Source organism: Sphingomonas sp. NPDC019816 (assembly GCF_050274375.1).
In the GTDB taxonomy this organism is placed as follows: Bacteria; Pseudomonadota; Alphaproteobacteria; order Sphingomonadales; family Sphingomonadaceae; genus Sphingomonas.
In genome coordinates this window covers 1-49,232 of record NZ_JBNNOB010000009.1, presented here as the reverse complement: position 1 = coordinate 49,232, position 49,232 = coordinate 1, and the positions used below count along the sequence as shown (strand labels likewise).

31 protein-coding genes and 2 pseudogenes are annotated in these 49,232 nt (G+C 68.8%); 13 read left to right on the top strand and 20 right to left on the bottom strand.

The genetic code is table 11. The features are described 5' to 3' along the window. From ACQKJZ_RS02660 to ACQKJZ_RS02645, 4 genes and pseudogenes are all read left to right on the top strand, one after another. Positions 1 to 358 (top strand): annotated as a pseudogene (locus ACQKJZ_RS02660) (TolC family protein); the annotation flags it as partial. Next, positions 355 to 2,517: a type I secretion system permease/ATPase gene (locus ACQKJZ_RS02655; RefSeq protein WP_427729878.1), complete on the top strand. Its 2,163-nt coding sequence runs from the start codon at positions 355 to 357 to the stop codon at positions 2,515 to 2,517. The pseudogene ACQKJZ_RS02660 and the gene ACQKJZ_RS02655, both read left to right, overlap by 4 nt. Continuing rightward, entirely contained in the window at positions 2,514 to 3,701 is a 1,188-nt protein-coding gene (locus ACQKJZ_RS02650) for an HlyD family efflux transporter periplasmic adaptor subunit (RefSeq protein WP_427729877.1), read from the top strand. Before ACQKJZ_RS02655 ends, ACQKJZ_RS02650 begins: the two co-directional genes overlap by 4 nt. 84 nt (positions 3,702 to 3,785) lie before the next feature. Continuing rightward, positions 3,786 to 4,250 carry a MarR family transcriptional regulator gene (locus ACQKJZ_RS02645; RefSeq protein WP_427729876.1) on the top strand — a complete coding sequence of 155 codons (465 nt, stop codon included), beginning with the start codon at positions 3,786 to 3,788 and terminating at the stop codon, positions 4,248 to 4,250. A 118-nt stretch (positions 4,251 to 4,368) separates the two neighbouring features. Here ACQKJZ_RS02645 and ACQKJZ_RS02640 read toward each other — a convergent pair whose 3' ends face one another. Genes ACQKJZ_RS02640 through ACQKJZ_RS02625 form a run of 4 tightly spaced genes read right to left on the bottom strand, consistent with a single transcriptional unit; the run spans position 4,369 to position 10,515 of the window. Then, positions 4,369 to 5,361: a DUF2891 domain-containing protein gene (locus ACQKJZ_RS02640; protein ID WP_427729875.1), complete on the bottom strand. Its 993-nt coding sequence runs from the start codon at positions 5,359 to 5,361 to the stop codon at positions 4,369 to 4,371. Continuing rightward, the gene (locus ACQKJZ_RS02635; RefSeq protein ID WP_427729874.1) at positions 5,358 to 6,263 is read right to left on the bottom strand and encodes a DUF979 domain-containing protein; all 906 of its coding nucleotides are present in this window, start codon (positions 6,261 to 6,263) and stop codon (positions 5,358 to 5,360) included. The genes ACQKJZ_RS02640 and ACQKJZ_RS02635 overlap by 4 nt, the downstream gene beginning before the upstream one ends. Then, the gene (locus ACQKJZ_RS02630) at positions 6,260 to 6,940 is read right to left on the bottom strand and encodes a DUF969 domain-containing protein (RefSeq protein WP_427729873.1); all 681 of its coding nucleotides are present in this window, start codon (positions 6,938 to 6,940) and stop codon (positions 6,260 to 6,262) included. The genes ACQKJZ_RS02635 and ACQKJZ_RS02630 overlap by 4 nt, the downstream gene beginning before the upstream one ends. Further along, positions 6,940 to 10,515: a hydantoinase B/oxoprolinase family protein gene (locus tag ACQKJZ_RS02625; protein ID WP_427729872.1), complete on the bottom strand. Its 3,576-nt coding sequence runs from the start codon at positions 10,513 to 10,515 to the stop codon at positions 6,940 to 6,942. The genes ACQKJZ_RS02630 and ACQKJZ_RS02625 overlap by 1 nt, the downstream gene beginning before the upstream one ends. Before the next feature lie 121 nt (positions 10,516 to 10,636). On the opposite strand from ACQKJZ_RS02625, the gene ACQKJZ_RS02620 reads away from it, so the two are divergent. From ACQKJZ_RS02620 to ACQKJZ_RS02605, 4 genes are all read left to right on the top strand, one after another. After that, positions 10,637 to 12,439 (top strand): DUF885 domain-containing protein, encoded by a 1,803-nt coding sequence (locus tag ACQKJZ_RS02620; protein WP_427729871.1) that lies wholly within the window; start codon positions 10,637 to 10,639, stop codon positions 12,437 to 12,439. A gap of 115 nt (positions 12,440 to 12,554) precedes the next feature. Further along, positions 12,555 to 13,988 carry a carboxylesterase/lipase family protein gene (locus ACQKJZ_RS02615; RefSeq protein WP_427729870.1) on the top strand — a complete coding sequence of 478 codons (1,434 nt, stop codon included), beginning with the start codon at positions 12,555 to 12,557 and terminating at the stop codon, positions 13,986 to 13,988. A gap of 135 nt (positions 13,989 to 14,123) precedes the next feature. Further along, positions 14,124 to 16,694: a putative bifunctional diguanylate cyclase/phosphodiesterase gene (locus tag ACQKJZ_RS02610; RefSeq protein WP_427729869.1), complete on the top strand. Its 2,571-nt coding sequence runs from the start codon at positions 14,124 to 14,126 to the stop codon at positions 16,692 to 16,694. 98 nt (positions 16,695 to 16,792) lie between these two features. Beyond that, complete coding sequence (locus ACQKJZ_RS02605; RefSeq protein WP_427729868.1) at positions 16,793 to 17,710, top strand: crotonase/enoyl-CoA hydratase family protein; 918 nt, start codon at positions 16,793 to 16,795, stop codon at positions 17,708 to 17,710. Here ACQKJZ_RS02605 and ACQKJZ_RS02600 read toward each other — a convergent pair whose 3' ends face one another. The 3 genes from ACQKJZ_RS02600 to ACQKJZ_RS02590 form a co-directional block, all read right to left on the bottom strand. Then, entirely contained in the window at positions 17,711 to 19,672 is a 1,962-nt protein-coding gene (locus tag ACQKJZ_RS02600; protein WP_427729867.1) for a putative bifunctional diguanylate cyclase/phosphodiesterase, read from the bottom strand. Between the two features lie 252 nt (positions 19,673 to 19,924). Further along, a complete protein-coding gene (locus ACQKJZ_RS02595; protein WP_427729866.1) occupies positions 19,925 to 21,445 on the bottom strand; it encodes an FAD-dependent oxidoreductase in 1,521 nt (506 codons plus the stop codon). Positions 21,446 to 21,474: 29 nt separating this feature from the next. Continuing rightward, complete coding sequence (locus ACQKJZ_RS02590; RefSeq protein ID WP_312488544.1) at positions 21,475 to 22,044, bottom strand: Dps family protein; 570 nt, start codon at positions 22,042 to 22,044, stop codon at positions 21,475 to 21,477. A gap of 193 nt (positions 22,045 to 22,237) precedes the next feature. Here ACQKJZ_RS02590 and ACQKJZ_RS02585 point away from each other — a divergent pair, with 193 nt between their 5' ends. The 3 genes from ACQKJZ_RS02585 to ACQKJZ_RS02575 are packed head-to-tail and all read left to right on the top strand — an operon-like array spanning position 22,238 to position 25,623. Beyond that, entirely contained in the window at positions 22,238 to 23,608 is a 1,371-nt protein-coding gene (locus ACQKJZ_RS02585; protein ID WP_427729865.1) for an alpha/beta fold hydrolase, read from the top strand. Further along, positions 23,605 to 25,143: a GMC family oxidoreductase gene (locus tag ACQKJZ_RS02580; RefSeq protein WP_427729864.1), complete on the top strand. Its 1,539-nt coding sequence runs from the start codon at positions 23,605 to 23,607 to the stop codon at positions 25,141 to 25,143. Before ACQKJZ_RS02585 ends, ACQKJZ_RS02580 begins: the two co-directional genes overlap by 4 nt. 9 nt (positions 25,144 to 25,152) lie before the next feature. After that, the gene (locus ACQKJZ_RS02575; RefSeq protein WP_427729863.1) at positions 25,153 to 25,623 is read left to right on the top strand and encodes a nucleoside deaminase; all 471 of its coding nucleotides are present in this window, start codon (positions 25,153 to 25,155) and stop codon (positions 25,621 to 25,623) included. A gap of 32 nt (positions 25,624 to 25,655) precedes the next feature. Here ACQKJZ_RS02575 and ACQKJZ_RS02570 read toward each other — a convergent pair whose 3' ends face one another. Then, complete coding sequence (locus ACQKJZ_RS02570) at positions 25,656 to 26,537, bottom strand: polysaccharide deacetylase family protein (RefSeq protein WP_427729862.1); 882 nt, start codon at positions 26,535 to 26,537, stop codon at positions 25,656 to 25,658. Positions 26,538 to 26,689: 152 nt separating this feature from the next. On the opposite strand from ACQKJZ_RS02570, the gene ACQKJZ_RS02565 reads away from it, so the two are divergent. Continuing rightward, positions 26,690 to 28,735 carry a M13 family metallopeptidase gene (locus tag ACQKJZ_RS02565; protein WP_427729861.1) on the top strand — a complete coding sequence of 682 codons (2,046 nt, stop codon included), beginning with the start codon at positions 26,690 to 26,692 and terminating at the stop codon, positions 28,733 to 28,735. A gap of 24 nt (positions 28,736 to 28,759) precedes the next feature. Here ACQKJZ_RS02565 and ACQKJZ_RS02560 read toward each other — a convergent pair whose 3' ends face one another. From ACQKJZ_RS02560 to ACQKJZ_RS02550, 3 genes are read right to left on the bottom strand one after another with little or no spacing between them, the layout of a single operon-like run. Further along, positions 28,760 to 28,957: a hypothetical protein gene (locus tag ACQKJZ_RS02560; RefSeq protein ID WP_312488551.1), complete on the bottom strand. Its 198-nt coding sequence runs from the start codon at positions 28,955 to 28,957 to the stop codon at positions 28,760 to 28,762. An 8-nt stretch (positions 28,958 to 28,965) separates the two neighbouring features. Then, positions 28,966 to 29,466: a metallophosphoesterase family protein gene (locus tag ACQKJZ_RS02555; protein WP_427729860.1), complete on the bottom strand. Its 501-nt coding sequence runs from the start codon at positions 29,464 to 29,466 to the stop codon at positions 28,966 to 28,968. Further along, complete coding sequence (locus tag ACQKJZ_RS02550; protein ID WP_427729859.1) at positions 29,463 to 30,494, bottom strand: radical SAM protein; 1,032 nt, start codon at positions 30,492 to 30,494, stop codon at positions 29,463 to 29,465. The genes ACQKJZ_RS02555 and ACQKJZ_RS02550 overlap by 4 nt, the downstream gene beginning before the upstream one ends. 211 nt (positions 30,495 to 30,705) lie before the next feature. Between ACQKJZ_RS02550 and ACQKJZ_RS02545 the strand changes: the two genes are divergently transcribed. Continuing rightward, positions 30,706 to 31,551, top strand: coding sequence for a type 1 glutamine amidotransferase (locus ACQKJZ_RS02545; protein WP_427729858.1), 846 nt, complete (start codon positions 30,706 to 30,708; stop codon positions 31,549 to 31,551). 27 nt (positions 31,552 to 31,578) lie between these two features. On the opposite strand, the gene ACQKJZ_RS02540 is transcribed toward ACQKJZ_RS02545, so the two are convergent. The 9 genes and pseudogenes from ACQKJZ_RS02540 to ACQKJZ_RS02500 form a co-directional block, all read right to left on the bottom strand. Further along, a complete protein-coding gene (locus ACQKJZ_RS02540; protein WP_312488555.1) occupies positions 31,579 to 32,583 on the bottom strand; it encodes an AAA family ATPase in 1,005 nt (334 codons plus the stop codon). A 69-nt stretch (positions 32,584 to 32,652) separates the two neighbouring features. Next, complete coding sequence (locus ACQKJZ_RS02535; protein ID WP_312488556.1) at positions 32,653 to 33,327, bottom strand: response regulator transcription factor; 675 nt, start codon at positions 33,325 to 33,327, stop codon at positions 32,653 to 32,655. Positions 33,328 to 33,402: 75 nt separating this feature from the next. Next, positions 33,403 to 36,522: a TonB-dependent receptor domain-containing protein gene (locus ACQKJZ_RS02530; RefSeq protein WP_427729857.1), complete on the bottom strand. Its 3,120-nt coding sequence runs from the start codon at positions 36,520 to 36,522 to the stop codon at positions 33,403 to 33,405. A gap of 220 nt (positions 36,523 to 36,742) precedes the next feature. Continuing rightward, complete coding sequence (locus tag ACQKJZ_RS02525) at positions 36,743 to 38,146, bottom strand: sensor histidine kinase (protein WP_312488560.1); 1,404 nt, start codon at positions 38,144 to 38,146, stop codon at positions 36,743 to 36,745. Between the two features lie 23 nt (positions 38,147 to 38,169). Then, entirely contained in the window at positions 38,170 to 43,632 is a 5,463-nt protein-coding gene (locus ACQKJZ_RS02520) for a hypothetical protein (protein WP_427729856.1), read from the bottom strand. Further along, positions 43,629 to 46,079, bottom strand: coding sequence for a VWA domain-containing protein (locus tag ACQKJZ_RS02515; RefSeq protein WP_427729855.1), 2,451 nt, complete (start codon positions 46,077 to 46,079; stop codon positions 43,629 to 43,631). Before ACQKJZ_RS02515 ends, ACQKJZ_RS02520 begins: the two co-directional genes overlap by 4 nt. Before the next feature lie 13 nt (positions 46,080 to 46,092). Beyond that, positions 46,093 to 47,691 carry a hypothetical protein gene (locus ACQKJZ_RS02510; protein WP_427729854.1) on the bottom strand — a complete coding sequence of 533 codons (1,599 nt, stop codon included), beginning with the start codon at positions 47,689 to 47,691 and terminating at the stop codon, positions 46,093 to 46,095. Continuing rightward, positions 47,688 to 48,599: a DUF58 domain-containing protein gene (locus ACQKJZ_RS02505; protein WP_427729853.1), complete on the bottom strand. Its 912-nt coding sequence runs from the start codon at positions 48,597 to 48,599 to the stop codon at positions 47,688 to 47,690. The genes ACQKJZ_RS02510 and ACQKJZ_RS02505 overlap by 4 nt, the downstream gene beginning before the upstream one ends. Next, positions 48,596 to 49,232 (bottom strand): annotated as a pseudogene (locus ACQKJZ_RS02500) (hypothetical protein); the annotation flags it as partial. The gene ACQKJZ_RS02505 and the pseudogene ACQKJZ_RS02500, both read right to left, overlap by 4 nt.

Genomic DNA, 49,232 nt, shown 5'->3' with positions numbered 1-49,232 from the left:
CTACGCCCTGCGCGCCGCCGAAGCCGCCGAGCGGCAGGCGCGCGTCGAGATCGGCCAGCGCTTGGCCGAGGCGCAGCAGCAGATCGCCGGGCTGACCGAGCTGCTCGGCACCCTGTCCGAACGGCAGGAGAATATGATCGAGACGGGCAAACTCTACCGTCTGCAATATCTCGACATGGGCACGCGCACGCTGGTCGACCTGCTCAACGCCGAGCAGGAGTTGCAGCAGGCGCGCTTCGACGGCGTCAACACGACGCACGACCTGCGCCGGCTGGAGATCGACTGCCTCTATTATTCGGGGCGCGCGCGCGACGATTTCAAGCTGACCGGCACGACCATTCGCGGGGTGACGCTGTGAGCCCCGCCACCCTGTCCGCCGCACCACCGACCGATCCCTTCGCCTGGATCGACATGCTCGGCCAGGTCGCGCGTCATTTCCGCATGCCCTTCGCCGAGCAGCGCGCCCGCCTGACCAGCCTGTGGCAGGGCGGCGGCGACGAGGAGGCGCGGGTGCGTGCGCTCGCCCGCGCTTCGGGTCTGTCGGTCCGCTTCGTCGCGCCCAGCGCGATCCGGCTGACGAGCTGGCGGCTGCCCGTCATCGCCTGCCTCAACGATGGCGAACTGGCGCTGATCACCGCGATCGATGCCGATGGCGAGGCGATCTTCTCGGTTGCGGGCGAAGGCGGCTCGCCGGTGCAGCGCCCGCTATCCGCACTGGTCGAACAGACCCGGCTGTTCGTCGTCCCCCGCCCGGCCCGCTCGGCGACCGACATCCGCGTCGACAGCTATATCCGCCCCTTCGAGCAGCATTGGCTGCGCACCCTGCTGCTGCAGGATGCCAAGGGCTATGGCCATGTCGCCATCGCCTCGGTCGTCACCAACTGCCTGGGGCTGGCGGGCGTGCTGTTCTCGATGCAGGTCTATGACCGGGTGGTTCCCGCCCAGTCGATGCCGACGCTCTACATTCTGTTCCTGGGCGTGATCCTGGCGACGGGGTTCGACTTCGTGCTGCGGCGGTTGCGGGTCAGCATCACCGACATTCTCGGCAAGCGGGCCGACCTGCGGCTGTCGGACCGGGTCTTCGGCCATGCGCTGCGCGTTCGCAACCGGGCGCGGCCGACCTCGACGGGGACCTTCATCGCGCAGCTCCGCGATCTGGACCAGGTGCGAGACATGCTGACCTCGACCACGGTCGCGGCGATCGCCGACCTGCCCTTCTTCATCCTGTTCCTCGTCATCCTGGCCTTCATCGGCGGCTCGCTGGCGCTGGTGCCGGTCGTCGCGCTCGTCGCCCTGCTGCTGCCCAGCCTGCTCGCCCAGCGCCGGTTGCGCGCGCATGCCACGGAGTCGATGCGCGAGACCTCGCTGCGCAACGCCCTGCTGGTCGAGGCGGTGCAGGGGATCGAGGATATCAAGACGCTGCAGGCCGAGGAACGCTTCCAGCGCCAGTGGAACCATTGCAACGCGGTGGCGGGCGAGGCGCAGCTGCGGCTGCGCGGCCTGACCGCCAGCCTGTCGACCTGGGCGCAGAGCGTGCAGAACGCGGTCTATGCCACCGTCATCTTCGTCGGCGCGCCGATGGTGATCGCGGGCGACATCACGACCGGCGCGCTGGTCGCCACTTCGATGCTGGCCAGCCGGATGATGGCGCCGATGGGCCAGGTGTCGCACCTGCTCGGCCGCTATCAGCATGCCAAGGTCGCGGCGGGCAGCCTGGACCAGATCATGGGCCTGCCCGTCGACAACCCCGATGCCGAGCATCGCATCCCCCTGCCCTCGGTCAGCGGCCGCTTCGCGCTTCGCTCGGCGGTATTCGGTTATGCCGATCCCAACGCCCCGCCCGCGCTGACCGTGCCCCAGCTGGAGATCGCGGCGGGCGAGAAGGTCGCGCTGCTGGGCCGCAACGGCGCGGGCAAGTCGACGCTGCTCCAGGGCCTGTCGGGGATGCTCCAGCCGCTGGCGGGCGAGGTGCTGCTCGACGACCTGACGCTGCATCAGATCGACCCCGCCGATGTCCGCCGCGACGTCGCCCTGCTGACCCAGAACAGCCGGCTGTTCCATGGCACCTTGCGCGAGAACCTGACCATGGGCGCGCCGATGGCCTCCAATGAGGAGATCATCCGCGCGCTCGACATGGTCGGGGCGATCGACTTCGTCCGCCGCCTGCGCGACGGGCTGGAGCATGTCGTGCTGGAGGGCGGGCTAGGCCTGTCCGGTGGCCAGCAACAGGCGCTGTTGCTCGCCCGGCTGCTGATCCGCCAGCCCCAGGTCATGCTGCTCGACGAACCGACGGCGGCGATGGACGAAACCTCCGAGCGACTGTTCATCGACCGTTTCCGCGATTGGAGCCGGGATCGCACCATCGTCGTCGCCACACACCGGATGCGCGTCCTCGATCTGGTCGACCGGATCATCGTGATCGACAACGGCCAGATCCTGCTCGACAAATCCAAGGCTGCCGCGCTTGAGACATTGCGCGGGGGTGGGCGCGATACCGGACGGAGCCAAGCGGCATGAGCGCGCTGACCGCCCCCGCCGACCTGCCCTTCGCCGATGAGGGCGGCGCGCCGCTGCTGGCGGCCAAGCGGATGACCTGGGTGCTGACCGCGCTGTTCGTCGTCGCGCTCGGCTGGGCCTGGTTCGCGACGCTCGACGAGGTCGCGACGGGCAGCGGCAAGGTGGTGCCGACCAGTCGCGAACAGGTGCTGCAATCGCTGGAGGGCGGCATCCTCGCCAAGATGCTGGTCCGCCAGGACGACATCGTGAAACCGGGCCAGATCCTCGCCCAGCTCGACCCGACCCAGGCCGGATCGACCGTCGAGGAGAGCGCCGCCAAATACCGCGCCGCACTCGCCGCACAGGCGCGGTTACAGGCCGAGGTGAACGGCACGCCCCTCACCTTCTCCCCCGAACTCGCCGCCTTTCCCGGTCTGAAGGCCGAGCAGCAGCGGCTCTACAATGCCCGGCGCAACAGCCTGTCCAGCTCGATCGGGCTGATCGACGAATCGCTGGCGCTGATCGGGCGCGAGGTCGGCATCGGCGAGTCGCTGATCCAGGTGGGCGCGGCGAGCAATGTCGAGGTGCTGCGCCTGAAGCGCCAGCGCGCCGAGCTGGACCTGAAGAAGTCCGACCTGCGCTCGCAATATATCGTCGAGGCGCGGCAGGATCTGGCCAAGGTCAGCGAGGAGGTTGAGGCGCTGGCCCCCGTGGTGCGCGGCCGGTCGGATACGCTCAGCCGCCTGACCCTGCGCTCGCCGGTGCGCGGCGTGGTCAAGAATATCGAGGTGTCGACGATCGGCGGCGTCATCCCGCCCAACGGCAAGATCATGGAGATCGTGCCGCTCGACGAACGCCTGCTGGTCGAGGCGCGGATGTCGCCGCGCGACATCGCCTTCATCCGCCCCGGCCAGCGCGCCAGCGTCAAGATCACCGCATACGACTATGCGATCTATGGCGGGCTGGAGGGGCAGGTCAGCAGCATCTCGCCCGACACCATCCGCGACGAGGTGAACCCGGACGTCTATTACTACCGCGTCTTCATCCGCACCCGGTCGGACTCGCTGGTCAACAAGGCGGGCAAGCGCTTCCCGATCGTGCCCGGCATGATCGCCACCGCCGACATCCACACCGGCAGCAAGACCGTGCTGCAATATCTCCTGAAACCGCTCAACCGCGCGCGCGAAGCGATGCGCGAGCGATGATCATGTTTTTCACCCACTCCCACGCCGCTCCCATCCCACGCCACATCCCGGGGTTTACCCCGGCATCAGCACAGGATCATGCCCATGCCCAAGAGTAGCGCCATCCGCTATTTTGCCCCGGCCTCCACCCGGAGTTACAGCACCCAGCAGCCGGTCGTGCGGGACAACAAGCCCACCCTGCTCGACCTCGCGCGACAGACTCAGGCGATGCGCGCCAATGTCGCGCAATTCTTTCCCCGCGACGTGTTCCGCGATTCCGCCTGGGACATGATGCTGGAGCTGTTCATCGCCGAGCAGCAGGCAAAGCCACTTTGCGTCAAGGAACTGATCCTGGTGTCGGGCGAAAGCTCGACCAGTGCGCTACGGCGGATCGACCGACTGGAGGAATCCAACCTGCTGCGCCGCCGCACCGACCCGACCGACCACCGTCGCCTGATCGTCAGCCTGACCCAGCGCGGCACCGACGCGATGACCGCGATGCTGCGCCACCTGTATCTGACGATGAGTGACGATCCGATCGGCGGACAGCGGACCGGCAAGCCGGATTGAGCAGACACTCCCCTCCCCTGAAGGGGAGGGGCCGGGGGTGGGGCGGTTCGGCAGGCGCAGGCCCCGGTGGAGAAGCCCCACCCCACCCCCTCCCCTGAAGGGGAGGGACTGAATGGCCCTACACCGCTAGCGCCAGCAGCGCGAAGGTGGCGAGCCAATGTTCGCCCATATAATTATCGCCGATATGCGGCAGGCTGGCGGCGAGATGATCCGCCGCCGCCGCCTCGGCGCGGGCCGCGACGGGATGATCCGGCCCCAGCTTGGCCGCGATCGTCCGCCAGCACCACGCACGGCTGAGGTTCAGTCCGTCGAGATGCGTGATCTTGCCGTCGTTGCGGTCGGAGACGATCGCCGGGGTGAACAGCGTGACCGGCTCGCCCTGCCCGACGCGCGGAAGGAAGCCGTCGAACCACGCGCGAAACGCCGCGTCGTCAAGCACACGGCTCATCACCAGCGCTTCGGTCAGCGCGGGCGACAGGAACTCGTCGCCACCCGGCTCCCACGCCTGGCAATCGCGGTCCTTCGCAAACCAGCCGGGCACGACATCGGCGATCAGCGAACGCAGTTCGTCATCACGCCCCTCGGCCCAGTCCCATGCCAGCGTCAGTGCGAAGCCCGTATTGAAATGCGTTCCCACCCGCAGCGGATAGGTCAGGCGCGGCAGGAAGCCGCGGAACCGCGCCGCCAGGAACCGCGCCAGCGGCTCCAGCGCCTCGGCCCAGCCCGCGTCGTGCCGGCTCGCCTCGTCATGCAGCGCGAGCAGCCAGGCCCAGCCATAAGGCCGCTCGAACCCGCCGGCGCTGGGGCGTTCGAAATAGGCGATCTCGGCGGCGATCTTGTCCGGCACCAGCATCGCATCGGCTCGCGCGCGCACCTCGGCGACGACGGGCATGTCAGGATAGAGGCGGATCAGGCGGAGAAGCTGCCACCAGCCATGGACGCAGCTATGCCAGTCGAAGCTGCCATAGAAGACGGGATGGAGTTCGGACGGCGTCCGCGCATCCTCCGGCCCGTCCAGCGCGTGGCTGAGATGATTGGGATATTCGCGCCCGACATGCCCCAGCGTCATGGTGGCGAACATCTGCGCGGTGGCTTGGTCCAATCGGGTCACGCGATCATTCCGTAGAGCAGGAGGATATTGAAGACGAGCAGCAGGAGCGCGGTCGGCGCCTGCGCGCGGATGACGCCATATTTGTCCTTCAACCCCAGCAGCGCGGCGGGCAGCAGGTTGAAGTTCGCGGCCATCGGGGTCAGCAGCGTCCCGCAGAACCCCGCCAGCATCCCCACCGCCGCGACGATCGCGGGATCGCCGCCCGCGCGCTGGATCAGGAGCGGCACGCCGACCGCCGCCGCCATCACGGGAAAGGCGGCGAAGGCATTGCCCATGACGATGGTGAACAGCGCCATGCCCAGCGCATAGGCCAGCACCGCGCCGATCACGCTGCCCGCCGGGATGATCGTGCCGATCAGCATGCCGACCACCTGCCCCACCCCGGCCAGCGCGAAGACCGCGCCCAGGCTGGCGAGCAGCTGCGGCATCACCGCCACCCAGCCGATATCGTCGATGAGGCCACGCCCGGCGACGAACGGCTCGGCCGGCTTCGCCTGGAGCAGCGTGCGGCACAGGATCAGCGCGATGATCGTCCCGAAGGTCAGCGCGACCAGCGTCGCCTGTTTGGGGTCGACCAGCGCGGGCACCTGCTTGAACGCCAGCGTGCCGAGCAAGGCGACCGCCGGCACGATCAACGCGGGCACGAAGACCTTCGCGCCGTGGCGATCCTTTGCCGGCTCCACCGGCTCGGCACGGCGCATCCGCCCCGACGCGGCGATCGCCACCAGCGCCAGGACGAGCATGCCGTTGCCGACATCGCCCAGCCAGTCGCCAGCGAGGAAGGACAGCGCGATCAACCCATGAAATGCGCCATTGGCCCAGCGCCGGTCGCGCAGGCCGAGCCCGGCGAAGATCGCGAACAGGATGCCGACGACGCCGTAGACCAGGTTCAGCCCGATCACCGCGCCGCTCCCCGTTCCCCGGCGCGCCGCGCGAGACGCCGGTCGAGCAGCATCAAGCGCGCACCATGGATGACGAACGCCGCGATCGCGGTCGGGATCGCCCAGATTGACAGCTGGAACGGCTCCAGATGGATGCCATAGCCGTCGAGCACGCCCTTCATCAGCAGGATCGATCCGATCGCGATGAAGATGTCCTCACCGAAGAACAGACCCACCGTGTCCGTCGCCGCCGCCATCGCCTTGACCTTTTCGGCGGTCTCGGCGCTGCCGTCGCCCTGGCGCTCGGCGGCGGCCTCGGCCATCGGCGCGACCAGCGGGCGCACCGTCTGCGCCGGTCCCGCGACCGAGGTCAGGCCCAGCGCCGCCATCACCTGACGAAAGACTAAATAGCCGATCAGCAGCCGCCCGGTCGTCGCGCCGCGAAGGCCCGCGACCAGCGCCCGCGCGCGTTCCTGCAACCCCCGCCGCTCCAGCAGCGCGATCACCGGCAGGATCATGTAGACGGCGGTGACATAGCGCGTCTCGTTAAAGGCATGGCCGAAGGTCGCCAGCACCCGCACCGGATCGAGCCCCGCCGCAAGCCCCGTGACCGCCGCCGACACGATGATGACCAGCAGCGGATGCGCGCGCAGCAGGAAGCCGCCGGCGATGACGACGATCCCCGCCAGCACCCACATCAGCGGCTGCCCTCGCCATAGCCGCCGCCGCCCGGCGTCTCGATCACCAGTACATCGCCTACGCCCATGTCGATCCGCGCGGTGGAGGCGAGCGGTTCGATGGTGCCATCGGCGCGCTCGACGCGGTTGACGCCGACCTGTCCGTCCGCGCCCCCGGCCAATCCGAAGGGCGGAACGATCCGCCGGTTGCTGAGGATACCGGCGCGCAAGGGCCGCAGGAAACGCAGGCGGCGCAGCGTCCCGTCACCGCCGCGCTGCACCCCCGCCCCGCCCGATCCGCGCCGGATGGCGAATTGTTCGAGCAGCACCGGATAGCGCGTCTCGAGTATCTCGGGATCGGTCAGCCGGCTGTTGGTCATGTGCGTCTGGATCGCGTCGGCGCCGTCATGCCCCGGCCCCGCGCCCGCACCGCCGGCGATCGTCTCATAATATTGATAGCTGTCGTCGCCGAAGGTCAGGTTGTTCATCGTCCCCTGGCTGGCCGCCATCGCCCCCAGCGCGCCGAGCAGCGCGTCGGTGACGACCTGGCTGACCTCGACATTGCCCGCGACCACGGCGGCGGGGGAACGCGGATGGAGCATCGATCCTTCGGGCACGATGATCCGGACGGGACGCAGGAAGCCCTCGTTCAGCGGCACCGCCTCGTCGACCAGCAGGCGCAGGACATAGAGGACGGCGGCGCACGTCACCGCCAGCGGCGCGTTGAAGTTGCTCGGCCGCTGTTCGCTCGTCCCGGTGAAGTCGATCACCGCGCTCCCCTCGGCCCGGTTCACCCGCACCGCCACCTCGACCGCCGCACCGTCGTCCAGCTTATAGCGGAAATGCCCGTCGGACAGCGTCGCGATCATCCGCCGCGCCATCGCCTCGGCATGCGCCTGGACATGCGCCATGTAGCGGGTGACGACGCCTTGCCCCTGCTGTTTCGCCAGTTGGCGAAGCCCCTCCGCGCCGCGTGCGCAGGCGGCGACCTGCGCGGCGAGATCGGCGATATTCTGGTCGATATTGCGCGCCGGATGGGGACCGCCGGCGAGCAGCTCGCGGATCGGTGCTTCGCGCAGCACCCCGCCCTCGACGATCAGCATATCGTCGAACACCACGCCCTCGTCCGCCAGCGTCCGGCTGTCGGGCGGCATCGAGCCGGGCGTGGTGCCGCCGACATCGGCATGATGGCCGCGCGCCGCGACGAAATAGGCGGGCGTCCCGCCGCCGGCGAAGACCGGCATGATGACGGTGATGTCGGGCAGATGGGTGCCGCCACGATAGGGATCGTTCAGCGCATAGACCTGCCCCGCGCGCATCGTGCCCGCGCGGTTGGCGATGACGGTGCGGATGCTCTCCCCCATCGATCCCAGATGCACCGGGATATGCGGCGCGTTGGCGACCAGCCCGCCCTCGGCGTCGAACAGCGCGCACGAGAAATCCAGCCGCTCGCGGATGTTGACCGAGGCGGCACTGCGTTGCAGCGCGGCGCCCATCTCCTCGGCGATGCCCATGAACAGGCCGGCGAAAATCTCTAGCCGTACCGGATCGACCGCATCGTCCGCCGCCCGTTCGGCGCGCGCCTCGGTCCGTTCGAGCAGCAGCGTGCCGTCGGCCAGCACGCGCGCACGCCAGCCGGGTTCGACCACGACGGTCGACACCGGATCGAGGATCAGTGCGGGGCCATTGACGACGCCGTCCACCGCCAGCCCTTCGCGGCGATGAACCGGCACCTCGTGCATCGCACCGGCCAGATACATGGGTACGCGCGCCACCGGCGCGGCGGACTGCGTGGGCAAATTCGGCGCGGGCAAATCCTGCCCATCCTGCTCGGCGCTCGCCTCGACCCGCAACTGCTCGACGACCAGCGCGTCGTCGCCGACAAAGCCGAAACGCTGGCGATGCGCCGTCGCGAACGCCTCGGCCATCGCGTCCGGCGATCCCCAGGTAACCGCGATCGTCTGGTCGTTGCGCGCATAGCGAAGCTGCGCCAGCGTCTCGGTACGGATCGCATCGCCGGCCACGCCTTGGGCGGCCAGGGCGGAGGTCGCGGCAGCGCGCAAGTCGGCCAGCGCCGCGTTCAGCCCGCCATCGGCCAGCGGCAGCGCCACGGTCGCCTCACGCACCACGCTGCGCACCGCCAGCCCGATGCCGACCGCCGACAAGACGCCGGCCAGCGGGTGGATCAGCACCTGCTCCATGCCCAGCGCATCGGCGACCAGGCAGGCATGCTGCCCGCCCGCGCCGCCGAAACAGGCAAGCGCATAAGAGGCCGGGTCCTCGCCCCGCGCCACCGAGACGGCGCGGATCGCGCGTGCCATGTTGGCGACCGCGATCGCGACCATCCCCTCGGCCGCCGCGAACCGGTCGAGCCGTTCGCCGGTCGCCGCCGCCACCTGATCGAGCAGCGCGTCCAGCGCCGCCTCGGCCGCCTGCCGATCGGGCGGCAGATCGCGGTTCGGCCCGAACAGCGCGGGGAAATAATCGGGCTGCAGCTTGCCCAGCACCATGTTGCAGTCGGTGACGGTCAACGGCCCGCCGCGCCGATAGCAGGCCGGCCCCGGATCGGCCCCGGCCGAGGCCGGACCGACGAGCAGCCGCCCGCCATCGAAATGACAGATCGACCCGCCGCCCGCCGCGACCGTATCGATCCGCATCATCGGCACCGCGACGCGCACGCCCGCCAGCACCGCATCCGATCGCCGGTCATAACTGCCCGCATAGAGCGACACGTCGGTCGAGGTGCCGCCCATATCGAAGCCGATCACCCGGTCGAACCCGGCTCCGCGCGCGGTGCGCGCCATGCCGACGATCCCGCCCGCCGGCCCGGACAGCAGTGCGTCCTTGCCACCGAACCGGTCGGCCGCGACCAGCCCGCCGCTTGACTGCATGAACAGCAAGCCACCGGCGGCCGCCTCGCCCAGCGACGCCTCCAACCCCTGAACGTAACGGCGCAGCACGGGCGACAGATAGGCGTCGACCAATGCCGTATCGCCACGCGCGACCAGCCGGATCAGCGGCGCGGTGCGGTGGCTGACCGAAATCTGGGTGAAGCCCGCCGCCCGCGCGAGATCGGCCAGTTTCGCCTCATGCGCCTGATGCCGCCAGCCATGGACCAGCACGATTGCGACCGAGCGGAGTCCCGCCGCATAGGCCCTGGCAAACGCCTCCGCCGCGCCCGCTTCGTCCAGCGGGGTCAGCACCGTACCGTCCTCGGCGACGCGCTCGTCAATCTCCACCACATCGGCGAACAGCGGCGCGGCGCGGCGGATGTCGCGCGCGAAAATGTCGGGGCGATCCTGATAGCCGATGGTCAGCGCATCGCCAAAGCCGCGCGTGATGGCCAGCAGCACCGGCGCGCCTTCGCGCTCCAGCAGCGCATTGGTGGCGATGGTCGTGCCGATGCGGATGGTGCACGGTTGCAGCGGGCCGTCGCCGGCTCCGGTCAACTGGCGGATCGCCGCCTCGGCCGCGTCGTACCGACGCTCGGGGTCTTCGGAGAGCAGCTTGGCAGTGACGAGCGTGCCGTCGGGCCGCCGTGCCACCACATCCGTAAAAGTACCCCCGCGATCGATCCAGAACTGCCAGTCTTTCATGGGTGCAAGGCATGTCATCGATTCCGGCCGGTCGCTAGGGGATATTTTTTATTCGATTTTTGCCGCCGGGGTTGTTGGCGCTTTGTTTGACCTTCGCCAGAGGGCCGGCCATCATTCGGAGATGGATCGCTTTTTCTCTCGTCGCGAAACCCTGGCCGGGTTCGCCGCCGTCACCGCCTCGACCGCCGTCCCCGCCGCCGCCCAAAATGCCGCGCCCCCGGCGCTCGACCGCATCGCGTGGCAACTGCTCGATCTCATGCCCGAGCGGGCGACGACGTTGGGCGTCGATACCGGGGTGCATGCCGATTTGCGGCGACGGTTGGAGGATCGCTCCCCCGCCGGGATCGCGACGCGGCAAGGCGTGCTGACCAGGGCGCTGGCGGAGCTGGCGCGGGTGCCGCGCGCCGGGGTCGATCCCTCGACCGCAACGAGCATCGCGGTCGTCGAAAGCGCGTTCCGCACCGCGCTGGACGGCATGGCGCTGCCCTACGGCGTGGCGACGATCGGTGATTGGCGCAACACGCCCTATGCGGTCGTTCAGAATGTCGGCGCGTGGCTCGACGTGCCGCAGATGCTCGATGGCGATCAGCCGGTGCGCGACAGGCCGGATGCCGAGGCCTATCTCGCCCGCCTCGCCGCGATGCCCGCGCAACTGGATGGCGAAACCACGCGCATCGCGCAGGCGCGTGGCATGGGCGTCGTGCCGCCCGCCTTCCTGCTCGACAAGACGATCGCAGGCATGACCCGCACCATCGCCGAGGCGGCGAACACCGACGGCCCGCTGGTCGGCCCGCTGGCGCGCAAGGGGGCGAGCGTCCCCGGCGACTGGACGGCCCAAGCGATGCGGATCGCCCGTACCGCGATTGTGCCTGCGCTGGAGCGGCAGCTGGCCGAATTGCGCGCCGAGCGGGCGGTAGCGACCGATGCGGCGGGTCTCCTCACCCGTCCGCATGGTCCCGAATGGTATGCCTGGGGCCTGCGCGCCGGCACGACGACCCGGCGCAGCGCCGCCGACTTGCACGCCATGGGCCGCGCCCGGCTGACCGATCTTCAGGCGCAGATGGACGTGATCCTGCGCGGTGCCGGGCTGACGCAGGGCAGCGTCGCCGAGCGGACCATCGCCTTTCAGAAGCGCCCCGGCATCGGCTTTCCGGGTGGCGACGAAGGGCGGCGCCAGATCGTCGCCTATATGCAGGGGCGCATCGACGCGATCCGGCCCAAATTGCCGCAGGCCTTTCGCCGGCTGGCGCGCGGCAACCTCGAAATCCGGCGTATGCCGCTGGCGCAGGAGCCGGGCGCGCCCGCCGCCTATGGCGGGCCGGGCACGATCGACGGCAGCGTGCCGGGCAAGGTGTGGGTCAATCTGGGCGATCCGTCGATCCACAACCGCGTGACCATCCCCGACCTCGTCTATCACGAGGGGATACCCGGGCATGTCTGGCAGGGCGAATATGCACAGGCGCTGCCGCTGATCCGCTCGATCCTGGCGTTCAACGCCTATTCGGAGGGCTGGGCGCTTTATGCCGAGCAGCTGGCCGACGAACTGGGCATGTATCAGGGCGATCCGGCCGGGCGGCTGGGCTATCTGATGGGGCTGGCCTGGCGGGCGGTGCGGCTGATCGTCGACACCGGCATCCATGCGATGGGCTGGTCACGCGACAAGGCGCTGGCCGAATTCATCGCCGCCACCGGCCTGCCGCGCAGCAATGCCGAGAGCGAGGTCGATCGCTATTGCGCCTGGCCGGGCCAGGCCTGCGGCTATGAGGTCGGCCGCGCCGAGATCGTCGCGCAGCGGGCCCACGCCAAGGCGGCGCTGGGTGCGCGCTACGACCTGCGCGATTTCGATCAGGCGGTGGTCGATGGCGGCAATGTGCCGCTCGACGTGCTGGCGGGCAATGTCTCGCGCTATATCGCGGGGGCATAGCGGCTCGGAAACGCCGCCCCCCTTCCCCTGACAGGGCATTCCGGCCTATCCATGGCCCAAAGCCATGAAAACATGCCGTTTCCGGGCTGGGACGGCACGAGGGGGAGACGATGCGATGCGAGTGATGCTGACCGTGGCGATGGCCGCGATCCTGCCCTTGGGCGCGTCCGCCATCGCGCAAGGGCCCGCGCCGATCGCCCAGACCGATCGGGGCGCGGTGCGCGGCGGCGTCGAGGACGGCGTGGCCAGCTGGAAGGGCATCCCCTTCGCCGCGCCGCCGGTCGGCGCGCTGCGCTGGCGTGCGCCGCAGCCCGTGGCGGCCTGGGCCGGCGTGCGTGACGCGACCGCCTATGCCCCCGACTGTATGCAGGTGCCCTTTCCCAGCGACGCCGCGCCGCTGGGCACCAAGCCCGCCGAGGATTGCCTCTACGCCAATGTCTGGAAGCCGGTGGCGGCCAAGGGCAAGCTGCCGGTCGTGGTGTGGATCTATGGCGGCGGCTTCGTGAATGGCGGGGCGTCGCCGCCGACCTATTCCGGGGCCAACCTCGCCAGGCAGGGGGTCGTCTTCGTCAGCTTCAACTACCGCGTCGGCCGGTTCGGCACCTTCGCGCTGCCGCAGCTGACCAAGGCGAATGCCGATGGCGGGCGGCTGGGCAATTACGGGATCATGGACCAGATCGCGGCGCTGCAATGGGTCCAGCGCAACGCGGCGGCCTTTGGCGGCGATCCGGCCAATGTCACGATCATCGGCGAGAGCGCAGGCGGCATGTCGGTGCACATGCTCAACACCTCGCCACTCGCCAAGGGGCTGTTCCACAAGGCGTTCATCATGTCGGGCGGCAATGGCCGCACGGACGACAGGACGCTGGCCGATGTCGAGCGCATCGGCGCCAATTTCGCGCGATCGAAGAATATCGACCCCGACGGCCCCGACGCGCTGGAACGCCTGCGCGCGCTGAGTGCCGAGGAGGTGACCGACGGTCTCAGCATGATGGCGCTGTTCCGGCCGCAGCCGGGCGCGCCCACCAACACCGGTCCCTTCGCCGATGGCAAGGTGGTGGTCGACATGGGCGCCGCCTATGCCCAGGGTCGGTTCGCGCATGTGCCCGTGGTGGTCGGGGCGACCAGCGCCGACATGGGCGGCAAGACCGGCTTCATGATCGCCGGCGCACGGCAGGTCGCGGGCCTGCTGGCGGACAAGCGCGTGCCGGTATGGCAGTATCGCTTTTCCTATGTCGCGGATTCGGTCGGCCAGCCGGGTGCGCAGCATGCGACCGACATCCCCTTCTTCTTCGATACCGTCGCGATCAAATATGGCGACAAGACCACCGAGCGCGACCGCGCGATGGGGCAAGTCATGAGCCGTTACGTCGTCCGCTTCGCCAGGACCGGCGACCCCAACGGCCCCGGACTGCCCGCGTGGCCGGGCTATACCCGCGCCGGTGACCGACTGATGGACTTCACCGCTGGCGGCAAGGCCGTGGCCCGACCCGATCCCTGGGGCGCGGAGATCGACGCCGGGACGCGCGGACCGATACCGTCGCGATAAGGGACACCCCTCCGCAAGGACGCGATTGCCGCCGACGCCGTCAGTCGATAGGCAATGTCGCTTGGCTGCCCTTCCATCGATATGCCGGCATTGGCGCGGCGGCAGGGAGCAAGTCGGCAAATGGGAGCCGCGAGAGTGGCATCGAACATCAGAGTGCTGATGCTCGCCATGCTCATGCTATTCGTCGGACTGGTCCCGGCGGCGGCATCGGCGGCGACCATCGATTTGCGGCGGTCGGCCTGCGTCGCGACGCTGCCCGACCCCGCGACCCCGGCGGATGTCACTGCGGCGCGTTATGATTGCGGTGCGGATGCGCCGAGCCGTGGCCGCGAGTGGACATGGTTGAAGCTGGATGCCACGCGCCTCGCCACGCTGCCCGCGCATTGGGACCTGTTGGTCGATCAGACGCGGTTCGAGCGGATTTCGGTGGTCGTCGTCGGCCGGGCGGGCACGACGCGGCTGGACCGCACCGCCCATGAGCTGCGCGGCCATTGGGGACCCGGCGGCCTGCTGAAGTTCAATATCGCGCAGCCGGGACGCGATATCCGGGGGCTGTATCTGGGCTATCGCCGGATCGACGACCTGTCGCTGATGCGCAAGGTGGTGGCCCAGCCGGGCGCGGTCATGACGGGCACCGACATCGCCTGGCTGGTGCTGATGGGCGTGTTCGCCGGCACCTTGCTGTCGGCGCTGCTCTACAATCTCGTCATCCACACCGGGCAGCGATACGCCTTTCAGCGCTGGTATATGCTGTGGGTCGGGGTGGCGCTGGTCTATGGGTTGACCTGGTCCAATGTCGCGGCGTTGCTGATCCCCGATCTGGTCGGGCCGGTGGCGGTGCGGCTGGACTTCGCGCTGGTCGGGCTGATGGTCGCGGCCTGCAACATGTTCTTCTTCGAGGTGATCGAGGACGGCATCCTGCCGCCCGGCCTGGCGTGGTTCGGACGACTGCTGGCGGCGGCCGGGGTCGTGACGGGAATCGCCGCCGCCGCCGACACATGGCTGCCCCCCGTCCTGACCGACCGGCTGCTCAACTATGTGATCGCGGCGATGGTCGCCGTCGTGGCGATATCGTGCGTCATCGCGGTCCGACGGGGCAGCCGGGTGATCTGGTTCTATATGCTCGGCTGGGGGCCGGTGATCGCCCTGTTCCTGGCCCGACTGGCGCGCAATCTCGGCCTCGCGCCGCAGAGTGATGCGATCGACATGGCGACGTTCGCCGCACTGGCCTTCGAGGCGCTGGTCCTGTCGCTGGCGATCGCCGACCGCTTCCGCCTGATCCGCCAACAGCTTGAAGACGCCCGACAGCGCCGGGAGATCGATCTGGCCGAGACCAACGCGTTGCGACTGGCCGCGCATACCGACTTCCTGACCGGGCTGGGCAATCGCACCGCCTTCCAGGAACAGGCGCAGGACTGGATGGATCGCAATACGACCTTCTCGCTGTTCCTGATCGACGTCGATTATCTGAAGGACGTCAACGACCGTCTGGGCCATGCCAGCGGCGATGCGCTGCTGCGCCATGTCGGGTCGGCGCTGGCCGACGCGACCGAGCGATGCCCGGACGCGCATGTCGCACGCATCGGCGGCGACGAATTCGCGGTGCTGTGCCGGGGCACGACCGCGGCCGAAGCGGCGTTGGCCGATACGCTGGCCACGCTGCAAGGCGCGGTCTGGCAACCCGGCGAGCGCAACCGTACCCTCTCGCTCAGTTTCGGATCGGCGCGCTACCCGGACGATGCGCGGGCGCTCGACATGCTGTATCAGAATGCCGATCTGGCGCTCTACACCGCCAAGCGGTTCGGGCGTGGTCGCTATGTCCGCTATGACCCGCTCCAGCGCAGCCTGCGCGACCTTCAGATCGCCTTCACCGACGATGCCGAGGATGCGATCCGCGACGGCGAGTTCGCGCTGTACCTGCAACCCATGGTCGCGCTGGAATCGGGGGCGGTGTGCGGGCACGAGGCGCTGCTGCGCTGGAATCACCCCGATCACGGCCTGCTGACGCCCGATCGCTTCGCCGATGTGCTGGTGGCGGAGCGGATCGGGCTGCGCATCCAGGAGCATGTTCTGGAACTCGCCCTCAGCCTGCTGCGCGATTGGGGGGAGCAGATCGGCGTGCTCAGCGTCAACTTCACCTCCGCGCAGCTGGCGGGGCCGCGTTCGGCGCGGGCCGTACTCGACCGGCTGGCATATCACGGCATCCCCCCCACCCGGCTGTGCGTCGAGGTGACGGAGGGGGTGATGCTCGACCGCGCGGCGGACACCATCCTCACGAACCTGCGCATCCTGCACGATGCCGGCGTGGGCATCGCGCTGGACGATTTCGGCACCGGATACGCCTCGCTGGTGCATCTGCGCCGCCTGCCGGTGGACCGCATCAAGATCGACCTCTCGTTCGTCGCTGGAATCGATCAGGCGGAGGGCGGCACGCTCGCCATCGTCCATGCGATCGTCGGTCTGGGCGTCGGACTGGGCAAGGTGGTCGTGGCCGAGGGGATCGAGACCGAGGCGCAGGCGATGCAGCTGCGCGAACTGGGCTGTCACCTGGGCCAAGGCTATCTGTACGGACGCCCCGAGCCCCGCGTCGCCATCGCCGGGACACCCGCCTGGGCCCTTGCTCCCCCCCAGTCCCCCGGCGCGCGCGCGCAACAGGACGTCGCGGGCCATGCCCTGCCCCCGGCCGAACCAGCTATCGCGCTATAAACTGTTGGAACCGCGTCGTTTACGACAAACCTCGCGGCAAGTGTAACGGTCCTATTTTCGGTGTGCGGCATGGTGCTGCAAACCGAAAGTGAAAACCGATGACGATCCACGACCCCCGTTTGGCGACCGCGTTGCGCAATCCGCTGACCGGGCATCTCCCCTTCCCCGGCGACCCCGCGACACCACTGTTCGCGCTGGAGCAGCTGGCGACCCGCTATGATCAGACCACCCGGACGCTCTGGACGGACATGCGCCCCCGTGTCCGACCGAGCTTCAATCCCGATCTGCTGACGGATTTCGTCCGGTGGCAGGAGGATATCGTACATGCCGTCGACACCGGCGCCATGCCGATCCGCTATGTCGTGCTCGGCTCGCAATTTCCCGGCGTCTTCTCGCTGGGGGGCGATCTCGACCTGTTCGCCCATGCGATCCGCACCCGCGACCATGCGGCGCTGTCGCGATACGGCCGAACTTGCGTCCAGATCCTCCATCGCAACATGCGCGGGCTGGAGCGGCCGATCATCACCATCGCCCTGGTCGAGGGTGATGCTTTGGGCGGAGGGTTCGAGGCGCTGCTGTCCTTCCATGTCGTGATCGCCGAGCGTGGCACCAGCTTCGGCCTGCCCGAGACGCTGTTCGGCCTGTTCCCAGGCATGGGCGCGCATTGCTTCCTGTCGCGGCGGCTGGGCACGGCCCGGGCGGAGCGCATGATCCTGAGCGGCCGGACCTATAGCGCCGAGGAACTGTATGAGATGGGGCTGGTCCATGGCTTGGCCGAACCGGGACGGGGCCGGCACATGGTCGCCGAATATATCCGCCAGAACGACCGGCGGCACAGCGCGCATTGCGCCATTTACGAGGCGTCGCGCGCGGTCAATCCGCTCTCCCTGGCGGAGCTGGAGGCGGTGGTCGACCTGTGGGCCGACGCCGCGCTGCGCCTGACCGAGGCGGATCTGAAGCGCATGGAACGGCTGGTCGCGGCGCAGACGCGGTTGCTAGACAAGGCCGGCGACTGATCAATCGGCCCCGGACGCCGGATCATCCCGTCCGGGGCCCCGTTGCGCGGCCCGCTGCTCGGCGAACAGGGCGATCACCCCGTCCGCCGGCAGGGGCCGCGCCAGCAGGAATCCCTGCACCGCGTCGCAGCGCGTACGTCGCAACTGTTCGAGCTGCGCGGGAGTCTCCACCCCCTCCGCCACGGTGCGCATGCCGAGCTTGGCGGCCAGGTCGACGATGGTCTGCACGATCGCCACCGAAGCCGGATTATGTTCCAGGTCGATGACGAAGGAGCGATCGATCTTCAGCGTCTGGAACGGAAACTGGGTCAGATAGCTGAGCGAGGAATAGCCGGTCCCGAAATCGTCGAGCGTCGTGCAGACATGGATGTCGTTGAGCGCGGTCAGCGCCGCGAGCGAGCGTTCGACATCGTCGAGCAGCACCGACTCGGTCACCTCCAGCGTCAGCCGCTCGGGCGGGAGGCCGCTGGCCGCCAGGGCGTTCTTCACGATGCCGGTCAGGTCGGGGACGCGCAGCTGCACCGGCGAGAGATTGACCGCCACCGTCACCCCGGCGGGCCATTGTGACGCCGCCCGGCACGCCTGGCGCAGGACCCAGTTGCCGATCTTGACGATCAGGCCGTTATCCTCGGCGATCGGAATGAATTCGCCCGGCGAAACCGTGCCGAATTGCGGGCTGTGCCAGCGCAACAGCGTCTCGCACGAGGTGATGCCGCCTTTCGCCAGGTCGAAGATCGGCTGGAACGCCAGCGCGAACTCGTCCCGCTCCAGCGCGCCGTCCATGGCGAGCGCCAGCTGGCGGCGACGCTCGATCTTCTCGTCCATCAGCGGCTCGTAGAAGAAGAAGCGGCCCCGGCCGCTTTCCTTGGCGCGGTAGAGCGCCAGATCGGCATTCTTCAGGAGCGTGTCGGCATCGGTGCCGTCGTCGGGTGCGATGGCGATGCCGATCGATGCGGTCGTGCGCAGATCGTGGCCGTTGAATGCGGCCGGCCGGCGCACCAGTTCCAGGATCGTGTCGCCGATCCGGCTCGCCGCCTGGTCATGGGGAACGCGGCACAGCACGGCGAATTCGTCGCCGCCCAGGCGGGCGACGATCCCCTGCTGACCGAAGCGCTCGTTCAGGCGCTCCGCCACCGCCATCAGGAGCGCATTGCCCGCGAGATGGCCGAAGAAATCGTTCACCTCCTTGAAGCGATCGAGGTCGAGCCATAGCAGCGCCAGCCGGCCCTGCTGCGTCGAATAGCTGCCCAGCCGCTCCTCGAAATGCTCGCGAAAGGCGGTGCGGTTGGACACGCCCGTCAAGTCGTCACGGCGGGCCATCCGTGCATTGTGCTCGGCCAGCGCCGCCTTCTCGTCCGATGCGATCGTCGCGCGCAGGATGGCGGCATAGGTCTGTTGCGTGATGTCGCTCATCGCCAGAACGAAGAACAGGATGACGGCCGCCAGCAGCGCCTTGAGCGGATCGAAGGGAAAGAGCAGCCCGGCCGCCAGCGGCAGCGAGGCGAAACAGAGTTGCGACAGCGCGATCAGCGGTCGGCCGGCATTGCGCCCCGCGATCCCCGCCGCATAGCCGATGGCGGTCGTGACCGAGAGGAGGTGCAGCACGCTGTCCTCGGTCCGCATCAGCGTCAGCCATCCGAAGACGCCCAGCAGCCCGGCATAGCTCAACGCCCCCAGGCGGTATCCCTGCTCCTGCTGTCGCACCATCGCCGCCTCGCGCATCCGCAACGCGTCGACGATCCGAACCAGTCCGACCAACGCGATAAGGATTGCGCATCCGATCAGCCAGGGATCACCGCTGACCTCGGCGACGACGGCCGCGATCGCGCTGCTGGTCAGCGCCCCGATGACGAGCGAACGTGGCGAGGCATAGAGCGTCTCGACCAGAACCGCGCGAACGCGGGCGGAGATTTGATCGTCGGCGCGGCGCAAATGCTTCATCCGGCGGATTAAGCGTTTCATATCAATCTCCTGCGCGAATGCTTATCCGATCCGACAGGAGTGCCAAGAGGCATTTCACCGGCTGTCAGCCGGTCGACCGAACCAATTGCTGCGGAAGCGCCGACCTACATGGCGCCGTGAGTGTCGACGTCCCTCTATCAATGCCCATTTTGGCCACAGAGGGGCGATCCAGACCGTGCCTTACCGCATATTATCGACCAAAACGGCGCCTTCCCGGTCTGCGCTATCGTCTGCGCGGTGGAAGCGTCGGGATCAGCCGCGCGAATTCGGCGCGCCGCTTTCCCAAAGATATTCCTTCTCCAGTGCCAGCTTGTCGCGGCCGGCGGTCAGGACGGCCTGCTCGCGACCCCCCTCGGCGAGGGACAGAGCGAAGTCCCGCTCCGCGACGGTGCCGTCGATCGCGCGGTCGTCGGGCGCGGCGACATGGCCGACATAGCGCAGGCTGAGGTCGTAATGCCCCGACCAGAAGAAGGGGACGTCGCCATAATCGCCGTCGACCAGACCCAACAGGCGCCGGGCCAGCCATTGGCCCATGCGCTGCGCGACCACCCAATGCTCGACCCGGATGGGATGGCCCAGGCGCGGATCGGGAACGTTGGCGATGTCGCCGATCGCATGGATGTCGTGGTCCGACGAGCGCAGCATCGCATCGACCCGCACACCTCCGCCAGCGGCCCGGTCGGCGATCGCCAGCCCCGCCGCTTCGGCCAGGTCGAGGCGCGGCTGCACCCCGATGCCCGCGACGACCAGATCGCCCTCGACCGACGTGCCATCGTCCAGCGTGGCGGTGCGACCGTCCCAGCGCGCGATGCGGCGGCCGAGATGGAATGCGACGCCCTTCGCCTCATGCAGATCGCGGACCATCGCGCCGACCTCGGGCCCGGCGGTCTTTTCCAGGGGCAGGTCGCCATCGGCGACGACCGAGACCGTCAGGCCGCGCGCGATCAGCGAGGCGGCGACCTCCAGCCCGATATAGCTCGCCCCCGTCACGATCACGCGCTCCGCCTGCCCCAGCGTGGCGATCAACCGGTCGGCATCGGCCAGCCGGCGGATAAGATGCACATCGTCGCGCCCGGCGCCGTAGAAATCGGGACGCACGGCCGCCGCGCCGGTCGCGAGGACCAGCGTATCGTACGCGATATGCTCGCCATCTCCGAGGATCACCGCCTTCGCCTGCCGGTCGATCCGCGTCACCGTGGTGCCGAGCCGCAGATCGACGCCCACCAAGTCAGGCAGCGCGGCCTGCGTGCGATCGGCCTTGCCGGCCAGATACTGTTTGGAACAGAAGGTCCGGTCATAGGGCGCCTCGCCCTCTTGCTCGATGACCGTGACGCCCACGCCCGCGCCGTGGCGCGCCAGCATCTCGGCGCAGGCATGGCCGGCGCCGCCCGCGCCGATGATGACGATCCGCCCGATGTCGACGCCGTCCGCCGGCGCAGGGCGCGCCACCGTCTCGACCGGCCCCGTGACACGGACCTGTCCGTCCTCTTCCACGACCGCGAACCGGTCGAGCGGGGCGAAGGCGGGCGCGCCCACGGCTTCGCCCGTCTCGACATCGAAGCGCGCATGATGCCAGGGACAACGCAGCGTACCGTCCGCCAGGATGCCGTCGGCCAGTGGCGCTTTCAAATGGGTGCACTGGCCCGACAAGGCGCAGACCCGACCCTTGTGCCGGACCAGCACCACATCCTGCCCGTCCAGCGTGCCGGGCACGATCCGCCCCTCGGCCAACTCAGTCGAGGCGATGCCCTTCGCCAGATCGCGTTCCGACATCGCCTCTATTCCTTTCCGGGGTTTCGAGATCAGTCGGCGCGCTGCAAGGCGGTCGCGGCCAAATGCTCGCCGATGAACCACACCTGCGGTTCGTTGGAGCGGATGATGTCGCTGACCAGCAGGTCGTTGGTGCCGTCATCGCCGGACTCGTCGGCGGTCTTGGCGCCCTCATGCGCCTGTTCCAGCACGACCTTGTGCGCCTCCAACAGGCGCGCCAGCATCGTCGGCACGTCCTCGCGACCGCGCGGCGGACGCGGGATGCGCGTCATCTCGGCCACGTCATGCGGCGTCGCGATGCTGATCCCGCCCAGCGCCTGGATGCGCTCGGCCACCATGTCGACCAGTTCGGCCTGCTTCTCGTAATGCGTGTCGAGCAGCAGATGCAGCTGATAGAAGGTCGCGCCCGACATCTGCCAGTGATGCTTCTTATACAGGTCGCGCAACATCATCGTGTCGGCCAGAACCTGGTTGAGGATCGAGACGCTTTGCTTGCGGGCATTGTCCGACAGGCCGAGCGGCAGGTCCTTCAGCGTGCCGAACGCCTGGATCTCGCGATATTCGATCTTGTACTGCGGCTGGGCTTGGTCGGTATCGGCCACGACTTAACTCCGATCATGGAAACAGATGGCACCGAAGCGCACGCCCGCGCGCTCGGTTCCATGAATTCGTCGGTCGCGCACGAAGAGGTCCCGCCTTCAGAGCAATGATCCAAATTAATTTTCCTTATTGCCGTGATGATCGGAACGGTCCCGCCGCTGCGACGTCCAGCAGGGGATTTATGGGCGAGACCGCATGACCAGACCGACTTTGCTATTCCTCCACGCTTTGGGTGCGAGCCACCGGGAATGGCAGCGCGTGCGCGATCGCCTGCCCGATATTCCCGCCATCGCACTCGACCTGCCCGGCTTCGGCAACCGCGCGGACGAGGGCTATGCCGATGTCGCCGCGATGGCGGATGATGTCGCCGACGAAATTCGCCGGCGTCGGCTGACCGCCTGCATCCTGGTCGGGCACAGCATGGGCGGCAAGATCGCCACCGTCATCGCATCCCGGGCGGCGGCGGGCGAGGCCGGGTTGGCGGGCGTGATCGGCGTGGTGCTGGTCGCCGCTTCCCCGCCCGCGCCCGAGCCGATGGACGAGGGCCGCCGCCAGCGGATGATAGGCTGGGTCGCCGATGGCCCGATCGGGGCGGCGGATGCAGCGACCTTCGTCGACGCCAACACCGCCGCCCCCCTCCCCGCCCCCTGGCGCGATCAGGCGATGGCCGATGTCCGCCGATCCGACCGCCGGGCATGGCTGGGCTGGCTGGAGCGTGGCAGCCTGGAGGATTGGCGCGCATCGATCGGGCGCATCACCATCCCGGCGCTGATCGTCGCGGGGGCGGAGGATGGCGATCTGGGCGAGGAGGCGCAGCGACGGCTGAACGTGCCGCATTATGCCCATGCCCAGCTCCGTTCGGTCGCGGACGCCGCCCATCTCATCCCCTATGAACAGCCCAAGGCTTTGGCGACGCTGATCGCGGGCCATGTCGCGGCCGTCGCGCCTTCGATCCTGCCGCCCGGCTTCCTCGGCGTGCTGGGGTCCCGGCGGGTCAGCCGGCGTACCCGTGCGACCATGCTGGAGCGGACGCATCCGACCGCCGGGATCGCCGATGGCTGGTCGCCGGCGCAGCGCGAGGTGGTGACGGCCCTGATCGGGCATGTCCTGCCCGACCATGACGACCGGCAGGATCTCGCCCGCCGGGTCGAGGCGAGCGTCCTGGGCGGTCAAGGCGACGGCTGGCGCTTCGCGGTGCTGCCCGCCGATGCGGAGGCCTGGGATCGTGGCGTCGCGACGCTCGACAGGCTGACCGGGACATTCGCCGCGCTCGCTGCCGAGGCGCAGGGCGAATGGCTCGTGCGGATCGACGCCGGGAACGCCGGTATCGAGGACGATGGCACCCACCTTTCGCCCGATCAGATGCGCCTGTGGTTCGAGGATGTACGGGCCGAGATCGTGCGCCAATGGGTGTCGCTGCCCGCGACCATGGCGGCGATCGGCTATGACGGGTTTGCGGTGGGCGGCGATGGTCCGCGCAAGCAGGGCTATATCCGCGCCGCGGCCAACGATGCCGAGGCGTGGCAGACGGCCCCGGACGCCATGCCGGCGGAGACCGGCGCATGAGCCGCCCCCCTTATGCGCAAACCGAGACGGTCGATGCCGTCGTCATCGGCACCGGCGCTGGCGGCGCGCCCCTGACCGCGCGACTGGCCGAGGCCGGGCTGTCGATCGTCGCGCTGGAGGCGGGGCGCGCCTTCACCCCCAATGAGCATGTCGCCGACGAACTCGCCGCCGACATCTATTGGATGGAGGAAAGGTTGAGCGGAGGCGACGACCCGACCGCCTTCGGCGCGAACAATTCGGGCATGGGGGTCGGTGGATCGACGCTGCACTGGGGTGCCTTCTGCCCGCGTCCCGATCCACGCGATCTGCGACTGCTCAGCATGACCGGGCAAGGCGCGGACTGGCCGATCGATCATGCCGAACTGATCGGCTATATCGAGAAGGTCGAGGCGTTCACCGGCGTATCGGGACCGGCTGATTATCCTTGGGATGCATCGCGCCGCTTCGCCTATCCCCCCGTGCTGCGCAACGCCTCCGCCGATGCCATGGCGCGGGGATGCGAGGCGATCGGCATCACCGCCACCGACGCGCCCGCCGCGCTGGTCTCGCGCGACCGCGACCAGCCCCATTGGGGCCAGCGTCAGGCCTGCGTGAACTGCGGCACCTGTCATCAGGGCTGTCGCAACGCCTCCAAGACCAGCATGGACACCAGCTATCTTCCCCATGCGGTCGCGCACGGCGCGGAGGTGCGCCCCGGCGCGCGCGTGCTGTCGTTCGAGTTCGACCATGCCGGGCGGATCGACGGGGTCGTCTATCGCCAGGGCGGTGAGGAGCGGCGCCAGCGATGCCGCGCCGTCTTTCTGTGCGCCGGCGGAGTCGAGAGCCCGCGCCTGCTGCTCAACCTGGGCCTCGCCAATTCCAGCGGGCAGGTCGGGCGCAACTTCATGGCGCATGTCGCGACCCAGGTCTGGGGTCGGTTCGACGATGCGATGCGGATGAACCGGGGCTATCCGTCGTCGCTGATTACCGAGGACATGATGCGCCCGGTCGATGCCGACCATGTCGGTGGCTATCTGATCCAGAGCCTGGGCGTGTTGCCGGTCAACCTGGCCACCAATCTGGCACGCGGTGCCGGCATGTGGGGGGCGCGGTTGCAGGACATTTTGCGGAACTACAACCATATGGCGGGAATCGGCATCAATGGCGACTGCCTGCCCCATCCCGACAACCGCCTGACCCTGTCGGACGAGGTGGACGCCTTCGACCAGCGCAAGGCACGGATCGACTTCAGCTATCACGACAATGAACGCGCGATCGACCGCCACGCGCGGCGCACCATGACCGCGATATGGGAAGCGGCGGGCGCTGCGGACATCTTCGCGGTCGACCGCTCCGCCCATACCATCGGCACCTGCCGCATGGGCGACAATGGCGACGAGGCGGTGGTCGATGCGGATGGGCGCAGTTTCGACATCGCCAATCTGTGGATCTGCGACAATTCGGTTTTCCCCAGTGCGCTAGCAGCCAATCCGGCGCTGACCATCATGGCGCTGTCGCTGCGCACCGCCGATCGCTTCCTGTCCTCCAGCCACTGAGCCACCGCGATGAACCAGACCGACCTGAACCATCTCCACCGCTGCGTCGCGCTCGCCGCGCAAGCGGTGGAGGCCGGCGATGCGCCGTTCGGCTCCATCCTCGTCTCCGGCGACGGCGCGGTGTTGTTCGAGGATCGCAACCGTATCGGTGGCGGCGATCCGACCCGCCATCCCGAATTCGCGATCGTGCGCTGGGCGGTCGAGCATCTGTCCCCCGAGGACCGGCGTGCGGCGACCGTCTATACCTCGGGCGAGCATTGCGCGATGTGCGCCGCCGCGCATGGCCTCGCGGGTCTGGGGCGGATCGTCTATGCCAGCTCGACCGCGCAACTGACCCGCTGGATGGAGGAGCTGGGCAAACCGCCACTCGGCATCACGCCGCTTCCGATCACGGCGGTGATCGAGGATGCCGAGGTCGAGGGGCCGGTCGAGGCGCTGGCCGACACGATCCGCGCGCTCCACGCCCGCTCCCGCGCCTGAACGCGCCTGCCCTTCGCCGCTGACGCAGGACGTCACACCGCCAGGTCGTTGGCCTCGACATGCTCGGCGATCGCACCGGCGGTGGTCCACCAGATGCGCGGATCGTCCGCCCGGCGCAGTTCCTCCAGAACCCGCGCGAGCGGCGGCACCCGGTGCGCCTGCCCCATGATATAGGGATGGAGCGCGATGCCCAGCACCAGCGGCCGACGATCGGCTTCGGTCAGCAATTGCGTGACCGCGTCACGGATCATGGCGGCGAAACCGGTCGCCTCCTGCTGCCGCTGGATCACGGCGGGCAGGTCGTTGATCTCCTGCGAATAGGGGACCGACAACAGGTCGCCGTGCCTGGTCGCCATCCGCGTCGGCTGATCGTCATGCGCCCAGTCCATGACATAACGGTAGCCGGCCGCCTTCAGCAGATCGGGTGTCGCCGCGCTTTCCGAAATCCACGGCCCCAGCCAGCCGGTCGGGCGCGTACCCAGCGCGGCCAGCCGATCGGTCACATCGTCGATCATCGCCCGTTCGTCCGTCGCTGAGAGCGCGCCCTGCGCCTTGGCGTTAGTGCGGCCATGCGCGGCGATCTCGTCACCCCGGTCGCGACACGCCTCCGCCAGTCCGGGGCAGCGATCGAGGACTACCGCATTCAGCAGCGCCGTCGTCTTCAATTCCAACCGGTCGAACATATCGAACAGCCGCCACGCGCCGACCCGGTTGCCATAGTCGCGCCAGGCATAGTTCATGACATCGGGTTCGGTCTGCGACGGCGCAAGTTCGGGGCCCAGCCCGCCATCGAAGTCGAACACCTCGTAATTGACGCCGAAATAGATGGCCAGCCGCCGCCCGCCCGGCCAGTCATAGACGGGGCGTTGGGTGATGGCACGGAAAGGGTAACGCCCCGGTTCGGACTGGTTCATGACGGCTGAACGCCGCCGCGCCGGAATGGATGCCCGCCCGGCGCATGGCATCGCGGCGGTGGGTCGAGGTCGAAGATCGTATCATCTGACACTTGACTTGCATGGGCGATCGGGTGCTGATCGATGCGAAAACCGCTGATCCCAGGACAGATATGAAACGCCTCGCCCTCGCCGTCGCCCTGCTCGCCTCCTCCGCTGCCATCGCCCAGAGCGGCACCCTGTCGGGCGTCGACAAGGCGCTGATGGACGACAGCGTCAAGCCCGGCGACAATTTCGACGATTATGCCAATGGGACATGGCGCAAGACCGCGCAGATCCCGGCCGACCGCTCCGCGATCGGCGTCGGCCTGGACGTCTCGCTGAAGGCCGAGGCGCGCAACGCCGCGATCATCAAGGGCGCCGCGGCCGCCAAGAGCGCGCCGGGCAGCGACCAGCAGCGGATCGCGGACTATTACGCCGCCTTTGTGGACACCGCCGGCATCGAGGCGCGCGGGCTGAGGCCGATTCAGGGCGATCTAGCGGCGATCGCCGCGATCAGGGACAAGCGCGCCCTGTCGGCCGCGATCGGCGCGGCGATGCGCTCGGACACCGATCCCTTCAACAATAACAATTATGCCAGCACCAACAATCTGTTCGGCCTGTTCGTCAGCCAGGATCTGAACCGGCCGACGCGCAACGTTCCCTATCTGATGCAGGGCGGCCTGGGCCTGCCCGACCGCGACTATTACCTGTCCGACAAGCCGGACATGGCCGAGATCCGCACCGCCTATCGCGCCTATCTGACGCAATTGATGCAGCTTGCCGGCCTGTCCGATCCGCAAGGACGCGCCGATCGCGTCTTCGCGCTGGAGATGAAGATCGCCGCCGCGCAGACCGACATCATCGCCAGCCAGGATGCGCACAAGGGCGACAATCCCTGGACCCGCGCCGATTTCACCACGCGCGCGCCCGGCATGGACTGGAACGCCTTCTGGACGGCGGCGGGCATGCCCGCGAACCAGCGCGATTTCATCGCCTGGCAGCCTGAGGCGATCACCAAGCTGTCGGCCCTGGTCGCCAGCGAGCCGCTGCAAAGCTGGCAGGACTGGCTGGCTTTCCACACCGTCAACCAGGTGACCAGCGTGTTGCCCAAGGCGATCAACGACGCCTCGTTCGACTTTTACGGCCGCACGCTGACCGGCACGCCGGCGCAGCAGCCGCGCGACAAGCGCGGGATCGCGGCGGTCAACGGCGCGCTGGGCGAAGCGGTCGGCAAAATCTATGCCCAGCGCTATTTCCCGGCCTCGTCCAAGGTCGAGATCCAGAAGATGGTCGCCAACATCGTCGCCGCCTTCGACCGGCGCATCGCCGCGCTCGACTGGATGGCGCCCGCGACCAAGGCGGAGGCGCGGCGCAAGCTGGCCGTGCTGAAGGTCGGCGTCGGCTATCCCGACCATTGGTGGAATTACCCGATCTATGCCGTGCGTGCCGACGATCCCGTCGGCAACGCGCAGCGCGCCAAGCTGTCCCTCTACCGCTACCACCTGTCGAAGCTGGGCAAGCCGGTCGATCGCAGCGAATGGTGGATGACGCCGCAGACGGTGAACGCGGTCAACCTGCCGCTACAGAACGCGCTGAACTTCCCGGCTGCGATCCTGGAGAGCCCCTATTTCGACCCCAGGTTCGACGCCGCCGCCAATTACGGCGCGATCGGATCGGTGATCGGGCATGAGATCAGCCACAGCTTCGATAACCTGGGCAGCGATTTCGACTCGACCGGGCGGCTGCACAATTGGTGGACGCCGGCCGACCTCGCCCGGTTCGAGGCGGCGGGCAAAGCGCTGGTCGCGCAGTATGACGCCTATGAGGCGCTGCCCGGCCTGCACCTCAATGGCGAACAGGAACTGGGGGAGAACATCGCCGACGTCGCCGGCCTGACCGCCGCGTTCGAGGCCTATCACGCCTCGCTGGGCGGCAAGCCGGCACCGGTCATCGACGGCCTGACCGGCGACCAGCGCTTCTTCCTAGCCTTTGCCCAGAGCTGGCGCACCAAGATGCGCGATAAGGCGCTGCGCGCGCGTATCGCAACCGATGTCCATGCCCCCGCCCCCTGGCGCGTGCTGACGGTGCGCAATCTCGACGGCTGGTACGCCCCCTTCCAGGTGAAGCCGGGACAGAAGCTGTACCTGACGCCCGAAAAGCGCGTCCACGTCTGGTAAGCGCGCACGGACCGAAGCGGGGCCCTAGAGCGACAGGCCCCGCTTCGCCATTTCCACGCCCGCCATGTCGGCCAGCGGCGTCGCGGGTTCGCCCGCGAAGATATCCGCCAGGTCGAGCAAATCCTCGTCGCTCAGGGCGACGACCGACGCCTCGATCCTGGCGATGGTCCGCGCCGTCGTCGCGTGATGATCCGCGATACGCTTCATGCGTGTCTTCAACATGGCAAGCCCTATCGCACCTTTCCGCGCGTCATGAGAAGCCGGTCGAGCGTTACCGGGACGAAATCGTGCACATCGACCCCGACGTCGAACTGGCGCGGCATGGGCTTCAATCGCCCATGGCTATGGCCATGCAGGTTCAGCGCGCCCTTGTGCTGCCCGTTCCAGCTGCGAAAGGGATAATGGCACAGCACGAGCGCGCGGTCGCCCAGCGTCAGTTCGGCATAGTCGCCGACGCTGGCCCAGCCGGGCGCCGTCAGGGTCGCGTCGGGATCGTTGTTGCCGCGCAGCAGGTGCTTGGTGCCATGGAGCCGCGCCAGGATGTCCGGCACATCCGCCGGCCGCCACGCGACATCGCCCAGATGCCAGACGACGTCCCCCGGCGCGACGACGCTGTTCCACCGTTCGATCATCGCGGCGTCCATCTCCGCGACGCTGGCGAACGGGCGCTTTTGAATGTTGATGGTGCGGTGATCGCCGAAATGCGTGTCGGCGGTGAAGAAGACCGTCATGTCCAGTACAGTATGCGCGCCGAGGGCAGCGCCGTCGCGATCCCGTCCTCGAAGAAGGCACGCAACGTGCGCATCGTGTCGGCATCGTAGACCTGCTTTTCGGTGCCGAACTTGGTGTGCTTGGTCACGCGGTTCCGGGGGCCCATGTCGAGCGACGAGCCCGGATACCAGCTGTCGAGCACCGCCTTCGATCCGCTGGTGAAGCGATGGGTGATCAGCTCGATGGTCAGGTCCAGATCGGGAAGATCCGCCAGCGCCGCCCCCGCCTGGGTCAGCAATTCGCCATACGCCTCACGCCATCCCTCGGCCGCGATGATCGGCGCGATGGTCAGCCCGACCGGATAGCCCGCCAGCGCCATCCGGCGAAGCGCCGCCAGCCGGTCGGCGACGGGCGACGTACCGCCCTCGAAGCGCGCGAACATACGCGGGTTGATCGATGCGCGCATCCGCGTCCGCCGCTGATGATCGAGCGCGAGCAGCGGTGCGACGTCGGCGAATTTGCTGGTGAAGCGCAGCTGCGCCGGCGCCTCCCACCGACCGAACCACGCGATCGCCGCCGACAGGGAGCCGGTGATCGGCTCCAGCGCCAGCGGATCGGTGTAGCAGGACGCCTCGAACGTGGTGCCTTCCTGCGCGCGGGTCCTGCTGCGCGAGGTGATCGTCCCCTGCCCCAGATAGGCGGGAAGCGCGTCCAGTATCTCATCCAGATTGGCATAGACGCGCGTGATCGGCGGCCCCTTAAGCGAACCCGCCAGATAGCAATAGCTGCAATGCGCCGGACATCCCTCGGCCAGATCGACGCGCCAGTCCGCGCTGGGGGCGATGGGTTGCAAGCGGCGCTTGGACGGCGGCGCGACCACCACCGCCAATGTCGACTTGGCGGCGGCATAGGCGCGGCGCGGATCGTCGGGCAGCCCCAGGGCCAGGCGGTCACCGGGCAGCGTGACGACATCGACACCCCAGGCGGCGGCACGCTCGGCGATGGCCCGACCATGCGCGAAGGCCATCGCCGAGCGCGTGATCAACATCCGGCGCGGCCGCCATGCCGGCCGTTGGGTCTGTTTGGGGTCCGCCAAGCTCGCCATCCCCGCCCAACGATCCACGACCGGCATATGGTCCGCCGAAAACCACGACGGTCGCCGCGTGGCTTTTTCCGCCTTGTGAGGGACTTAATCGGACACGACCACGAACCATCCGGCGATCGGCGGCGTTATGACCGCTCACAACCGAGGGGCCAGCGTGCCGCATTTTCTGATAGCCCAGAGCGAACTGCCCGAAGAACGCGAGGCCCGGCGCCGGCGCGCGGGCAAGAGCTCGGGCGAAACCTATGCCGCGACGCTGGCGCAAATGCGCCCGGGTGCCAACACCACCATCGTCTCACCGACCGATGACGACACCCCGACCTTCACGGTCGAGCGGCTGGCACGGTTCGACGCGGTATTCCTGACGGGATCGCCGATGCACGTCTATGACGACGGGCCCGAGGTACGGCGACAGCTGGAATTCATGCGCCGGGTCTTTGCCAGCGGCACGCCCTCGTTCGGATCGTGCGCCGGTCTTCAGATCGCGGTGGCGGCGGCGGGCGGGCGGGTGCGCAAGATGCCCGAGCGGATGGAGGCCGGCATCGCCCGCCGCATCAGCGCGACCGAGGCGGGCCGCACCCACCCTCTGCTGGCAGGCCGCCCGCCAAGTTGGGACGCCGCCGCGCTCCATGGCGACGAGGTCCTGGAACTACCCGCCGGCGCGACGCTCCTCGCCAGCAATGCCGTGACGCAGGTACAGGCCGCCGAAATACGTCATGACGGCGGCGTGTTCTGGGGCGTGCAATATCACCCCGAACTGGCGTTGCGCGAGATCGCGATCGCCATTGCCGCCCAGGCCGACGAGCTGGTCGAAGCGGGTCTCGCCGACAGCGAAGACGATGTCGAGGCGCGCGCCCGCGACATCGACGCGCTGCACGACGCCCCGGAAAGCCGCGCCTTGCACTGGCGGCTGGGCGTCGACGGCGAATTCGCCGAGGAACGGCTCCGCCGCCGCGAGATCGCCAATTTCCTGGCGAGCCTGCCCGATCTCCGAACCGATTAGGGGCTGTCCCGGCCGCCCCCTAGCGGGTCAGGACGGCCGGACGGTCTTCATGATATCGTCGATCAGGCTTTCGATCCCGTCGCCGCGCGCCATCGCCTGATAGTTGACGATCACCCGGTGGCGCAGGACGGGCCGCGCGATCGCGGCGATGTCGTCGCAGCTGACGGCGAAGCGGTTGTCCAGCAGGCACTGGACCTTCGCCGCGAGGATCAGGCTCTGGACGCCGCGTGGCGATGCGCCCAGCGCCACGCCGCGCTGGACCGATTCCGGGGCATAGGCGCTGCCCGGCTGGGTCGCCATCACCAGGCGGATGGCATAGCCCTTCGCCACTTCGGGCACCGGCACCTGCCGCACCACGTCGCGAAGGCGGCACAGCGTGGCGGCATCGGTCACCGGGTCGATCGCCACCGGCTCGCCACCCGTCGTACGGTCGATGATGGCGTGATATTCCGCCTCGGTCGGATAGCCGACCAGCAGCTTGAACAGGAAGCGGTCGAGCTGCGCCTCGGGCAACGGATAGGTGCCCTCCTGATCGACCGGGTTTTGCGTCGCCATCACGCAGAAGGGCTCGGGCATCTTCAGCGTGCGGCGACCGACCGTGACCTGCCGTTCCTGCATCACCTCCAGCAGCGCCGACTGGGTCTTGGGCGTGGCGCGGTTGATTTCGTCCGCCAGCACCAGATTGGCGACGATCGGCCCCTGCTGGAAGGTCAGCTCATGGCCGCCGCCCTCGGCCTCGGTCAGCATGGTGGTGCCGATGATGTCGGCGGGCATCATGTCGGGGGTGAACTGGATGCGCGAGAAAGGCAGGTCGACCGCGCGGCTGATCGAATTGATCAGCATCGTCTTGCCCAACCCCGGCACACCTTCCAGCAGGACATGCCCCCCCGCCATCAATGCGGTCAGGACGCCGTCGATCACATCCTCTTGCCCCACCATCATCCGGCGGACCTGATCGCGGATGGCGTGGAATACCGTCCGAAACTCGTCCGCCTGTTCGCGTGCGACCTGGGCCTGATCGATCATGGGCATGGATAAGGGGCTCAAATGAGAGAGATAGACGCGCAAGGTGACACGTCCGGCTTGCACCAGCCTTGCATGTCAGTCGCCCTCGACCAGTTGATAGCCGACACCGCGTACCGACAGGATCTTCACCGTGCCGGTCTTGGTCGCCAGCGCCTTGCGTAACCGGGAAATGATCGATTCCAGCGAGTTGCCGTTGACGAACTTGTCATAGCCATAGACGCGCGCCTCCAGCGTCTCGCGGCGGACCAGCGCCCCGTCCCGCATCATCAGCGCGGCGAGGACGAGGGCCTCCGACCGACGCAGCGACATCGGCGCGTCGTTGACGAAGAAGCCCCCACCTTCGACATCGTGCAGGATGGGACCGAAACGGCGCATCTCGCGCGTCTTGTGCAGGTCGTGCCGGAGCGCGACGCGTATGCGCGCCACCAGTTCGCGCGGCTCGAACGGCTTGGCGATATAGTCGTGCGCGCCCAGTTCTAGCCCGGTCACCTTGTCATCGATCCCGGCCAGGGCGGACAGGAGCAGAAAGCGCTGCGGTCGCTTCTTCGCCTCGGCATAGCCGATCAGCGAGACGCCGTCGCCATCGGGCAGCAACCGGTCCAGCAACACCAGGTCGAATTCATTGTCGAGCAGCGCGTCCTGCGCCACCGCCAGCGTATCGGCCCGGTCGACGACGAAACCCTGCCGCTCCAGATAAGCGGTCAGGGTCTCGGCCACGTCGCCGTCATCTTCTACCAACAGCAATCTCATCGCGGCCAGCCTATACGACCGGATGAGCGGAAGCGAGGTCGACGACGCCGTGATGCGGTCGCAGACCCCATGGCCTCAGAAGGTCATGCGCGCGGTCAGGACCACGCTGCGTCCCTCGATATTATAGCGTGCGGTATCATAGGGCAGGTAATCGACCACCGTGAACGGCGCCTGCGCCTTCAGGATGTTGCGGCCCGCCAGTTGGAGGTTGAGGTTCTTCGACACCACCCACGACACCGACAGGTCGACCGTGGTCAGCGGCGCGACGCGGGTGATCAGATCGGGGTTCAGCTGAACGCCGGCGGCAAAGTCCGAGAAGTAATCGTTGAGGTAGCTGGGGGTATGATAGACGAAGACATTCGTGCTGACCGTGCCGACATTCCACTGGAGCGAGCCGACGATCTTGTACTTGTCGACGCCCAGGATACGACCGCGCTGGTCGAGCTTCTGCGTGTCGGTCAGGCCCGTCGTCTCGGCGACCATATTGTCGAGATAGACGATCTTGGGCTGGAAAGTGCCGATGTCCGTCGAGAACAGGTAGCTCGCTTCATACGTCATGGATTCATAATTGGACCCGATGATGTTGTAGCGGAAATTGTTGAACTGCGTCACCTTGCCATTGGCGGCGCGCGGATAGAATTGCTGCAGCTTCAGGATATCGAGATAGGGCAGATAATAGCCCAGTTCGCGCGTCGTCGCGAACTGATTGCGGATGCGGTTGCGGTTATACGTGACGGCCAGGTTCAGACCCGACAGGAACCCGGTGGGCTGCCACGTCGCGCTGAAAATCTGCTGGCGCGAGGTTTCGGGCCGCAGGTCGGGATTGGCACCCTGTACCAAAGGCACGACATAGGAGCCGGGTCGTCCGCGAAGGCAATCCGTCGTGCAGGTGTAGAGCGGGTCACCGGCGATGACCGTCTGGAACGTTTGCGTGCCGGTCAAGGCGAACAACTGGGTGGGCGGCGGCGCCTTGAACCCGCGCGTGAACTTGGCGCGAATGTCGATCGTGTTGGTTGGCGACCACAGCACGCCCCAGGCCGGCGTGGTGCGCGCGAACTCGTTCTTGCCGTAGATGATCTCGCCGCCGCGATCGACCGGCACGTTGTTGACCGTGCCGATGGCGCCGGTGCTGCTCGTCACGTCGCGGCGCAGCGCGATGTTGAACAGCAAGCGCTTGGCGAGCGGCAGATCATAACCGCGCCCCAGGATCGGCAGGTTGACCTCGCCGAAAAAGGCGTAGCGGTCGGATCCGGGGTTCGGGCCGGCGATATTGCTGATCGCTTCGTTCTTGATGCTGTTGCGCGAATATTCCGCACCCGCCGCATAGGTCAGCGATCCCCCGGGCAACGCGATCAATTCGCCGTTCAGCCGCGCCTCGACATTGTCGAGCTTGTTGCCGAGGTCATCGACCACATAGGGATAGAAGAAATCGGATATTGGAGAGCCGCCGCCGTTCGTGGTGCTTTTCCACGGATTGAAGGCGATGTTGGGATCGCTGCTCGACAGGGCCAGACACTGGCGCGCGACCGCCGCCTTATAGGCCTCCAGCCGGTTGGCGGGAATACGGTTGTTGGCCAGCTGGAAATTATAGCAGGAATAGCCGGTCGGCGACTTGGTATCGCGGTTGAAGCTGATGCCCGCCAGCCCCAGCTGCTGCCCCCGTCCCTCGGTCGTGCTCTCGGACTTGGTGTAGATCAGCTGAAGCTTCGCGGCCTTGCCGAAGTCGTAACCCACCCCGCCATTGACGTTCCAGTTGACCGACGTGTTGCGAACGTCGCCGGCGACCAGCGAACCATCGGCCAGTTCGGCCTCCGGGAAATAATTGACGCGGCTCGCCCAGGAGAACTGGCTGAGGCCGAAGGCCGGGAACGGATTGTAATATTGGCCCGGTGCCAGATCGATTCCGATACCGCCGAAGACGGCGTTGGTCTGCGAATTACGCGACCGTGAATACAGGCCGGTACCGAAAACGCGCAGGCGGTCGGTGATCTTCTGGTCGAAGGTCACGGTGGCGCTGACCGAACGGGTGCGCGGCCCGGCGAATTCCGCCACATAGTCGCGCGCACCGGCCAGGCCGACCTCGATCAGGTCGGATCGCTTGGGGGCGCCAACAAAGCCCTTGGGCACGGTCAACCCGGTCTGCGGCTTGATGAGATCGAAGGTGACCGGGTCGTAGATCGCCGGCTGGACCGCATTGGCCGGCTGGGTGCCCGTGGCGAAATTGCGGCGGTCATAGAAGCTGTTGCCGCCATATCGCGAAGAATAGTTGTTGGTCACATAACCGGTCTTGGCGTTCACGATCGGCTCGATCGCGCCGAATTCCAGGCTGGCCGACGCGCTGCCGCTGCCCCAGGCGCGGCCGGTATACAGGCTGATCCGCGTGTCGCGCGCGCCCGAGCTGGTCTCCTTGCGCGACGCCGAGATGGTGGTCCCGACGTAATTCTTCTTCAGGATGAAGTTGATGACGCCGCCCATGGCATCGGCACCATAGATCGCCGCCTGACCGCCATTGCTGATCTCGACCCGCTCGATCGCGTTCAGCGGGATGCCGTTGAGGTTGGCATAGCCCTGCTCGATACCCGCCGCGCCCGCGATCCGGCGTCCGTTGACCAGGATCAGCGTATTGCCCGCGCCCACGCCGCCCAGATTGGCGGCCGACACGCCCAGCCCGCCGACATCGGAAATGATGCTGGAGCCCCCCGGCCCGGCGGTCGTCGACAAGGGCCCCCGCCCCCGGCTGTTGGTGATGGCGCCGATCGTCGCGACGTTCTGCGGCAGGGTGCGGATCAGTTCCTCGACGGTGGTGACGCCGCGATCGCGGATCTCCTTGGCGTCGATGACCGTCAGCCGCGTCGTCTGGTCGCCGTCGCGCAGGCGGCTGCCGGTGACCAGGATGTCGTCGCTGCCCTTGGTCTTGGCGATGACCGGTGTCTGATAGCGGCGCAGTTCGGCCTCATCGGCCCGCGCCTCGGCATCGCCGGCCCGGGCGGCCGGCGCATCGCTCCGCTCGACATTCTTGCGCGCCTGCTCCTCGTCGGCGGCATCGCTGTTCTGCGGGACCGGGACGACACCCGTCAGGGGATCGACCTGGTCGGGCTTCGGCGATGGAGACGGCACCTGCTGTGCGACCGCGGTGCCGGCGGTGACGAAATAGGCGATGAGCGAACACGCGCCCAAAAAGGCTGACTTCTTCATGATCGTACCCCCCATAGATACTATGATCGCCAGCGTTCGGAGCGGCGGGGCCGGGGTCTATCGCCCGGTCACCCGCATCACGAGACGCTGCTCTATGACAGGCACAAGGTGCGTGACGAGGCTTGCACCAACCTTGCAGAATGCGAATTCAAATATCGCGTCATGCCGCACATGCGAAATAGTCTGTTCCATAATCGGCCGGCAATGCGCCAAAAGGCCCTTATGACACGAACGTCATGGCGAATTCCGCACCGCCGTCCTCGACGTTGCGCGCCGTCATCGTACCACCGTGAAGCCGGACGATCGCCGCGACGATCGCCAGCCCCAGGCCATAGCCGCGCCGCGCGGAAACCGGCCGGGCGAACGGTTCGAACAGCGTTTCGGGCTCGATATCGCCAAAGCCCGGGCCATGATCGCGCACCGTGATCCGCCCGTCCGCGTCGATCGCCACCCGCACCGACGTGCCTGGGGGCGCGAAGGACACCGCATTGTCGACCAGATTGGCGATGGCCGATTCGATGAGGGTGGCGTCGCCCGGAATCTCGAACGCCTCCGTCACGCTGTCCAGGATCAGGGTGACGTCGCCCTGATCGGCCATGATGGCGCGCCCCTTGATGACCTTGGCGGCGGACGCGACCAGATCGGTGAAGCCCGTCACGTCGCGGCGATTGCCGATGCTCATCAGGGTCAGCAACTGGTTGACCAAGCGGGTCAGCCGCCGCACGTCGCCGACGAGCTTGTCCTTCTGCCTGCCCTCCTCCATCAATTCCAGGCGGGTGCGCAACACGGTCAGGGGGGTGCGCATCTCATGCGCCGCCGCCGACAGGAAGAAGGTCGCACGTCGCTGCGCGGTGTCGACCTGCCCGATCAGGTGGTTGACCGCGCGAACCAGTGGCAGGATCTCGTTGGCGACGCCCTTTTCGGGGAGCAGCGCGTCCAGCCGCTGCGGATCGATCGAGCGGGCCAGCCGGGCCACGCGGCGGATCGACCACATGTGCAGCGAGAAGATCACCGCGAAGATCAGGAACACCCCGCCCGCCGCCAATAGGAAATTGCCGCTGAACGCCCATAGCCACCGGCCGCGCGCGCCACCGAGGGATTGGGAGGACTCGATGATTACCGGGCGGCGCAGGCCGTGATATTCGAAATAGGTCACTTCCCGGCACATGCGGAACGAGGCGTAGCCATCGCCATTCCGGCCATCGATGATCTTCTCGCCCTGTGTGCAGATGTCGGGATCGGCCAGCGCGCGGTGGACCCGCTCCAGCGCGGCGAACCCGAACCGACGGAAGAACACCGATGGCCCGTTGCCGAAGTGCCGCTCGCCAACCTGGACATGGAAGCGGAATTCGGGGTTGCGCGCCTCGACCTCGCGGATGAAGTCGTCGCGGGTGATGTCCGACACGTCGGACGGATCGTCCCGCACCGCGATCATGAACTGCGCCAGCACGCTGCGCACCTCGGCCTCTGTGGCTTGCAGCGGCGGCGCCACCTCGACCTGCACCGGCATATCGCCCAGGGGCCGGATCACGAAGGCATAGAGCCCCCATCCCAGGAAGATCGACGTCAGCACGAGCATCTGCGCGAACATCGACTTTCGCCAGTTCCAGACGCGCCGCACCATGCCCACCCCCGTCGTCCCCCGCCTCAGCGCGCCGTGCCCCCCTCAAGCGGGGGCAGCGGCGGCAGATCGCCCCCGTTCGGCCCCAGCTTCCGCTTTTCCAGGATTTGCGCAAGCATCGCATGGACGCGCCGCTGTTCGTTCGCATCCGGCCAGAGCCGGATCGCCGCCACCATCCGCGCCATCGCGTCCGACAGATCATCGACGGCGTCGAGCGGTCCGGCCGGATAGAGCATCTGGACGAAGCCGGCGGCCAGCATCGCCTCCGCCTGGGGCAACAGCCCGCCGCGCGCATAGACACGGGCCGCCACGATCCGCCCTTCCGCCGCCATCACCGGCATCCGGCGCAGCCGCGCGTCTAGCGCCGTGCCATCCTCGGCGGACAGCCGGGCATCGGTACGATCGGCGAGCGCCAGCAGGCGCAGCACCTGATCGGCATCGGCCTTGTCCGCGCGCAGATCGGCCAGCAGGGCCTGGGCCCGCGCCGCGCCCTCGCCGCGCCGGGCCGGGCCATAGGCGATCACGTCGTAGAGCGTCTGCTGCCGGGCCTGCCCCTCTGGCGCCATGACGCCGGGATACAGCCGCAGCTCGGCGGTCATCGCGGGCTCGGCCAGCAGCGCGGCGGCCGCGCCCTGCCCCTTGGTCGCCGCCGCCAGCGTATAGACGAGCGCACGGCGTCCCCGCCCGGTATCGCCTTCGGTGGCGATCGCGTTGGAATGACGCCACAGCGCCCGCATGATCCGGGGCGGCGGGGCGGTGTCGCCCTTGGCGGGGGTCAGCAGCGGAGCGAGCGTGGCGTCGTCGCCCGTCCTGACCGGCGCGGTGCCGCGCCCCTGCCGCGCCTCGACCGCGACCAGCGCGGGGCGCGACGGATCATGGCGCAGATACGCGTCATAGACCGTGGCGAACAGCCCGGCCGTGCCGCCACCCCCGCCGCGCCCCCGCATCGCGCGCGCGCGATTGAGCAGTGCGACCAGCCAGTCGGGATCGTCGGGATCGACCTGCGCCGCCGTCGCCACCGCGTTCGCCTGTTCCGCCTGGCCGAGCAGGCGATACACCATCGCCAGCATCGTCGCGCTAGACCGGTCGTCGGGATGCCCCGCGACATAGTCTGCGAGCGCGGGGGCGAGCGCCCCCCAGTCCGCCTTGTCGACATACAGTGCCAGCAGGCGTTCGCGATAGGCCGGGTTGGTCGGATCGAGGGCGATCATCCGCTTGGTCAGCGCCAGCCGCTGGTCGGGCGTGGTCTGGCCGTCCTGAACCGCGAACCGTTGATAGACCTCGACGGCCGTCTTCGGGTCGGGGTTCGGATCGGCCAGGAACGCCTCGATCTGCTGACGATGGACATCGGGGAAGTGGCTGGCGATGGCGCGGTCCAGCCAGGGCGTCTGCTGCCCGTTGGCTCGCATCGCCTCGCCCATGGTCGCGAGTTGGACGAACGCCTGTCGCTTGTCCCCGGCATACCAGCGGTCGAGCACGACCGGCAGCGCGGCGCTGTCGGCATAGCGTGCCGCGACGGCCCTCGCCGCGCCCAGCACGACGTCGCGATTGGCGGGAAGCGCCTCGAACTGGAGCAGTCGCGCCGCCAGTGGCGCACCGCTGCGCGCCCGAGGATCGCGGACGACCGCGATGTCGCGGTCCAGCACGGCGGTCAGTCGCGCCTTCTGCGCGGCGTCCAGCGGACGGCGGAGCAGACCGGTGAGCGCCAGGTCGCTCAGTCCCGAATCCCCATCGCCCCGAACCAGCTGGGCGACCAGCCCGTCGTAAAGCGTGATGAGCTGATCGGCCGAAAACTGATCGAGCCATTCCATGCCGCCGCCGCCCCGCCGCCGCGATACGGTCAGGCTGATGCCCATGGGCCGGTTGCCCTGGGCGATCGTCAGCCGCACCAGCGCGTCGGGCGACAATAAAGGCGCACCCGCCACCTTCTCCAGCCTTGCGTAACGATCGGGCGCGGCGCGGAACAGGTCGAACAGGATGCCGTCGCGCGCCGGCGACGCCTGAAGCGGCGCCAGCACCCATTCGCGGAAGCGATCGGGCGGCAGCATGTCGAGCGCGTCGCTGAGCAACAACAGATAGAGCGGTCGTCGGAAGCCGGCCTCCGGCGTGCTACGCGCTTTTTCCTCGACCGCCAGCGCCGCGCCCAGCACGGCCTGCGCCGCCGCCCGGTCGCCGCGCGACAGGGCCAGCACCAGCGCAAGCTCGTCATTACCGGTATCGCCCGCCTGCACCCGCAACGCCGCCCAGGGCCAGTCGGGCGCGGCGGCCAGCGCCTCTCCACCACGCCCCGTCAGGTGACGGCGGAGCATCGCGTCGCGCCGATAGGCCGGATCGCCGGCGAAGCGACTGTCGAGCGTTGCGTCCCACCCCGCCAGCGCCGCGCCGCCATATCCGGCATCCACGATACGGTGGCCCAGATCGACCAGCAGCGCCAGGCGGGGATGATCCGCCAGCGCACCGGGGCTGGCGGCATCGACCCGCGCCATCTCGGTGGTGAAACGCCGCGCCAGATCGGTCAGCATCGGCTCGGCGGCGCTCGCCTCGGCGGGCCAGTTGAGCAACAGCCCCTCGACCATCGTCGGGTAATAACGGCGCACGTCCAGCCCGCGCTCGTCGCGCTCACGCATCGGGGTCAGCGGCTGGCGGGCGAGGAGCGTGCGCAGCCCCCGCCAATACCAGCCCCGGGCCAGCGCATCCTCGCCCGCACGTTCCTGCAGGATCGCGGTCTTGACCAGCAGGTCGAAATTGGACTGGTCCTGCAACAGCGCGCGGGCATAGTTGGTCAGCGCCTGGGCCGGACGGCCGGCGGCGGCATAGGCATCGCCCTTCGCCTCGTCGACATTCACCAGCCCGCCCAAACCGTTCATCATCGCAAAGGCGCGCTCGGCCCCCGCCTCGTCGCCTTGCGTCAGCAGGGTACGGGCCAGATCGGCGTAGAGATCGGGCGGGAAGGATTTGCCGAGCGCCAGCAGACGCCGGGCATAGATCAGCTTGCGACGCGGATCGCCGATGATCTCCACCGATCCGCCGTCATTGGCGCCCCCACCGCTCAGCGTCGCCAGTTCGCGAAGCACGAAACCGCGCTGCTCGCCCGCCCCCGGCACGGTCGCCTCGGTGGCGCGGATCTGAAGGTCGAGATCGGCATCCGCCGCCGCGATATCCGACAACAGGCCGAGCAGCCGGGGCGTCGCGCCGTCCTGCGCGATCCGTTCCAGCACCCGCCGCCTGGCCCAGTCGAGCACGCCGTCGGCGCCCGCCTCGTCATCCGCCGCGCCAGAGGCCATGTCGATCACCGCATCGATGGCCGGCACGAACGCGCGCCCATCGCCATGCTCGGCGGCATATTGCAACAGGCCGATCGCCGCGCCGCGCCGCCGCTGGCGCCGGAGCTCGGTCGCCAGCCGCGACAGCGCATCCGGGTCGTCGGGTCGCGCCGCCAGCCCTTCGCGCAATTGTCGGATCGCCTGATCGTCGAGATCGGCCTGCGCATAGACCGTCGCCTTGAATGCATAAGCGTCCGCACCGCTTGCATCGGTGAGCTGCGCCATCAACCGGTCCAGCTCCTGCTGACGCTGCGCGGCCGAGTCAGTGCCATCGTCATGCCGCAGCCGGGTGAGGATCAGCTGGCGGACATGCGCATCGCGATTGCCGGGGTCGAGCGCGATCAAACGGGACAGCGTCGCGTCCAGCCGGTCATAGTCGCGCACCCGCGCATAAAGCTGTGCCAGCTGGTTCAGGGCCGCCACCTCGCCCTGGCCGCTGCGCGTGGCGAAACGGCGAACCGCCTCGGCCGCGGCATCGGGCCTGTTCTGCGCCAGCCGCAGCGCGACCAGCAGGTCGATCTCGCCGGGGCGGATCGTGCCCGCGTCCAGCCGCGCGCTGATCTCGCGCGCGATCGGCTCCAGCCGGTTCATCCGCGTGGCGAGCGCGACGATCTGCCGCTCGATGACGTTGCGGCGCGCCGGCAGCGTGGTATCCGCCCAAAGCGCGCGCCAGCGGGCCAGCGCCTCGTCGTCGTCTCCCGCCTCGGCGGCCAGCTGCGCGATGCGGGCGCGGATATCGTAGCCGGACGACCCCTTCACCTCCAGTCGCTTCAACAGCGCCAGCGCCTGTGCGGGCCGCCCCAGCCGTTCATAGCCATCGGCGACATCGGCCAGCAGCAGCCCGCCCGTGTCACCCCGCTCGACCGCCTGCAATTCGCCCAGCGCCCCGGCGACGTCGCCGCGATCGAGATAGGTCTCGAACAGGAACAGATGCGTCGCCGTCGCCACCGCCGGATCGCCGGCGCTGCCCGCCAGCATCGCGACCGCCTGATCCTGAAGGCCCATGCCGATCATCGCGCGCGCCCCCGCCGTCAGCACCTCGGCGCGCCCGCGATTGGCGGCGAACAGCTGTCGCCAGACCGACAGCGCCTGCGCCTCGTCACCTTGCGTCAGATAGAGCGCGGCGAGCCGGGCATAGAGGTCGACCTGATGCGGATCGGCGGCGATCAGGCGACGATATTCCGCCTGCGCCGCCACCCGGTCGCCCGACAGGTCGAGTACACCCGTCAGGCGGCGGCGCAGGTCGGGACTTTTCGATTGCTCGATCGCCGTGATGGCGGGCCGGATCCGCCCCATCTCCAGCAGCAGGTCGACCCTGGCGTTCGCCACCGGCTCGCTGGCGGGCAGGGTGTCGAGAAAGGCGAGCGCACCGGCCAGATCGCCGGCATCGCGATACGCCTCGACCACCAGCGCCAGCGCGTAACGGCGGTCGTCGGGACTGGTCGCGGCGGCCAGCGCGGCCTTGGCAGCATCGCGGGCCGGCCCCGCCTCCCCCGCCGCCAGCGCCCATTGCGCCGTCGTCAACCGGTCCGCCACGCTGCCACCCGCCCCCGCCAGGCCGAGCGCCGCCTTGGGTCGGCCCAGCAATGCGAGAATATCCGCCAGGCGACGCCGCTCGGCGACGGGCGTGCCCTTGGCATAGTCCAGGAGCGTGTCGGGGCGACGAACGGCATCGATGATCGCGAGGCGCAGCGCGATCCGCTGCTGGATCAAAGAGTCGCGTTCCAGCGCGACCGCCCGGCGATAAAGCGGAACCGCCTCGACCACTCGGCCCAACGCGTCGAGCAGTTCGGCCTTCAGGCGATAGCCGTCCGCCCCCGCCTCGGCCGCCAGCGCCGCATCGACCGCCGCCAGCGCACAATCCCGGTCCCCGTCCTGCCAGAGCAGTTCGGCGCGCAGCCGTCCCGCCGCCGCACGCGCCGCCGGCGATCCGCTCCGCGTCAGCGCCTCCAGCCGGGTCAGGACGGATGCCAGTTCGCCGCGCCGCACGCTCGCGCGGTACAGCCGGTCCGCCGCCGCCGCATCCGTGCGGTTCGCCGTCACCAATGCGGACAGGTCTTCACCCGCCTGCGCCCGCGCCCAGGATGGACAGGTCAGGCTGGTCGACAGCGTGAGCGCGAGAAACAGCGGTCGCAAGGCCGCCCGGCGGGGGGAGAAGCGGATCATCGTATTCCTGCGGTGCGGCGCGTGGGCCAGCGCCGATAGCCAATGTCGAACAGATAGAGCGCCAGCGCGACCAGCGCGAGCCACGGCCAGAGGTCGATGGCGCGCAGGCCGCCGATCCGCTGCACCACCCCTGTTGCGACGGCGGGATCGTCGCGATGCCATCCCCCGGTGCGCGTCGACAGCGTGGCCAGTGGCAGCGCCATGAAGTCCGCCATCGCATCGACCGGCCGAACGTCGGAATGAGCGGGGTCGGCAGCGCGTGCGACATCGTGGCCGTCGCGCACCTCGACGCGCGCGACCGCCCCGCCCGGCCAGGCGATGTCGGCCTTAAACAGGCCCGGCGCGCGTTCCTCGACATCCCGGATACGGCGCAGCGGCCGGCCATCGGCATCGACCAGCATGATCGTGGGCACCCCGCCACCGACACTGTCGGCGCCGGAACGCCGTACGGTGACGGTCAGCCGGTCGAAGCGACGGGTCGTGTCGACCGCCAGATCGGCCTGAGTCCGCGCGGTCACCGCCAGCAGCCGCGCCAGCCAGCGCCCATAATCCGACCAACCGCGCCAGCTCGCCGTGCCCACGCCCAGCGGCTCGGTCATCATCGCCGTGACGCGGCCGCTGCCCACGGGCCAGCTCGACACGATCGGGTCGCCGCCATCGGTGCGCAACAGCGTCTCGGCCTCCGCCCGCGCGCGCGTCTGGACATAACCCGACAGCGGCGGCGGTGCGCTCAACCGGGCGCCGTCCGACCAGCCCGCCGGCGCCTGCCGACGTACCGCCACCCGGCCGCTGCGATAACCGGGATCGGGCCGGGTCTGCGGCTGCTTGAAATCGATCTCGACCAGATTGAATTCGTCGGGCACCGAATAGAAGCGGCCGCGTCCCACCCGGGCCCAATCGGCCATGCTCTTCTCGTCATCGACCTGCCCGCCGACCGCGACGGTCGAGACGTTGATCCGGTTCTCCGCGATATGGCGCAACAGCTGCTGGTACCGGTCCTCGGCCACCCCGCCATCCGAGATGACCAAGATGTGCTTGTAGCGCGCGTCGAGGTCCTTCAGCCCGTAGAACGCCTCCTGTAGCGCGGGGAACAGGACGCTGGCCCCCTGCGCCTGCATCCGGCCGATCGCGCGCTCGACATCGGGCAGGTCGGTCGCGTGATGCATCGGCACCGACCATTGGCGCGCGCCATAGAACTCGACCACGCCGACCCAGTCATTGCCGTTCAGCTTGCGCACCGTCTGGCGCGCGACCTGCTTGGCGAGGTCGAGCCGATCGCCCTGCATCGACCCCGAACTGTCGATCACGATCGCCAGCGCGACGCTGGGGCGGATCTGCTTGTCCTGCGCGCGCGCGGTGACCGGCAGCGCGGCGCCCAGCGGCGTCCCGGCATAGCCCCCCGCCCCGAACGCCGCCATGCCGCCCGACACGAACAGGCCGGTCCCGTCGCGCGCCACCGCGCGGTTCAGACGCTGCTGGACCAGCGCCGGCAGCTGCGCGGCGGGCAGGTCGTCGACCATCACCACCGGCCAACGCGCCGGATCGACCCCGCCCGACAGCGTGGCGGGCGCGCGCTGGTCGACGATGAAGCTGCGGCCGAGCAGTTGCTGGAGCCGCGCCGCGGCGCCCTGTTGCCGCTCGCCCAGATACAGAAGACGGCGTGGCGCCTGGATCGCCGCCAGCGTCTCGAAGCCCCCGTCTCCGTCGAGTTCGACGCGAAGCGGCAGGAACCCGGCGCGATCGGTGGGAATGTCCAGCGGGACATGGGCTTCCCCCTCCACTGTGAAGGGACTGCCGCCGGCCAGCCGCCGGCCGCCGCTGAACACGGCGAGGCTGTGGGGCCCACCATCGCCCTCCACCACGACATCGGCGCGCAGGGTCTCGCCCGCCCGCGCCGGTGCCATCCGCACGTCCGCGATGAACGCGGCACGCGGGGCTGCGGGAACCGCGACGCTGTTGACGGGGATCCGGCGCGCGATCAGCGCGGCAATCCCGTCTTGCCAATGGCTGTCGGTCGACAGGCCGTTGCCGATTACCGTCACCGCGCCGCCTGAGCCGAGCGGGATCGCGTCCGCCGCTGCGCGCAGCGCGTGCGACAGCGATCCGTCCGATATGATGCGGCGTCCCTGGCTGGTCCCACCCAGCTGGATCACCACCGACCTGGCATCGCGGGGCGCGGTCGCCATCACCCGGCCCAGCGCACGCCGCGCCGCCGCCTGCCCCGCCGTCCCCAGAACGGCACGCTGGTCCAGGATATAGACCTGACGCCCCGCACCGGCGCGCCGCACCAGACTGGGCTGCATCATCGCCAGGATCAGGCAGGCGAATACCGCCGCCCGCAACGCCGCCTGCCCCCAGCGCGGCCGCGTCCGCATCGGCCACCAGAGCAGCGGCGGGACGAGCAGGAACAGCCAGGCGGCAGTCGGATAGAGAAAGGTGATGCTCACGTCCGTCCGGCCCTCAAGGAATTGCGCGCCGCTGCACCAGCCACCACTCGACGCCGAGCAGCGCGCCCGCCGTGAGCAGCAACAGCACGAACGGCAGGTCGGACGGCCACACGCCGCCGCCATGCGTCACCGCCGGGCGCGCGCTCGTGTCTGCGGCGGCCAGCGTGGTGGCGCGATCGGTCAGCGATGGGGGGATTTCGTTCTTGTCCGTCGGCGCCGCCAGCGGGTCGTTATCCCCCGCCGCCTGGACGACGGAACGCCATGGCTGCCGGCCCGCGAGCCAATGGAGACTGCGGCTGACGAAGATCGGCATGGCGGGGCTCTGTATGAACGGCGAGGGCGGGGCGAACATCGCGCGCCAGGCCGTGACCCGGCGCTGCGGCGCATCGCGGACGTCCACGCCGACCGGGCGGCGCAGCGCGTCGGCCAGCGCCCCGGCATCGAGCTGGGCCAGCCCCAGCGTATCCAGACGCGTCGCGACCGCGCCGCGTTCGGCTTCGTCTGGCCCGGCGAAGGTAAAGGCCTGCGCCGCCGCGTCGGACAGAACGAGCGCGGGCCGCCCCGCTCCTTCGGTCGAACGGGCGTCCCCGACGACCAGTCGGGCCTTCGCCGCCGGAACCACCGTCAGCGACGGGTCCGCCGCCACCGCCGCCCGGATGGCGGGCGGCGTACCGTCCAGCAGCGCGATCCCGATCGGGCGGCGGTCCGGCACACGGATCGCGGCCTGGTCATCCGCGGTGAAGCCATCGCCCCGGCGCAGCGTCACGCCGACCACGCCGCCGGCCGCGTCGATATCGCGCGCGATATAGCGACCGCCGCCCAGCGCCTCGATCCGTGCCGGCGTGAAGCCGCGCCCATCGACCGTCCAGCGCAGGTCCGCCATGGTCGGCGCCGGGGCATCGGCCGCTGCCACCGTGACCAGCAGGTCCGCCTTGCCGACCTGGCCCGACGCCGCCGGGGTCACCCCAAGTGCGACGATGCCGCGATTACCGGGCACCGGATCGGCCAGATAGCCGTAACGCAGCGCCGCCGACCGGGGCACCGCCCGCGCCGCGCCCCAAGCGCCGTAATAGCGTATCGTGGCCGTGCTCGCCCCTTGCATCCAGGTCCTGAAATCCGAGGGCCTGGGTTCGGCCGACACCATGTCCAGCCGCCGTGACAGCAGGGACACGCTCTCCCCCGGCGCGAGCAGGCGGGTGCCGACCGCATCGCCCAGGATCACCTCCCGGCGATCGGCCGGGGTGGCCCGCACATCGGCAAGCAATGCCCGCTTGGCAGCCGCGAGGTCGCCGCCCGCTGTCAGGAGCGCCGAATTGTCGAGATAGAAGCGCTGCATGCCACCCTCCGCCGGGCTCGGGGACCATTGCGGATGCGCCGCCGCGATCCACAGCAGCAGCGCGATCGCAAGGATCAGCAGATAGGCCAGCCAATAGCGGAACCGGCCGCCCAGCACACGCACCGGCGCGTCGCGCATCGCCTGCGCCCACAGGCCCGCCGTGGGCAGCCGCAGCACCCGACGCCGGGCGCGAAGCCGCTGCAGCAGGAAAACGATCCCCGCGAGCGCGACCATGCCCGCCAGCGTCACCGGCCAGCCGAACTGGGTGAAGCTCATGGCAGCACATTCCCCTTGGCCAGCATCGGCATCAGCTGGTCGAGCACGTCGGCATCGGCGTCCATGCGGATCAGCGTGGCGCCGCGCCGCCGCGCGAAGGCATCGAGGCTGTCGGCGAAATCGCGATAGGCGACGCGATATCGCTCGATCAGGTCGGGCGTCACCGTCACGCTCGCGCCGTCATGCTCGCCATCCTCGATCACCAGATCGCCGTCCAGGTCGGGGAGCAATGTCGGGTCGGCATCCCAGGCGCGGGTCATCTGTACCAGCAACAGCCGGTGCGGCAACGTCTCCAGCGCCTCCAGCACGCCGTCCACCCCGTCATCGTCGAAGAAGTCGGAGACCAGGATCACCAGCCCCCGGCGCAAGCGCATCGTCGCCAGCTTCCCCACCGCCGCCGCCAATCCTGTCCGCCCCGCCGCCGTCTGGTCCGCCAACGCCCGTGCGACACGCGCGATGCCGCCCTTGCCCGACACGTTCCGCATGGCGGTGCCCATATCGCCCCCCACCGTCATCAGGCTGACCGCGTCATGCTGCCCCAGCGCGGCGGCGGCGAGCGCCAGCACACTTCGCATCGCGGGGCCGATGCGCGGCGGGCTCTCGACGAACATGCTGTGCGATACGTCCAGCAGGATATAGACCGGCAGGTCCTGCCGCTCCTCGAACACCCGGACGAACGCCTTGCCGAGCCGACGATAGATGTTCCAGTCGATCGCGCGCAGATCGTCGCCCGCGACATAGGGTTTGAAGTCGGCGAAGTCCGATCCCTGCCCGCGCGCCGCCGTTCGCTGATCGGCGAGGCGGCCGCCCTTTTGCGCCGCCGCGATGCGCAGCGTCAGGGCATTCACCCGTTCCAGGAAGACGGGGTCGAACAGTTCGTCGAAGCCGGGCGCGGCGGACGGGCTCATCGTTCCACTCCCGGCCGGGCGAAATAGCGTTCGAGTAGACGATCCTCCTGCGCGCTGCGGTTCCGTTCGGCCACGGTCGCGCCCGGTCCCCGCCCCACGCCGCGCGACTGGGCGGCGACCATGCCCGATGCCATGGCGCGCGGCGGCGCGTTGCGGGTCGTGCTGCTGACCGCGCCGGCATTGACCGTCCCGATCACCCGGTCCTCCATGGGCACCGCGAGCATCAACGCGGACGATCCGCGTGCACGCTTCACCCCTTCCTGCCCGTCGCCGCGATTGGATCCCTGTTGCCCATTGTTGCTGGCGCGCCCCGAACTGCCCGACCCTTGCGATTGCTGGCCCGACTGTTGCCGGTTGCGCGCGCCGGACGGCTGTTGATCCTGGTTCCCCCCCGGATTGCGCGGGGCGGGCGGCGCGCCGGCCGGCGCGGACAGACCCGCCGCCGCGCTGTTCTGCGCGCCCTGTGGCGGCGTGGCGCGGCTTTCGGGCGCGGTCGCCTGAACGTCACCGGACGGCTTCGCATCCCCCTCGCGCTGCTCGCCCGTGCCCCGGCCTGGCTGTTGCGCGCCGTCCGCCTTGCCCATGGCCCCGGCGGCCTCGCGGCCCCCCGCCCGCCCGGTCCCCGACGCGGCC

Coding starts and splice junctions, on each gene's coding strand:
- ACQKJZ_RS02605 (WP_427729868.1), top strand. CDS start 16,793: ATGACGATCCACGACCCCCGTTTGGCGACCGCGTTGCGCAATCCGCTG.
- ACQKJZ_RS02525 (WP_312488560.1), bottom strand. CDS start 38,146: ATGGTGCGGCGCGTCTGGAACTGGCGAAAGTCGATGTTCGCGCAGATG.
- ACQKJZ_RS02650 (WP_427729877.1), top strand. CDS start 2,514: ATGAGCGCGCTGACCGCCCCCGCCGACCTGCCCTTCGCCGATGAGGGC.
- ACQKJZ_RS02570 (WP_427729862.1), bottom strand. CDS start 26,537: ATGAACCAGTCCGAACCGGGGCGTTACCCTTTCCGTGCCATCACCCAA.
- ACQKJZ_RS02625 (WP_427729872.1), bottom strand. CDS start 10,515: ATGAAAGACTGGCAGTTCTGGATCGATCGCGGGGGTACTTTTACGGAT.
- ACQKJZ_RS02580 (WP_427729864.1), top strand. CDS start 23,605: ATGAGCCGCCCCCCTTATGCGCAAACCGAGACGGTCGATGCCGTCGTC.
- ACQKJZ_RS02565 (WP_427729861.1), top strand. CDS start 26,690: ATGAAACGCCTCGCCCTCGCCGTCGCCCTGCTCGCCTCCTCCGCTGCC.
- ACQKJZ_RS02620 (WP_427729871.1), top strand. CDS start 10,637: ATGGATCGCTTTTTCTCTCGTCGCGAAACCCTGGCCGGGTTCGCCGCC.
- ACQKJZ_RS02550 (WP_427729859.1), bottom strand. CDS start 30,494: ATGTTGATCACGCGCTCGGCGATGGCCTTCGCGCATGGTCGGGCCATC.
- ACQKJZ_RS02630 (WP_427729873.1), bottom strand. CDS start 6,940: ATGTGGGTGCTGGCGGGGATCGTCGTCATCGCCGGCGGCTTCCTGCTG.
- ACQKJZ_RS02615 (WP_427729870.1), top strand. CDS start 12,555: ATGCGAGTGATGCTGACCGTGGCGATGGCCGCGATCCTGCCCTTGGGC.
- ACQKJZ_RS02555 (WP_427729860.1), bottom strand. CDS start 29,466: ATGACGGTCTTCTTCACCGCCGACACGCATTTCGGCGATCACCGCACC.
- ACQKJZ_RS02645 (WP_427729876.1), top strand. CDS start 3,786: ATGCCCAAGAGTAGCGCCATCCGCTATTTTGCCCCGGCCTCCACCCGG.
- ACQKJZ_RS02510 (WP_427729854.1), bottom strand. CDS start 47,691: ATGAGCTTCACCCAGTTCGGCTGGCCGGTGACGCTGGCGGGCATGGTC.
- ACQKJZ_RS02535 (WP_312488556.1), bottom strand. CDS start 33,327: ATGAGATTGCTGTTGGTAGAAGATGACGGCGACGTGGCCGAGACCCTG.
- ACQKJZ_RS02540 (WP_312488555.1), bottom strand. CDS start 32,583: ATGCCCATGATCGATCAGGCCCAGGTCGCACGCGAACAGGCGGACGAG.
- ACQKJZ_RS02595 (WP_427729866.1), bottom strand. CDS start 21,445: ATGTCGGAACGCGATCTGGCGAAGGGCATCGCCTCGACTGAGTTGGCC.
- ACQKJZ_RS02505 (WP_427729853.1), bottom strand. CDS start 48,599: ATGAGCCCGTCCGCCGCGCCCGGCTTCGACGAACTGTTCGACCCCGTC.
- ACQKJZ_RS02560 (WP_312488551.1), bottom strand. CDS start 28,957: ATGTTGAAGACACGCATGAAGCGTATCGCGGATCATCACGCGACGACG.
- ACQKJZ_RS02585 (WP_427729865.1), top strand. CDS start 22,238: ATGACCAGACCGACTTTGCTATTCCTCCACGCTTTGGGTGCGAGCCAC.
- ACQKJZ_RS02520 (WP_427729856.1), bottom strand. CDS start 43,632: ATGATCCGCTTCTCCCCCCGCCGGGCGGCCTTGCGACCGCTGTTTCTC.
- ACQKJZ_RS02575 (WP_427729863.1), top strand. CDS start 25,153: ATGAACCAGACCGACCTGAACCATCTCCACCGCTGCGTCGCGCTCGCC.
- ACQKJZ_RS02600 (WP_427729867.1), bottom strand. CDS start 19,672: ATGAAACGCTTAATCCGCCGGATGAAGCATTTGCGCCGCGCCGACGAT.
- ACQKJZ_RS02530 (WP_427729857.1), bottom strand. CDS start 36,522: ATGAAGAAGTCAGCCTTTTTGGGCGCGTGTTCGCTCATCGCCTATTTC.